At 67.5% G+C, this 54,521-nt stretch carries 58 protein-coding genes and 1 tRNA gene (2 of these 59 cut by a window edge); 25 read left to right on the plus strand and 34 right to left on the minus strand.

What is annotated here, in order from left to right:
- A protein-coding gene (gene rocF, locus EJP69_RS27725; RefSeq protein WP_093206443.1) for an arginase crosses the window boundary here: on the plus strand, positions 1–59 show its final stretch. It extends 862 nt beyond the left edge of the window; the window shows 59 of its 921 coding nt (coding positions 863–921); its start codon lies beyond the left edge, outside the window; the stop codon is at positions 57–59.
- Positions 60–189: 130 nt separating this feature from the next.
- Here rocF and EJP69_RS27735 read toward each other — a convergent pair whose 3' ends face one another.
- From EJP69_RS27735 to EJP69_RS27805, 15 genes are all read right to left on the minus strand, one after another.
- A complete protein-coding gene (locus EJP69_RS27735; RefSeq protein ID WP_093206442.1) occupies positions 190–753 on the minus strand; it encodes a DUF805 domain-containing protein in 564 nt (187 codons plus the stop codon).
- Between the two features lie 50 nt (positions 754–803).
- Positions 804–2,168 (minus strand): DUF58 domain-containing protein, encoded by a 1,365-nt coding sequence (locus EJP69_RS27740; RefSeq protein WP_126473551.1) that lies wholly within the window; start codon positions 2,166–2,168, stop codon positions 804–806.
- A gap of 8 nt (positions 2,169–2,176) precedes the next feature.
- Positions 2,177–3,172, minus strand: a complete 996-nt coding sequence (locus EJP69_RS27745; protein ID WP_093206440.1) for an AAA family ATPase — start codon at positions 3,170–3,172, stop codon at positions 2,177–2,179.
- A gap of 14 nt (positions 3,173–3,186) precedes the next feature.
- Positions 3,187–4,452, minus strand: coding sequence for a DUF4350 domain-containing protein (locus EJP69_RS27750; RefSeq protein WP_126473553.1), 1,266 nt, complete (start codon positions 4,450–4,452; stop codon positions 3,187–3,189).
- The gene (locus EJP69_RS27755) at positions 4,449–5,210 is read right to left on the minus strand and encodes a DUF4129 domain-containing protein (RefSeq protein WP_240652309.1); all 762 of its coding nucleotides are present in this window, start codon (positions 5,208–5,210) and stop codon (positions 4,449–4,451) included. The genes EJP69_RS27750 and EJP69_RS27755 overlap by 4 nt, the downstream gene beginning before the upstream one ends.
- A gap of 106 nt (positions 5,211–5,316) precedes the next feature.
- A complete protein-coding gene (locus EJP69_RS27760) occupies positions 5,317–6,048 on the minus strand; it encodes a hypothetical protein (protein ID WP_126473555.1) in 732 nt (243 codons plus the stop codon).
- On the minus strand, positions 6,038–7,030 hold the full coding sequence (locus tag EJP69_RS27765) for a stage II sporulation protein M (protein ID WP_126473557.1): 993 nt from the start codon (positions 7,028–7,030) through the stop codon (positions 6,038–6,040). Before EJP69_RS27765 ends, EJP69_RS27760 begins: the two co-directional genes overlap by 11 nt.
- Entirely contained in the window at positions 7,027–7,758 is a 732-nt protein-coding gene (locus EJP69_RS27770; protein ID WP_126473559.1) for an RDD family protein, read from the minus strand. Before EJP69_RS27770 ends, EJP69_RS27765 begins: the two co-directional genes overlap by 4 nt.
- A 16-nt stretch (positions 7,759–7,774) precedes the next feature.
- Entirely contained in the window at positions 7,775–8,293 is a 519-nt protein-coding gene (locus EJP69_RS27775; RefSeq protein WP_126473561.1) for an RDD family protein, read from the minus strand.
- A gap of 39 nt (positions 8,294–8,332) precedes the next feature.
- Positions 8,333–9,382 (minus strand): FUSC family protein, encoded by a 1,050-nt coding sequence (locus tag EJP69_RS27780; RefSeq protein WP_126473563.1) that lies wholly within the window; start codon positions 9,380–9,382, stop codon positions 8,333–8,335.
- Positions 9,379–9,849, minus strand: a complete 471-nt coding sequence (locus EJP69_RS27785; RefSeq protein WP_126473565.1) for a MarR family winged helix-turn-helix transcriptional regulator — start codon at positions 9,847–9,849, stop codon at positions 9,379–9,381. The genes EJP69_RS27780 and EJP69_RS27785 overlap by 4 nt, the downstream gene beginning before the upstream one ends.
- 47 nt (positions 9,850–9,896) lie before the next feature.
- Positions 9,897–10,601 (minus strand): DUF2242 domain-containing protein, encoded by a 705-nt coding sequence (locus EJP69_RS27790; protein WP_125952198.1) that lies wholly within the window; start codon positions 10,599–10,601, stop codon positions 9,897–9,899.
- A gap of 97 nt (positions 10,602–10,698) precedes the next feature.
- A complete protein-coding gene (locus EJP69_RS27795) occupies positions 10,699–11,361 on the minus strand; it encodes a nucleoside/nucleotide kinase family protein (protein ID WP_126473567.1) in 663 nt (220 codons plus the stop codon).
- Positions 11,362–11,502: 141 nt separating this feature from the next.
- The gene (locus EJP69_RS27800; RefSeq protein ID WP_240652310.1) at positions 11,503–11,928 is read right to left on the minus strand and encodes an alpha-ketoglutarate-dependent dioxygenase AlkB; all 426 of its coding nucleotides are present in this window, start codon (positions 11,926–11,928) and stop codon (positions 11,503–11,505) included.
- A 130-nt stretch (positions 11,929–12,058) separates the two neighbouring features.
- The gene (locus tag EJP69_RS27805) at positions 12,059–13,333 is read right to left on the minus strand and encodes a Glu/Leu/Phe/Val family dehydrogenase (protein ID WP_126473571.1); all 1,275 of its coding nucleotides are present in this window, start codon (positions 13,331–13,333) and stop codon (positions 12,059–12,061) included.
- Between the two features lie 232 nt (positions 13,334–13,565).
- Between EJP69_RS27805 and EJP69_RS27810 the strand changes: the two genes are divergently transcribed.
- The 3 genes from EJP69_RS27810 to EJP69_RS27820 all read left to right on the plus strand — a co-directional run bounded on the left by EJP69_RS27810 (position 13,566) and on the right by EJP69_RS27820 (position 15,091).
- Positions 13,566–13,892 carry a DUF4148 domain-containing protein gene (locus EJP69_RS27810; RefSeq protein WP_093206429.1) on the plus strand — a complete coding sequence of 109 codons (327 nt, stop codon included), beginning with the start codon at positions 13,566–13,568 and terminating at the stop codon, positions 13,890–13,892.
- A 128-nt stretch (positions 13,893–14,020) separates the two neighbouring features.
- Positions 14,021–14,485: a hypothetical protein gene (locus EJP69_RS27815; protein WP_093206428.1), complete on the plus strand. Its 465-nt coding sequence runs from the start codon at positions 14,021–14,023 to the stop codon at positions 14,483–14,485.
- A 138-nt stretch (positions 14,486–14,623) separates the two neighbouring features.
- Entirely contained in the window at positions 14,624–15,091 is a 468-nt protein-coding gene (locus EJP69_RS27820) for an Lrp/AsnC ligand binding domain-containing protein (RefSeq protein ID WP_019657564.1), read from the plus strand.
- A 20-nt stretch (positions 15,092–15,111) separates the two neighbouring features.
- Here EJP69_RS27820 and EJP69_RS27825 read toward each other — a convergent pair whose 3' ends face one another.
- Positions 15,112–15,816, minus strand: coding sequence for a YggS family pyridoxal phosphate-dependent enzyme (locus tag EJP69_RS27825; protein ID WP_126473677.1), 705 nt, complete (start codon positions 15,814–15,816; stop codon positions 15,112–15,114).
- A gap of 51 nt (positions 15,817–15,867) precedes the next feature.
- On the opposite strand from EJP69_RS27825, the gene EJP69_RS27830 reads away from it, so the two are divergent.
- A complete protein-coding gene (locus EJP69_RS27830) occupies positions 15,868–16,911 on the plus strand; it encodes a type IV pilus twitching motility protein PilT (protein WP_093206426.1) in 1,044 nt (347 codons plus the stop codon).
- 136 nt (positions 16,912–17,047) lie between these two features.
- A complete protein-coding gene (locus tag EJP69_RS27835) occupies positions 17,048–18,184 on the plus strand; it encodes a PilT/PilU family type 4a pilus ATPase (RefSeq protein WP_093206425.1) in 1,137 nt (378 codons plus the stop codon).
- Here the strand turns inward: EJP69_RS27835 and EJP69_RS27840 are convergent, their stop codons facing one another.
- Both EJP69_RS27840 and EJP69_RS27845 read right to left on the minus strand, forming a co-directional pair.
- Entirely contained in the window at positions 18,185–19,738 is a 1,554-nt protein-coding gene (locus EJP69_RS27840) for an MFS transporter (protein WP_126473573.1), read from the minus strand. It abuts the gene before it with no gap.
- Positions 19,735–20,217, minus strand: coding sequence for a MerR family transcriptional regulator (locus EJP69_RS27845; protein ID WP_093206423.1), 483 nt, complete (start codon positions 20,215–20,217; stop codon positions 19,735–19,737). The genes EJP69_RS27840 and EJP69_RS27845 overlap by 4 nt, the downstream gene beginning before the upstream one ends.
- Before the next feature lie 87 nt (positions 20,218–20,304).
- Here EJP69_RS27845 and EJP69_RS27850 point away from each other — a divergent pair, with 87 nt between their 5' ends.
- Complete coding sequence (locus tag EJP69_RS27850; RefSeq protein WP_093306951.1) at positions 20,305–21,213, plus strand: NAD(P)-dependent oxidoreductase; 909 nt, start codon at positions 20,305–20,307, stop codon at positions 21,211–21,213.
- 69 nt (positions 21,214–21,282) lie between these two features.
- On the opposite strand, the gene EJP69_RS27855 is transcribed toward EJP69_RS27850, so the two are convergent.
- The 3 genes from EJP69_RS27855 to EJP69_RS27865 all read right to left on the minus strand — a co-directional run bounded on the left by EJP69_RS27855 (position 21,283) and on the right by EJP69_RS27865 (position 23,187).
- The gene (locus EJP69_RS27855; RefSeq protein ID WP_093206421.1) at positions 21,283–22,104 is read right to left on the minus strand and encodes a BON domain-containing protein; all 822 of its coding nucleotides are present in this window, start codon (positions 22,102–22,104) and stop codon (positions 21,283–21,285) included.
- Complete coding sequence (locus EJP69_RS27860) at positions 22,101–22,712, minus strand: SIS domain-containing protein (protein WP_093306949.1); 612 nt, start codon at positions 22,710–22,712, stop codon at positions 22,101–22,103. Before EJP69_RS27860 ends, EJP69_RS27855 begins: the two co-directional genes overlap by 4 nt.
- Before the next feature lie 97 nt (positions 22,713–22,809).
- A complete protein-coding gene (locus EJP69_RS27865; RefSeq protein WP_126473574.1) occupies positions 22,810–23,187 on the minus strand; it encodes a YraN family protein in 378 nt (125 codons plus the stop codon).
- A 71-nt stretch (positions 23,188–23,258) separates the two neighbouring features.
- On the opposite strand from EJP69_RS27865, the gene rsmI reads away from it, so the two are divergent.
- Positions 23,259–24,212: a 16S rRNA (cytidine(1402)-2'-O)-methyltransferase gene (rsmI, locus tag EJP69_RS27870; RefSeq protein WP_126473576.1), complete on the plus strand. Its 954-nt coding sequence runs from the start codon at positions 23,259–23,261 to the stop codon at positions 24,210–24,212.
- On the opposite strand, the gene EJP69_RS27875 is transcribed toward rsmI, so the two are convergent.
- Both EJP69_RS27875 and EJP69_RS27880 read right to left on the minus strand, forming a co-directional pair.
- Positions 24,209–24,754: an RNA 2'-phosphotransferase gene (locus tag EJP69_RS27875; protein ID WP_126473578.1), complete on the minus strand. Its 546-nt coding sequence runs from the start codon at positions 24,752–24,754 to the stop codon at positions 24,209–24,211. The genes rsmI and EJP69_RS27875 overlap by 4 nt on opposite strands.
- A complete protein-coding gene (locus EJP69_RS27880) occupies positions 24,751–25,644 on the minus strand; it encodes a LysR family transcriptional regulator (RefSeq protein WP_170217244.1) in 894 nt (297 codons plus the stop codon). The genes EJP69_RS27875 and EJP69_RS27880 overlap by 4 nt, the downstream gene beginning before the upstream one ends.
- 227 nt (positions 25,645–25,871) lie before the next feature.
- Between EJP69_RS27880 and EJP69_RS27890 the strand changes: the two genes are divergently transcribed.
- On the plus strand, positions 25,872–26,321 hold the full coding sequence (locus EJP69_RS27890; protein WP_240652311.1) for a hypothetical protein: 450 nt from the start codon (positions 25,872–25,874) through the stop codon (positions 26,319–26,321).
- 17 nt (positions 26,322–26,338) lie between these two features.
- Here EJP69_RS27890 and EJP69_RS27895 read toward each other — a convergent pair whose 3' ends face one another.
- From EJP69_RS27895 to EJP69_RS27925, 7 genes are all read right to left on the minus strand, one after another.
- Entirely contained in the window at positions 26,339–27,067 is a 729-nt protein-coding gene (locus EJP69_RS27895) for a glutathione S-transferase (RefSeq protein WP_126473582.1), read from the minus strand.
- A gap of 120 nt (positions 27,068–27,187) precedes the next feature.
- Positions 27,188–27,730, minus strand: a complete 543-nt coding sequence (locus EJP69_RS27900) for a hypothetical protein (RefSeq protein ID WP_126473584.1) — start codon at positions 27,728–27,730, stop codon at positions 27,188–27,190.
- A gap of 105 nt (positions 27,731–27,835) precedes the next feature.
- The gene (locus tag EJP69_RS27905; RefSeq protein ID WP_126473586.1) at positions 27,836–28,411 is read right to left on the minus strand and encodes a hypothetical protein; all 576 of its coding nucleotides are present in this window, start codon (positions 28,409–28,411) and stop codon (positions 27,836–27,838) included.
- Positions 28,389–30,254 (minus strand): LysM peptidoglycan-binding domain-containing protein, encoded by a 1,866-nt coding sequence (locus EJP69_RS27910; protein ID WP_126473588.1) that lies wholly within the window; start codon positions 30,252–30,254, stop codon positions 28,389–28,391. Before EJP69_RS27910 ends, EJP69_RS27905 begins: the two co-directional genes overlap by 23 nt.
- A 16-nt stretch (positions 30,255–30,270) precedes the next feature.
- Positions 30,271–33,024, minus strand: a complete 2,754-nt coding sequence (locus EJP69_RS27915; RefSeq protein WP_126473589.1) for a type VI secretion system Vgr family protein — start codon at positions 33,022–33,024, stop codon at positions 30,271–30,273.
- Positions 33,025–33,702: 678 nt separating this feature from the next.
- Positions 33,703–33,777, minus strand: a tRNA-Arg gene (locus EJP69_RS27920).
- 43 nt (positions 33,778–33,820) lie between these two features.
- Entirely contained in the window at positions 33,821–34,495 is a 675-nt protein-coding gene (locus tag EJP69_RS27925; RefSeq protein ID WP_093206412.1) for a TetR family transcriptional regulator, read from the minus strand.
- 178 nt (positions 34,496–34,673) lie between these two features.
- Between EJP69_RS27925 and EJP69_RS27930 the strand changes: the two genes are divergently transcribed.
- The 4 genes from EJP69_RS27930 (at position 34,674) to EJP69_RS27945 (ending at position 41,348) form a co-directional block, all read left to right on the plus strand.
- Positions 34,674–35,960, plus strand: a complete 1,287-nt coding sequence (locus EJP69_RS27930; protein ID WP_093206411.1) for an efflux RND transporter periplasmic adaptor subunit — start codon at positions 34,674–34,676, stop codon at positions 35,958–35,960.
- An 18-nt stretch (positions 35,961–35,978) separates the two neighbouring features.
- The gene (locus tag EJP69_RS27935; protein WP_093206410.1) at positions 35,979–39,146 is read left to right on the plus strand and encodes an efflux RND transporter permease subunit; all 3,168 of its coding nucleotides are present in this window, start codon (positions 35,979–35,981) and stop codon (positions 39,144–39,146) included.
- Positions 39,139–40,572, plus strand: coding sequence for an efflux transporter outer membrane subunit (locus EJP69_RS27940; RefSeq protein WP_093206409.1), 1,434 nt, complete (start codon positions 39,139–39,141; stop codon positions 40,570–40,572). The genes EJP69_RS27935 and EJP69_RS27940 overlap by 8 nt, the downstream gene beginning before the upstream one ends.
- Before the next feature lie 152 nt (positions 40,573–40,724).
- On the plus strand, positions 40,725–41,348 hold the full coding sequence (locus tag EJP69_RS27945) for a c-type cytochrome (protein WP_126473591.1): 624 nt from the start codon (positions 40,725–40,727) through the stop codon (positions 41,346–41,348).
- A 55-nt stretch (positions 41,349–41,403) separates the two neighbouring features.
- Here the strand turns inward: EJP69_RS27945 and EJP69_RS27950 are convergent, their stop codons facing one another.
- The 3 genes from EJP69_RS27950 to EJP69_RS27960 form a co-directional block, all read right to left on the minus strand.
- Positions 41,404–41,970, minus strand: a complete 567-nt coding sequence (locus EJP69_RS27950) for a DUF2946 family protein (RefSeq protein WP_093306940.1) — start codon at positions 41,968–41,970, stop codon at positions 41,404–41,406.
- A gap of 103 nt (positions 41,971–42,073) precedes the next feature.
- Positions 42,074–43,072, minus strand: a complete 999-nt coding sequence (locus tag EJP69_RS27955; RefSeq protein ID WP_126473683.1) for a YheT family hydrolase — start codon at positions 43,070–43,072, stop codon at positions 42,074–42,076.
- A 73-nt stretch (positions 43,073–43,145) separates the two neighbouring features.
- Positions 43,146–43,598 (minus strand): YybH family protein, encoded by a 453-nt coding sequence (locus EJP69_RS27960; RefSeq protein ID WP_093206406.1) that lies wholly within the window; start codon positions 43,596–43,598, stop codon positions 43,146–43,148.
- Between the two features lie 218 nt (positions 43,599–43,816).
- Here EJP69_RS27960 and rutA point away from each other — a divergent pair, with 218 nt between their 5' ends.
- The 6 genes from rutA to rutF are packed head-to-tail and all read left to right on the plus strand — an operon-like array spanning position 43,817 to position 48,124.
- On the plus strand, positions 43,817–44,929 hold the full coding sequence (gene rutA / locus EJP69_RS27965; RefSeq protein ID WP_093306938.1) for a pyrimidine utilization protein A: 1,113 nt from the start codon (positions 43,817–43,819) through the stop codon (positions 44,927–44,929).
- A 16-nt stretch (positions 44,930–44,945) separates the two neighbouring features.
- A complete protein-coding gene (gene rutB / locus EJP69_RS27970) occupies positions 44,946–45,737 on the plus strand; it encodes a pyrimidine utilization protein B (RefSeq protein ID WP_240652312.1) in 792 nt (263 codons plus the stop codon).
- Between the two features lie 26 nt (positions 45,738–45,763).
- Positions 45,764–46,156 carry a pyrimidine utilization protein C gene (gene rutC, locus EJP69_RS27975; protein ID WP_093206404.1) on the plus strand — a complete coding sequence of 131 codons (393 nt, stop codon included), beginning with the start codon at positions 45,764–45,766 and terminating at the stop codon, positions 46,154–46,156.
- Between the two features lie 5 nt (positions 46,157–46,161).
- A complete protein-coding gene (gene rutD, locus EJP69_RS27980; RefSeq protein WP_126473593.1) occupies positions 46,162–46,968 on the plus strand; it encodes a pyrimidine utilization protein D in 807 nt (268 codons plus the stop codon).
- Entirely contained in the window at positions 46,965–47,561 is a 597-nt protein-coding gene (locus EJP69_RS27985) for a malonic semialdehyde reductase (RefSeq protein WP_126473595.1), read from the plus strand. Before rutD ends, EJP69_RS27985 begins: the two co-directional genes overlap by 4 nt.
- 14 nt (positions 47,562–47,575) lie before the next feature.
- On the plus strand, positions 47,576–48,124 hold the full coding sequence (rutF, locus tag EJP69_RS27990) for an NADH-dependent FMN reductase RutF (protein WP_093206401.1): 549 nt from the start codon (positions 47,576–47,578) through the stop codon (positions 48,122–48,124).
- Between the two features lie 42 nt (positions 48,125–48,166).
- Here rutF and rutR read toward each other — a convergent pair whose 3' ends face one another.
- Entirely contained in the window at positions 48,167–48,871 is a 705-nt protein-coding gene (rutR, locus tag EJP69_RS27995; RefSeq protein WP_093206400.1) for an HTH-type transcriptional regulator RutR, read from the minus strand.
- Positions 48,872–49,082: 211 nt separating this feature from the next.
- Between rutR and EJP69_RS28000 the strand changes: the two genes are divergently transcribed.
- The 6 genes from EJP69_RS28000 to EJP69_RS28025 form a co-directional block, all read left to right on the plus strand.
- Positions 49,083–50,084 carry an isopenicillin N synthase family dioxygenase gene (locus tag EJP69_RS28000; protein WP_126473597.1) on the plus strand — a complete coding sequence of 334 codons (1,002 nt, stop codon included), beginning with the start codon at positions 49,083–49,085 and terminating at the stop codon, positions 50,082–50,084.
- Positions 50,085–50,088: 4 nt separating this feature from the next.
- Positions 50,089–50,475, plus strand: coding sequence for a VOC family protein (locus tag EJP69_RS28005; protein WP_093206398.1), 387 nt, complete (start codon positions 50,089–50,091; stop codon positions 50,473–50,475).
- A gap of 79 nt (positions 50,476–50,554) precedes the next feature.
- Complete coding sequence (locus tag EJP69_RS28010; protein WP_126473599.1) at positions 50,555–51,664, plus strand: BMP family ABC transporter substrate-binding protein; 1,110 nt, start codon at positions 50,555–50,557, stop codon at positions 51,662–51,664.
- Between the two features lie 19 nt (positions 51,665–51,683).
- On the plus strand, positions 51,684–53,210 hold the full coding sequence (locus tag EJP69_RS28015) for an ABC transporter ATP-binding protein (protein WP_126473600.1): 1,527 nt from the start codon (positions 51,684–51,686) through the stop codon (positions 53,208–53,210).
- Complete coding sequence (locus EJP69_RS28020) at positions 53,203–54,366, plus strand: ABC transporter permease (RefSeq protein WP_170217245.1); 1,164 nt, start codon at positions 53,203–53,205, stop codon at positions 54,364–54,366. The genes EJP69_RS28015 and EJP69_RS28020 overlap by 8 nt, the downstream gene beginning before the upstream one ends.
- Before the next feature lie 61 nt (positions 54,367–54,427).
- On the plus strand, positions 54,428–54,521 hold the 5' end (the start) of the coding sequence (locus tag EJP69_RS28025) for an ABC transporter permease (RefSeq protein ID WP_093206395.1). 839 nt of this gene lie beyond the right edge of the window; 94 of the gene's 933 nt are visible here — the first part of the coding sequence; the start codon lies at positions 54,428–54,430; its stop codon lies off the right edge, out of view.

Genomic DNA, 54,521 nt, shown 5'->3' on the forward strand with positions numbered 1-54,521 from the left:
CCGAAGTGGCCGTCGAACTCATCGAGAGCCTGTTCGGCAAGTCGACTCTGGTGCGATAGCAGGAACTCCCCCAGGCTTCGCGCACTTCGTGTCGCCTCTCCTCCCCCCTCGCTGGGGGCGACACCTGCGGCCCGGCAAGGCCGGTTCCGCGGTGTCTCGCGAACGGGCCATGCCGAGCATCGAAATGAATCAGGGGCGCTCGACCTGCGCCGCCTTGGCGCGTGTGGTGTAGCCCTGGTAGGCCGGGAGCGCGACGGCCGCGAGGATGCCGAGCACCGTGATCACGGGCAGCAGCCATGCGCCGATCAGCACGCCGATGCCGTTGGGCGGCGGCGGCGCGCCGAAGCGGTTGCGGCCCTTGGTGCCCGACTTGAAGACCCAGATCAGCGCGACGAAGGGGATCAGCGCCAGGAACAGCATCCAGCCCGACCAGTCCATGTCGTGCGAACGCTGGATGCCGGTCAGCACGTAGAAGACCAGATAGGGGATCGCGAGCAGGAAGGTCAGCCCCCCGATCACGCCCTCGGAGCGCGCGAGGCCGCTGAAGCCCAGGATCCCGCCCATCACGCCGGCCGCGACGATGAAGATGAGGTAAGAAAAAAGCGTGTAAGCCAGGAAGCGGGCCCGCCCGATGCGACCCTTGGCGGACCACAGCTTCACCGGCTGCACGGCATCGGTGCCGCCGTCGTAGACATCGGCCACCGCGGAGCGGGGCGCCGCGTACGGATTGGGATTGGTGAAATCGGTCGTCATTTGCTTCTCTCTCCTCTGCTTTGTAAAGAGCCCATTGTGGGCAAAGACCTTTACAAAAGGCCAGCCCTTTTGACAGCGTGGTAGCGATTCACCAGCGCCACGGCCAGGTCGGCAGGCTCCACGTCGACCGACAGCGGGTCGTTGCCGACCACGCGCGCGAAGGCGTCGCGGCGCGACTGCTCGAAGAGGTGCGCCGCGGCCACGTCGACTGCGTCCCGCGCATGCACCAGCGGCTGCGCGGCGATGTGCCCCAGCACGCGTTCGCGCAGGCTCGCCACCAGCACGAGGTGCTTGCGGCGCAGCAGCTTGATGGCGGGGCGCAGCTCGGCGGCGTCCTCGTCGCGGAAGTTGGTCAGCACGATGACGAGCGCGCGCCTTTTCTGCACGCGCAGCAGTTCCTGCGCGGCCAGCAGGTAGTCGGAATGGGTGGCGCCGGGCTGGATGTCGTGCAGCCGGTTCATCAGCGCATTGAGCGTGGCCGTTCCCTTGCGCGGGGCGAAGTCGCGCCGCTCCTCGGCGGGGCAGCCGAAGGTCATGGCGCCGACCTCGTCGCCCTCCTTCAGCGCGACGTAGCTCAGCAGCATCAGCGCGTTGAGCGCCTCGTCGAAGTGGCTGCTGGCCTTCTGCGCCAGCGCGCCTTCGTCGGCGCGCATGCGGCGGCCGCAGTCGAGCAGGAACAGCACGCACTGGTCGCGGTCGTCCTGGAACTCGCGCACGATGGGCCGGCGCTGGCGCTGCGTGGCTTTCCAGTCGATGTGGCGCAGCGAGTCGCCGGTCTTGTAGTCGGCGAGCTGCCGGAAGTCGGTGCCCAACCCGCGCTGCGCATAGGTCTTGATGCCGATCTGCGCGAGCCGCCGGTCGCCCGAGAGCCACGCGTAGCGCGCCAGCGCGGCGAAGTTGGGATACACGCGCAGCCGGCGCGGCTCGCCCAGCGTCTGGCGCAGCTCGAAGCAGCCGAGGCGGGTGCGCCAGCGCAGCTGCGTGGCGCCGAACTGCGCGACGCCGCGCTGCGTGGCGGTGGCCGTGTAGCGCAGCGCGACGCGCGAGAGCGCCGGCACGGCGTGCGCCTGCGGCAGCCCCTCGAAGGCGAAGTGGGTGTCGAGCTCGTCGAACACCGACACCTGCCAGGCCTGGGTGCCTTCATTGACCAGCGTGAGCGTGAGCACGGTGGGCACGCCGAGCGAGAACGCACCCGGCAGGTTGCGCTCGATGCGCAGCGGCGCCGCACGCCACGCGCGCAGGCTGCTCCAGAGGTCGAAGCCGGCGAGCACGAAACCCAGCACGAGCAGCACGCCCGCCACGGCGGCGACGTACGCCAGCGGCGCGCCCAGCAGCAGCGCCACGGAGGCGGCCGCGCTCAGGCCGGCCAGCGCCAGCACGGCCGCACGCGCGGGGATCGGAACAGCAGCGCGCATCCGCGGGCCTAGAGCCGTGGCGCCTCGACGCTGTCGCGCGCGGCGCGCAGCAGGGTGTCCACGCCCATGCCTTCGAGCTGCGCGTCGGGCGAGATCATCACGCGGTGCCGCAGCGCGGGCAGCGCCTGGCGCGCCACGTCGTCGGGCGTGATGAAGTCGCGCCCGGCCATCAGCGCGGCGGCGCGGGCGGCGCGCACCAGGGCCATGGTGCCGCGCGGCCCGGCGCCCGACGACAGGCCCGGCCAGTCGCGCGTGGCGCGCGCGATGCGCACCGCATAGTCGATCACGCGCTCGTCGGCCTGCACCAGGCAGGCCAGCCGCTGCAGCTCGAGCACCTGCGCCTCGTCGAGGCAGGGACGCACGGCCTCCAGCGGAAACTGGTTGCCGGCGCGCTGCCGCGTGGTCAGCTGCACGATGGCGTTCTCTTCGGTGTGGCTCGGAAAGCCGATGTCGATCTTCAGCAGGAAGCGATCGAGCTGCGCCTCGGGCAGCGGATAGGTGCCCTCGGTGTCGATCGGATTCTGCGTGGCCATCACCATGAAGGGGCGCGGCAGCGGCATGGCCGTGCCTTCGAGCGTGACCTGGTACTCCTGCATGACTTCGAGCAGTGCGCTCTGGGTCTTGGCCGGCGCGCGGTTGATTTCGTCGGCCAGCAGCAGGTTGGTGAACACCGGCCCCTGGTGCACGCGCAGGGTGCCGAGGCTGCCGTCGCCGCGCGAGGCGATGTCGAGCACCGCGTGGCCGGTGATGTCGGAGGGCATCAGGTCGGGCGTGAACTGCACGCGCGCGTAGCGCAGCGTCATGGCCTGCGCCAGCGCCCGCGCGAGCAGGGTCTTGCCGAGCCCCGGCACGCCTTCGATCAGCACGTGGCCCGAGGCGACCAGCGCCACCAGCGTCTGGTCGACCGCCTCCAACTGGCCGACCACGGCCTGGCCGACCTCGGCGCGCAGCGTCTGCAGCCACTGGGCCGCACGCGTCAGTTCTTCGGGTTGGATGGCTTGCATGTGCGTCTCTCGGTTCAGGATGTGGATTGGGCGGAAGAAGAAGATGAGGCGGAGGACCGGGGCATGAACGGCCCGTTGGCATCGAGCCGCCGGCGCGCGGTTTCGAGCACCTCCAGGTCGACCGCCATGGCACCGGCATGACGGGGGCGCGCCCCGTCCATCGCCCGCACGAGCATGGCGGCTTCCAGCCCGGTGGCCTGCGCGATGGCGGCTGCGCGCGCCGCGGCATCGCGATGGACGTAGCCACGCAGCTGGCGGCGGGCCGACTCGTTCAGTGCGCGCAGTTGCGCCGCGTGCAGCGCGTCGGCGCCATGCATGTGCAGGAAGCCGGCGGTGCCGCGCACCTGCTCGGCCATGGAGCGCCGGTGCGTGCCGGCCGAAGGCGCCAGCGGCCCGAAGCGCACGGCCGCACGCCAGAGCGCGAAGGCCAGCGCCAGCATGCCCACGACCAACGCCACCCAGCCCCTTTGCCAGAGCCAGAGCATGAAGGGCTCGCGCGTCTCCTCGACGACGAACCAGACTTCGGCGCCGCTGCGCGCCTGCACGGCGGCGGCGGCGAACAGCGCGTTGTCGGCCCGCACCAGGTTCTCGTTGTGCCACAGGCCCCAGGGCATGACGGTGACGGTGCCGCGGCCGACACGCACGCGGATCGCCTCGGTGGTGCCGCGCGCGCCAACCGCGGTCCACAGCGGCGGCGGCTGCTTGTCGGCGGGCTTGTAGCGCGACGACGACCACCAGGCGCAGACACGGAAGCTGCGGCCACCGGCGAAGCTCGCGGGCACGGAGTCGGGCTCGGTCACGGCGTGGCAATCCGCGTCCTTCGGGGGCGGGTCGAAGCGGCGCGAGGCGGGCGTTTTCTTCTTCGGCTCGGGAGGGGTTTTCTTCTTCTCGTCCGCCGCGGGCTGCTTTTCGCGGACCAGCGGTAGCCAGTCTTCCAGCTGCTCGCCGCTGACGAGATAGGCCGGTATCACGAGATGACCGCCCTGCTCGACCCATTCGCGCAGGCGCTTTCCCCGCTCGGGGAACATGTCCCAATAGCTGGAGGCCAGCACCAGCCGCGCCTGCGCAGGCGGCATGGTGTCGAGGCTCTCGCGCTTGACCACATTCATGCCGAGCTCGCGCAGCATCGCCTGCGCGCCGTAGAACCGGTTCTTCTTCGCCTCGCCGCTCGCGGGCGTCGGCACCTCGGTGTCGGCCCATTCGGTGGCCGAGACCAGCCACAAGCCGACCAGCGCCACCACGAGCACCGAGACGATGCGAACCACCCATGTGTTGTTCATGCGGCCGCGCCCTTCAGGCTGCCGGCTGGCGCAGCATCGGCAGCCACATCGGGCAGGTACCGGTCGAATTCGTCGCAGAGCGCCAGCACCTGCGCCGTGGCGGGCAGCCGTCCGCCATATGCAGCCAGTTGCCAGGCCTCGACCAGCCGCACGAAGAAAGCCTGCGCTTCCGGCGCCAGCCGGGCCGCGGCGAGGGCCACGCACTCGCCCTCGGTACTCGCGGCGCGCACCGGCACTTCATGCGCATGCACCAGGCGCGACAACGCCCCCCGATACAGCAGCGACAGCGCCGCCCGCGGCTGCCCGCGCTGCCAGAGCCCGGCGGCGGCATTGCCGATGTCCTCGGGCAGGCTCTCGGGCCGGATGTCGAGGCTTCCGACATGGCTGGGCAACGGCGCCTTGCCGGGCCGCGCGCCACCGGCACGCACCCGCATCCAGCGGTGCAGCCGGATCGCAAGCCACGCCAGCGCCAGCGCGGCCAGCCCCCAGATCAGCCAGCGCGCGCCCTCGGCCACCGCCCTCACGAAGTCGCGCAGCCAGTCGAGGCTGTCGGCCTTCTTCTCGGGCTCCTCTTCCTCTTCGTCGCGGTCCTTGAAGCGCAGCTGCTTCTCCGTCCTGGTGCCGGGCATGTTCGGATCGGCCCGAACCTTGTCGATCGCGGCCTTCACCTGCTCGCGCGTCGATGCGGCCCCGTCCGCAGCCAGGGCCGCCGAAGGCGCCAACACCCCCACGCACAAGAACACGAGCAGAGCGACCACCAGCCCCCTTCCAGGGATACCGTGGAACCGGCTTTGCCGGGCCACCGGTATCGCCCCCTGCAAGGGGGAAGGCGAAGCGACACGAAGTGCGCGAAGCCTGGGGGTGCTACCTGAACCCACGACGGAACTCCTGCTCGATGTCCCAGGCTTCGAGCTCGACCCGGCGGTTGAGGTACATCGCGAAGCCGGCCGCCACGTAGAACGGCTCCAGCACGCCGACGACGAGCGCATAGGCGCCGGCAGTCAACAGGCTCTGCAGCCATGCGTCCGACTGCGTGAGCCAGCCGAAAAGATCGCGGGTGCCGCCTTCGGGCGCGAACCAGAACAGCAGCGACAGCAGGCAGATATCGAGCGCCATCTCGACGTTCGCGAACACCAGCTGCATGCCCGTGGCCGCGCCGCGCCGCCCGCGCAGCAGCTGCGTGCGCCGCTTGCGCCTTGCGCTTCCGCGCTGGCCTTCGAGCTGGTCGATGGCCTGGGTGAACGAACGCCAGGGCGAAAAGCGCCGCCACAGCAGCGTACGCAGCAGCTGTCCGCCCCACACGGTGCGGCGGTTGGCCCACAGGTCGGACCAGCGCGTCTCCTGCCCGAACACCGCGCGCGAATGTACGAAGAGCAGGCTGCGATCGAGCCAGGGCTTGAGCCAGAAGATCAGCAGGCTGGGCAGCCAGCCCGCGATCTCGACCGTGCTGAGTGCCAGCAGCACCGTCACGATGTACACCGGCAGGAAGGTGCGCCACACCGAGCGCGCGTGGCTGCGCACCAGCTGCGCGCCAAGGTCGGCGGCCTCGGCCATGGGCCGCGGCCGCAGCGCGATGGCGAGGCCGTCAACCTGCATGGTCGTCCCCGGCCTTCGCGTCAACAGAACGCGGCCTGCCCTGCCAGCCGAGGTACGCCAGCACCAGCACCCAGCAGGCACCGCCCACGCCGTACTTCACGGCCGGCGCGATCCAGCGCGCCGAGGACCAGAAGGCCTCGACCGCCGCGGCGACCAGCAGCAGCCCGATGACGCCGTAGACGATCACCACCGCATGGCGCGCGGCCAGCCGCAGGGCTTCGAGCCGCGTGTGCCGCCCCGGCGCCACCCACGAGTAGCCGAGCCTGAGGCCCGCCGCGCCGGCCAGCACGATGGCCGTGAGCTCGAAGGCCGAGTGCGTGACGACGAAGGAGAGGAAGTTCCGGGCGTGCCCCGAGCCGATGAGATAGCCGCCCACGGCCCCGATCTGCACGCCGTTGAACACCACCACCACCGCGCTGCCCACGCCGGCGAAGATGCCGGCCGCGAAGCAGCGAAAGCCGATGCCGATGTTGTTCATGATGTAGAAGCCGAACATCTGCCAGTCGTCGCCCGCGCTGCGCGTGCGGCCCAGCGACTCGGCACTGTCGCTGTACATCGAGTCGAACTCCTGCACCGAATTGGCGTCGAGCAGGTGCAGGATGAAGCCTGGGTCGCGCCAGGCGGCCCAGCCCGCCACCAGCAGCGGCAGCACGAACATCAGCGCCGACACCAGCAGGTAGGCGCGATGCGCCCGCACCGCCTCGGGAAAGTCGACCAGCGCCAGCCGCGCGAAGCGCGCGAGGCCGTAGTCGTGCCTGCGGTAGATCAGCCGGTGCGCGCTCTGCGTGAGGCTTTCGAGCCGCTGCGTGAGATGGATCGGATAGGCCCGCGCCTGCGCCAGCGCGAGGTGCTCGCACACGCGACGATACAGCGTGGCGAGCCGTGCGCCGTCGAACTTGCGCTTGGTCTCGGCCACGCGGATGACGGCCTCGAGCTCGGCCCACAGGGGCGCGTAGGCGGCTTCGAAATCGAGCGGCGTCATCGCCCTGCTCCTCCACGTGCATCGGCGGCGCCGGCACCGTTGCGACGGCCCAGCACCCACTGCGCCACGCCAAGCAGGCGCTGCGACGCGGAGGCGCCGGTGGTGTCGGGGCCCAGCACCGGCTCGGCGACGCGGGCGAGTTCTTCGAAACGCTCGGGGGTGAGGCGGGTGGCGCGGCCGGCCCACGACACGATGGCCATCTGCTCGCGCGCCGACAGCGGCCGTGCGGGCGCCTGCGGCTCGGCCACGGGCAGGCTGCCGTGCAGGCTCACCTGGTCGCTGAACACCACCAGCGTGCCGGCGGCGAGGTCGCCCAGCCGCTTGCTGTCGTGCCGCCACAGCATCGACACGATGCCCGCGCCGTAGAAGGAAGGCACGAAGTCGGCCGCGCGCAGCAGGTTGCGCGTGAGCGCGGCGGCGGGGGTCACGGGCAGGCCCGAGTCCATCACCACGCGCAGGCCCATCACGCGCTTGCCGGGCGTGGCCGCCGCGCGCGTGAGTTCGAAAACCACGGGGTAGAACCACTCGAGGCAGAAGTAGGCGATGAGCAGGATGCCGACGCCCATCTTGCCCATCATGCCGACGGCGAAGGAGATGGTGACGAAGATGCCGAGCCGGATCGCGAAGTCGATGAGGTACGCCAGGCCGCGCGCGACCAGCCCGGCCGGGCGCAGCGACAACGCGATGCCTTCCGGGGTCTCGGCGGTGTAGAGCGTGTCGAGGCTCACTGGCGTCGCGCCCGGCTCAGGCCTGCAGCACGACGGTGTCGGCGATCTGGTCGTGCAGACAGCGGCGCGACGCGCGGAAGATGAAGAGGCAGTCGATCAGCACGTAGATCGGCCCCAGCAGCGGCCAGATGCTGGTGAAGAACATCGGGCCGTCCCGCAGGGCGAGGATGCGCCCGATCTGCGCCTGCGACCCGTCGGGCCGCGCGATGCGGATCCTGAACAGCGCCTTGCCGATGGTCTGGCCGCGGGTGGCCAGCAGGTAGCCGTGCAGCACGAGGTAGAGCACCATGCCGGCCACCGCGCTGGAGATGCGCGGCTCCCACATGCCGAGGCCGTCGTCTTCCCAGAGGTTGACGGGGGTTAGCTTCGAGAGGAGCCAGATCACGGCGATGGAGATGCCGGCGTCGAGCATTGCGGCGAAGAAGCGCGTGCCACGCGATGCGAGCTCACCGGACTGAGCCCCTCCCGGCTGCAGCACGTCTTCCACATGGGATTGCGGCGGCGCGTAACGCGCGTCCTGCGACTGATCTTCCATGCCCGTCCCTCTCCGAAACGAATGAATTTTCGGAAGATTCTAGGGCGTCGATGCCCCTCGCAGACTGTCGGACTGCTTCGGCGGACTCGGATCGAGGGCACCTTGCAGGCGGCGCAGGTCGTCGAGGAGCAGGCCCAGCGGCGCGGCGAGCGGCGCATTCGCGGCGGTATCGCGGGAGTCCTGCGCGCGGCGGCCGAGCTCGGCCAGATCCGGCGGCGGGCCCTTGCCCTCGAGCGCGTCGGCCATGCCGCTGACGGCCGCGCCGGCTGCCTGCGCGGCTTCGTGCCAGCCTGCATCGGCCCCGGCGCCTTGCGCCTGCCGCAGCACGCGGTCGAGCATTGCGGCGTCTTGGAAGATGCGCGCCGCCAGCCGGGCCTTGTCGCGATACGAAGTGCCGCGTGCCCGGCCGCGGCGCCACCAGCGAGCCTCCAGGTCGGCGCTGCCGGCCAGGGCGGTCAGGCGGCCCAGCGCCGCGCGCGTGCCTGCCTGGATGCGCTCTGTCTCCGCTGCATCCACAGGAGGCCGTCGCGAGGCGCCCATGCGCCTGCCGAGGCCGCGCAGCAGTGCGGCGCAGCCCTCGTCGAAGCGAGCGCCCGCGTGGTACTCGGACATCACCGTCGAGACCGCCAGCGCCACTCCCACGCCGATGCCGATCTGCACCATGCGCAGCATCGCCACCTGCAGCGCCGAATGGCCCGGAATGCCGCTCGCCGACAGGATGATCAGCGCAGCCACCGGCGCGCTGCGCAGGCCCGGCACGGATGCGCCGGCGAACGACAGCAGCATGACAACGCCCAGCGTGGTCGCGAGCACCGGTGCGCCGTGGTGCTGCAGATAGACGCCGGCAAGCCCGAAGAGCGCGCCGGCGGCCGTGCCGCGCACGCGATCCCATCCGGCATCGAGCGTGGACCCGGCGCTCGGGCGCATGACGATCAGCACGCTCATCACGGCCCAGAAGCTTTCGGGCAGGCGCAAGGCCGTCGCCACGCCCCACGCGATGGCCACGGCCACCGCGAGCTGCGCGCCGGGACGCCAGCGGCCATGCCGCCAGGGGCCGGTGAGGCGTTGCAGCGCGCTCGATCCGATCATGGCCCTGGCTCCCTTGCTCCGCCGCCGAGAGCGGCCGCGATGCCGTCGATCAGTCCGCAGGCCTGCAACAGCAGGGCGCGCTGGTCGGCATCGAGCGTGGCGCCGATCGCCTCGGCAAGCGCCGCTTCGCGCGTGCGCATGATTGCCTTCAACCGGCGCGTGCCCTCGGCGGTGAGAGACAGCAGCCACTGGCGCCCGTCGGCCGGATGCGGCGCACGGCCGATCCAGCCTTCGGCCTCCAGTTCGGCCAGCAGCCGGGTCAGCGACTGGAGCTTGACGCGCTCGAGCCCCGCCAGCGTCGTGGGCGTGCACGGCCCATGCTGGTGAAGCTGCCCCAGCACGCTGAGCTTGGCCACGCTCGGCCCTTCGGGAGTGGCGCTGCCGCTGCGCAACTGGCGCGTCAGCAGCGACACGGAAGTACGAAGACGCGAGGCGCACTGCGCCGGATCCGGGATGGTGGAAGCCATGCCCAGATTGTAAGACGTGTCTTGGTATTTTTGGCGCCTGGCGCCGCTCAGCCCCGGTTCGGCGACGAAGTTACCGGGTAGGTGACTGCAGGCGCGGGCACTGGTGCCGGCTGGGACGAGGAAGCAGCAGGCGGTGGCGATGCGGCCGGCGTTTCGGCGGGCGCCCCGGCCTCCTCTTCACCTTCAGGCCCTTCGAGATAACGGTCGAGCAGCGAGAAGAACCGGTCGTAGAAGCGCTCGTCGGTCAGCGTCTCGCTCGCCACCTTCACCATCGCATCGTCGCTGCCCGAGAACGGCAGCGAGAGCGAGCCGATCGCGCCCACGCCGAGGCTCGCCGAGTTGTTCACTTTCTTCAGGCCGTAGCGGTCCTGCAGCGCGGTGGCGAAGGCGACGGTGTTCCGGCTCGCCTTGCCGCTCCGGGTGCTCTCGCGCGCACAGACCACGCGGAACTCGACCTCCACATGCACCTCGGACGCTGGCTGGAAGCTCTTGCGCCCGGTCACGAGGTCGGCGTTGGCGGCCGTGATCATGTAGCCCTGGCTCAGCAGCGCGCGGCGCGCGGCTTCGCAGGTCTGGGCCTCGGTGGCCTCGTAGTCGCGGGTGTGGGTGGTGGTCGAGCCGAAGGCTTCGGGCTCGTAGTTCACCCGGCGGGAGGTACTGCCGCAACCGGCAAGCACGAGAGCGGAAAGCAGGCCGATGACGACGACCCGGGCGTGGACGACAGGAAGAAAGGAGGTATGCATGGACGGCATGGAGCGGCGAATGCTAACCGGCGGCCTTGCCGGCAGGGCTTCGAGCGGACTCCATGCAGCCGCGTTCCCCGCAGCCGCGCGAAATTTTTGGCAGAGATCAGGACCAGGGCAGCATGTGATGCGCACGCACCCGCGTCGCCGCGATCAGCCGCGCGTTGGGAGCATCTGTGCTCTCGACCCAGGCGCGCGCTTCCTCTGCGCTGCGGCCGAACTGCTGGTGGCGGCGCACCAGGCGCTCCTCACGCACCGCGTCGTCGATGTCCACGTACCAGACCTCATCGAGCATCGCCGCAGCCTCCGCCCAGGGACCGGCGTCGTGCAGCAGGTAGTTGCCCTCGGTGATGACGAGCTGCGTCGAAGGCAGCACCGCGATCGCACCGGCGATCGGCTCCTCGATCTCGCGGCGAAATTCGGGGGCATAGACGATGTCGCCATCGGGCCGCTGCTCGCGCAGGCGCTGCAGCAGCGCGACATAGCCAGCGCTGTCGAAGGTGTCGGGCGCGCCCTTTCGATCAGCGCGGCCGAGCCGTTGCAGCTCGACATTGGCGAGATGGAATCCGTCCATGGGCACGACCTGCGCACGATCGGCCCCCACCGCCTGCAACAGCGCCGCCGCGAGCGTCGACTTGCCCGCGCCGGGGGCGCCGACCAGCCCCAGCAGCCTGCGCTGCCCGCTGGCCATGAGGGCTTGCAGGCGGGCGGCACTTTCGGCGGGGAGAGGAGGAAGAGAGGAGAGCTTTTGCGCGGGGTTGGTGGTCATCCCCCGAGCGTAGCTTCTCCATCCGTCAAAAAAACATCAGCCAGTCAGGATGCAGGCCGAGTCGAAAAACGAACAGAAGCTTTGGCTGAAAGCGTCAGCCGCCGAGCGCCGTCAACGCACGCTGCAGCTACTGCTTCGTCATCATTTCCGGATCGCGCGAAACGTCAGACTGATGCGCTCCCCCGCGCTTTCGGCCTTGGGAATTGCGTGCAGCCAGTCCTGCTGGACGGCATCCGACATGTAGAGCAAAGAACCGTGAGGCAATGGGTAGTCGAAGCGCAAACTGCTGTCGGCCTTGCTGCGATATGCGATGGAGCGCGTGGCCCCGACCGACACGATGGCAACGCCGGTGCCGGGTGCCAATGCCGTACTGTCGTCCGAGTGGAACCTCATCGACGATGCACCGTTGGCATAGAGGTTCAAGAGGCAATTGTTGGGACGAAAGCCAAGTTCGGCTTCGAGCTTGCCGCACAGGACTTCCAGCTCAAGCGGTATCGGCACCGCTTCGTAGGCAATCTGCGAATAGTCATACGGCACGCCGAAGCTGGCTGTCTTGCGTGCGCGCATGCGCTCATCCCACGTCACCGCGGACCTGAGCCACTCGAGAAGGGCATCGGGCGACGCGACGAACGCGGGATCGAGGTGAATTGGCGGGCCACTCATGGGCCCGCAGGATACAAGGACTGGCGCCTTGCGATCAGGGATACAGGCCGCGTTCCTGGCGAGCCATCAGGATGCGCTCGCAGGCCACCGCGTACGTCGCCGTGCGCAGCGTGATCTTGTGCTTGTCCGCCGTGTCCCAGATGTGGTTGAGCGCGTTCATCATGATGCGGTCGAGGCGCACGTTGATCTCGTCCTCGTCCCAGAAGAAGGACGAGAAGTCCTGCACCCATTCGAAGTAGCTCACGGTCACGCCGCCGGCGTTGCAGATCACGTCGGGCACCACCAGCACGCCGCGCTCGGCGAGGATGTCGTCGGCCTGCGGAACGGTGGGGCCGTTGGCGCCTTCGAGCACCAGCTTGGCGGTGGTCTTCTGCGCGCGCTCGGCGGTGAGCTGGCCTTCGAGGGCGGCCGGGATCAGGATGTCGCAGGGCGTGTTCCAGAAATCCTCGTTCGGCACGATGTCGCCGCCGGCCTTGAAGCCGATCACGCCGTCGGTGCGCGAGATGGGCACCAGCTTGGCCAGGTCGAGGCCGTTGCTGTTGACGATGGTGCCGGTGTGGTCCTGCACCGCGACGATCTTGGCGCCGGCTTCGGCGAAGAGTTCTGCCGCGACGGAGCCCACGTTGCCGAAGCCCTGCACCGCGATGCGCGCGCCGCGCAGGTCCATGCCCAGGCGGCGTGCCGCTTCGCGGCCGGTGACGAACACGCCGCGGCCGGTGGCCTTCACGCGGCCCAGCGAACCGCCGAGGTGCAGCGGCTTGCCGGTGACGACGCCGGTGGCGGTGCCGCCGACGTTCATCGAGTAGGTGTCCATCATCCACGCCATGATCTGCGCGTTGGTGTTGACGTCGGGCGCGGGGATGTCGGTGTGCGGGCCGATGATGATGCCGATCTCGCTGGTGTAGCGACGAGTGACTTTCTCGAGCTCCTGCAGCGAGAGCTTCTTCGGGTCGACGCGGATGCCGCCCTTGGCGCCGCCGTACGGCAGGTTGACCGCCGCCGTCTTGATGGTCATCCAGGCCGACAGGGCCATCACTTCTTCCAGCGTGACGTCGGGGTGGAAGCGCACGCCGCCCTTGCCCGGGCCGCGGCTCATGTTGTGCTGCACCCGGTAGCCCTCGAAGTGGGCGATGGTGCCGTCGTCCATTTCGATGGGCACGTCGACGATGAGCGCGCGCTTGGGGCGCTTGAGGGTTTCGACCCAGCGGGCCAGCGGGCCGAGGTACGGCACGACGCGATCGACCTGCGAAAGATATGTGCCCCACGGGCTGTTGGCTGTAGGACTGACGAAGGAGAGTTGTTCGCTCATATGAGTTCCCTTGCTCGGTTTGTTAGGGTGGCCGCAACGATAGACCTCCGCCGCGCGTTGCGCCATGGCTTATGCGCGCCGCGGAGGCGGTTATGCAAGAGAGGTTGGTGGCGCCGCGGCGCGCACATTGCGCCGATGTAATCGCGGCGTGCGGAGGCTGACGGCATCGCTTCCTAGATTGGCACGGTCGGCGCCATTTCCGGCGACGGCGAACAACCAGGAGACACCGACCATGCCGCATCGCACGCTTCTTCTTTCTTCTTCCCTTCTCGCCGCCGCCGCGCTGGCACCGCTGGCGGCATCCGCCGCCGGCGAGTACCACTTCGCGCCGACCGAAGCCGGCGTGACGCGCTACCCCGACCACGCGAAGCAGGACCCTTCGCGCGACAGGGTCGTCGCCGAGCTGGCGACGGCGCAGAAGCAGCCCGCGTGGAACAACGTGAGCCGCGGCGCGCCCTGGCCGGCCGCGCGCACCGGCCAGCCCGCCACGCGCGAGGCGGTAGAGGCCGAGGCCATCAAGGCCATGCGGGCGGGAACGATTCCGTCGGGCGAGCGATAGGCACGCACGAGCCCGTAGATGACAGAAACGTCATCGACGGGTTATCGACCTCGCGGATCCGCTTCGTAGAGTTGCCTCACCAACCCAGGCAAACCCAGCAACCAACGTCACACATCAAGGAGTAACGAATGAGCAAGCAAGCTTCCGCCACCCGTCTGTTCGGCACCGCCGCCCTCGCCGCCCTGCTGGGCACGATCGCCGCGCCGAGCTTCGCCGGCAACTATGCAGAGGGCGATCCGCGCCCCGCGCCGCTGGCCTCGTCGACGACGCGCGCCGCGGTGACCGCCGACGCGGTGCAGTGGCTGAAGACCGCGCCGACACAGGGCTACACCAGCGGCTACCAGCAGGAGCCGGTCGCGGTCTCGGCCAACAGCCGCGCCGCCGTGGCGGCCGACACGCGTCTCTGGATCCAGTCGGGCCTGGCGGCCCAGCAGGCCAGCGAAGCCGGCGCCGACACCATGAAGCCGGGCTACCGCGAAGCCGCCGCCGAATACGCCCGGCTGCGCGCGAGCCCGGCCTACGGCGCCCTGGTCGACCAGCTCAAGAACCAGCAGGCGGCCGCGCAGTCGCAAATGCAAACGCAAGTTCGCTGACGGCGCACGGGACGCACGGCGGCTCCCTGGGTAGTCCAGGGTAGGCTGCCGGCAGTTCCTTGGTTCTATCTCCTATAGCCGGCGGCCATAGGCCGCATCTTCCGCCACGATTCGCTGTCCGGGCTGGATAATCCTCCAATGCTCGACCTGGACCGCATCGATCTCCGGCTGCTGAAGATCCTTCAGGAAGACGGCCGCATCACCAACCTCAAGCTGGCCGAGGCTGTGGCGCTCTCGCCCACCGCGGTGCTGGCGCGGGTGCAGCGGCTCACGCGCGACGGCTTCATCCAGGGCTACGAGGCGCGGCTCGATCCGCACAAGCTGGGCCGCGGCTTCACCGTCTTCGTCGAGGTGCTGCTCGACCGCACCACGCCCAACGTGTTCGACCAGTTCAAGGCCGCCGTGCAGGTGCGCGACGAGATCATGGAATGCCACATGGTCGCGGGCGGCTTCGACTACCTGCTCAAGACCCGCATGGCCGACATGGCCGCCTACCGCGAGTTCGCCGGCACCGTGCTGTGGCAGCTGCCCGGCGTGCGCGAGACGCGGACCTATGCGGTGATGGAAGAAGTGAAGAACAGCGCGCGGCTGCCGCTGGGAGTCTGACGCACGAAGAGGCGATCAGATCAGGCCGGCTTGGCGTAGGTGCGCCCGCCGAAGATCGCCGTGCCGACGCGCACCATCGTGCTGCCCGCGCTGATGGCGGCCTCGAGGTCCGCGCTCATGCCGAGCGACAACGTGTCCAGCGCGATGCCCGCGTCGCGGATCGACTGGTACACGGCATGCGCGCGCAGGCACAGATCGCGCTGCGCTTCGAAGCCGGCGGCCGGCTCGGGAATCGCCATGAGCCCGCGCAGCCGAAGTTGTGGCAAAGCCGCCACAGCGCGCGCCAGCGCCAGCGCCTCTTCCGGAGGCACACCGGACTTGTTGGCACCGCCGTCCACATTAACCTGAAGGCATACATCCAGCGGCGGCAGGTGCGCCGGCCGCTGGGCCGAAAGACGCTCCGCGATCTTCAATCTGTCTATGCTGTGGACCCAGTCGAAGTGCTCGGCCACCGGCCGCGTCTTGTTGCTCTGAAGCGGCCCGATGCAGTGCCATTCGAGGGAAGAACGCAGGTCGGCGAGGGCTTCGATCTTGTCCAGCCCTTCCTGCACGTAGTTCTCGCCGAAGGCCGACTGGCCCGCCGCGTGCGCCTCGCGCACCGCCTCGGGGCCGAAGGTCTTGGACACCGCCAGCAACCGCACTTCCGACGGGTCACGGCCGGCCGTTACACATGCCTTCGCGATCCGGTTGTTTACTTGCTGGAGGTCGTCGCCAATCATCGTCATAATCGTCCAAAATCGTATCAAAACGTCACGAAACCCGAGCCGAGGAGCCCCGTGGACATCACCCAATTGCTGGCGTTCAGCGTCAAGAACAAAGCCTCCGACCTGCACCTTTCCGCGGGCCTGCCGCCCATGATCCGCGTCAACGGCGACGTGCGCCGCATCAACGTCGACGCGCTCGACCACAAGGGCGTGCACGCCATGGTGTACGACATCATGAGCGACACGCACCGCAAGCACTACGAAGAGTTCCTGGAGGTCGACTTCTCGTTCGAGATCGACGGCCTCGCGCGCTTCCGCGTGAACGCCTTCAACCAGGCGCGCGGCGCGGCCGCCGTGTTCCGGACCATTCCTTCGAAGATCCTCACGCTCGAACAACTCAACGCGCCGAAGATTTTCGGCGAACTGGCGCTCAAGCCGCGCGGGCTGGTGCTGGTGACGGGCCCCACGGGCTCGGGCAAGTCGACCACGCTGGCCGCGATGATCAACTACCTCAACGAGAACGAGTACGGCCACATCCTCACGGTGGAAGACCCGATCGAATTCGTGCACGAGTCGAAGAAGTGCCTGATCAACCAGCGCGAAGTGGGGCCGATGACGCTGTCGTTCTCGAACGCCCTGCGCTCCGCGCTGCGCGAAGACCCCGACGCCATCCTGGTGGGCGAGCTGCGCGACCTGGAAACCATCCGCCTGGCCATGACCGCCGCCGAGACGGGCCACCTGGTGTTCGGCACGCTGCACACCTCGTCGGCCGCCAAGACCATCGACCGGATCATCGACGTGTTCCCCGGCGAAGAGAAGGAAATGATCCGCGCGATGCTCTCGGAGTCGCTGCAGGCCGTGATCTCGCAGACGCTGTGCAAGACCAAGGACGGCCAGGGCCGCGTGGCGGCGCACGAGATCATGCTGGGCACGCCAGCCATCCGGAACCTGATCCGCGAGGCGAAGGTGGCGCAGATGTACTCCACCATCCAGACCGGCCAGGGCTCGGGCATGCAGACGCTCGACCAGAACCTGACGGAACTGGTGCGCCGCAATACCATCTCGGCAGCAGAGGCCCGCGGCAAGGCCAAGATCCCAGAGAATTTCCCAGGCTAGTCATGAGGCCCCCCGGCTTTTCACTTCGCTGCGCTGCGTGTAACTCCACCCTCCAAGGGGGAGGCGCGGCCGCCTTGGGGCGGCCCGGCGGTCGGCCGCCAACGGGTTCAATCTAAACAGATCAAGGAGCGCTCTCATGGAACGCGATCAAGCCAGCCAGTTCATCAACGACCTGCTCAAGCTCATGGTGAGCCGCAACGGCAGCGACCTGTTCATCACGGCCGACTTCCCGCCGGCCATCAAGGTCGACGGCAAGGTCACCAAGGTCTCGCAGCAGGCGCTGGGCGCGCCGCACACGCTGGCGCTCACCCGCTCGATCATGAACGACCGCCAGACGGCCGAATTCGAGCGCACCAAGGAATGCAACTTCGCGATCTCGCCGACCGGCATCGGCCGCTTCCGCGTGAACGCCTTCGTGCAGCAGGGCAAGGTTGGCATGGTGCTGCGGACCATTCCCGCCAAGCTGCCGACCATCGACGGGCTGGGCATGCCGCAGGTGCTGAAGGACGTGTCGATGACCAAGCGCGGCCTGTGCATCCTGGTGGGTGCCACGGGCTCGGGCAAGTCGACCACGCTGGCCGCGATGATCGACTGGCGCAACGAGAACTCGTTCGGCCACATCGTGACGGTGGAAGACCCGGTCGAATTCGTGCATCCGCACAAGAACTGCGTGGTGACGCAGCGCGAGGTGGGCATCGATACCGACAGCTGGGAGGCCGCGCTGAAGAACACGCTGCGCCAGGCGCCCGACGTGATCCTGATGGGCGAAATCCGCGACCGCGAGACCATGGAACACGCCGTGGCCTTCGCCGAAACGGGCCACCTGTGCATGGCAACGCTGCACGCCAACAGCGCCAACCAGGCGCTGGACCGGATCATCAACTTCTTCCCCGAAGAGCGCCGCGCCCAGCTGCTGATGGACCTGTCGCTGAACCTGCGCTCGCTGGTTTCGCAGCGGCTGGTGCCGACGGAAGACGGCCTGGGCCGCGTGGCCGCGGTGGAAGTGCTGCTGAACACGCCGCTGATTTCCGACCTGATCTTCAAGGGCGAAGTGGGCGAGATCAAGGAGATCATGCGCAAGAGCCGCAACCTGGGCATGCAGACCTTCGACCAGGCGCTGTTCGACCTGTTCGAGAGCCACTCGATCAGCTTCGAGGACGCCATCCGCAACGCCGACTCGGCCAACGACCTGCGGCTGCAGATCAAGCTCAACAGCCAGCGTGCGCGCAGCACCGACCTGGCCGCGGGCACGGAGCACTTCGCGATCGTCTGATCAGTCGATCGTCCGCTGCCACGCGGCGAACACGCCGGCAGCCAGCGCAATCACCGCCATCGCGGTGAAGCCGTCGAGCGAGGCCATGAACGTGGCCTGCTGCTCCAGCGTGCGATAGAGCGTGCCGAGCGCCATCGCATGCGCCTCGCCGGCCGCATGGCCCGCCGCGGCGAAGCCGCGGGTCAAAGAATCCAGCGCCTGCATGAAGCTCGCGTTCGCGGCATTGGCCGATTCGCTCAGCCGCACCTCGTGCAGCGCGAGCCGGTGCTGCTGGAGCGCGATCACGGTCGAGGTCGCGAACGAGATCGCCAGCTGGCGCACGAGGTTCTTCAGGCGGTAGCCGTGCGCGAACTCCTCCGCCGCGAAAGGCTTGAAGGTGAGGTTCGCCACCGGCAGCACGACGAACAGCATCAGCAGCCCGCGCAGCAGCAGCGGCACCAGCAGTGCCTCGCGCCCGGCCTGCGGCGTGACGCGCGACAGCAGCCACGCCGCCAGCGCCGCGATGCCGAAACCGACGACGATCAGCCACTTCTTGCGCGCCAGCCGCGCCGAGTACTTCAGGTAGACGAAGACCAGCAGCCCGGTCGCGAACGAGGCCGCACCCGTGAAGTAGCCGGCGTTGCCCACAGTGAAGCCCAGGCCGCCCTCCATCATCCGCGGCAGCAGGTAGCTGAAGCCCGTCGAGAGGTAGTAGTAGACGACGTAGAGCGCCAGCCCGACGCGGAACGAGGCATTGCGCAGCGCATGCAGCCGCACCAGCGGCGCCGGGTGCCGCCACTGCTGCCAGCCGAACCAGGCGAGCCCCGCCACGCTCGCGATGGTGAGGCCGATGAGCGCGGGCGAGCCGGTGAAGAGCTCGAAGTGCGAGCGCGTCAACACCACCTGCAGCGCGGCCTGCGCGAGCGCAAACACCACGTAGGCGATGTAGTGCGGCTCGGTGCGCTCGTGCGGCTCGACGTCGCCGATGTCGGGCAGCGTCCAGAGCACGAGCAGGCCGATCAGCGCCGCGGCCGGCGCGGTACTCGCGAACAGCCAGCGCCAGTCGAAGTTGGCGACCAGGAAGGCGCCCGCGATGGGTGCCAGCGCACCGCCGAAGACGATCAGCACCATGAACGCCTTCAGCGCCTTGGCACGGCGCGCGGGCGGAATGCCGATCTGGATCAGGATACGACAGGCGCCCAGCATCGGACCGACGAAGTAGCCTTGCGCGGCACGCGCGAGCGTGAGTTGCATCGAGCTGTCGCACAGCGCCGCACCCACGCCGCCCGCGGCGAAGGCGAACATGCAGACTGCCAGGTAGCGCCGGTAGCCCAGCCGCTCGATCCACGCATGCTGTTGCAGGATGCCGAGCACGGCGCCCAGCGCATAGGCGCTCGAGGCCCACACGAGTTCGTCGGGCGAGGCGTTCACGCCGCCGGCGATGTAGCTGGCGAAGAAGGCGAAGAGCGCGTTGTCGAAATAGTCGATGGCCGTGACGAGGCCGATGGCCCAGGGCAGCAGCGCGACCGCGGCACTGCTGCCGCGCGAAGGCCATGCCAGGGCCGTCGTGCTCATGATGCGGGCCGTTCCTTGCGACGCTGCTCGAGCGCCTCCTCCACCGGCTCGCCGGCGAGGCGGCGCTCCACGTAGTCGAGATCGCGCTTGAGCTGCGCCTGCAGCGCGGCGGCTTCCTTGAGCTCGCGACGGACCTGCGCCACGCGCGCGTCGAGCGTCGCCAACTGCCCGGTGAGGGTTTCGCGCAGCGTCTTGAGCGAGGCATTCGACAGCCGCGGACGCCCGCCTTCGGCCGGCGCCTCCATCGGCTGCTGAAGCATCGCGGTAATGGCGGTGAGCGAGAAACCCAGCGAGCGCATGCGCAGCACGCGTGCCAGCTTGTCGAGATCGGCCTGCTCGTACAGGCGGTAGCCGCCCTCGCTGCGCACCGGCACCACGATGCCCAGTTCCTCGTAGTACTTGAGCGTGCGCGGCGTGACGTCGAGCCGGGCCGCGGCGTCGCGCACCGTGATGGTCCTGGCGGGGTTCTGGACGGTCATGATGGGGCGATTTTACCCAAACCTGTACGTTCACGTATATGTTAGACGCATCCCACCTGCGACGGAATGGCTTTAAGCTGTCGCCCCATGAGCAGCATCAACCCCCGCACCTACGAATCCGTTCCCGCACAGACAGTGGCCTTCCTCGGCCTCGGCGTCATGGGCGGCCCGATGGCCGGCCACCTGGCAAAGGCCGGCCACAGCGTCACGGTCTACAACCGCACGGCCGCCAAGGCGCAGGCCTGGGCCGACGAATTCGGCCCGCCCGGCCGCCATGCCGCCACGCCGCGCGAAGCGGTCGCGGGCGCCGACATCGTGTTCAGCTGCGTCGGCAATGACGACGACCTGCGCTCGGTGGTGCTGGGCGACGACGGCGCCTTCGCCGGCATGAAGAAGGGTGCCGTGCTGGTCGACCACACGACCGCCTCGGCCGACGTGGCGCGCGAGCTTTCCAGGGCGGCCCAGGCGCTGGGCCTGCACTTCATCGACGCACCCGTCTCGGGCGGCCAGGCCGGCGCGCAGAACGGCGCGCTCACGGTGATGTGCGGCGGCGACGCGGCGGTGTTCGAACGCATCAAGCCGGTGGCCATGGCCTTCTCGCGCGCGGTCACGCTGCTGGGCGAGAGCGGCGCCGGCCAGCTCGCGAAGATGGTCAACCAGATCGCCATTGCGGGGCTGGTGCAGGGCCTGTCGGAAGCCATCGCCTTCGGCCAGCGCGCCGGACTCGACATGGAAGCCGTGCTGGGCGTCATCAGCAAGGGCGCGGCCCAGAGCTGGCAGATGGAGAACCGCGGCAAGACCATGATCGAAGGCAAGTTCGACTACGGCTTCGCCGTCGACTGGATGCGCAAGGACCTGGGCCTGGTGCTCGACGAAGCCAAGCGCAACGGCGCGCGCGTGCCGGTGACGGCGCTGGTCGACCAGTTCTATGCCGACGTGCAGCAGGCCGGCGGGCGGCGCTGGGATACCTCGAGCCTCATCACGCGGCTCAAGTGACCAGCCAGGTGACGCCATGAAAAAAGCCCGCTGATGCGGGCTTTTTGTTCTGGCTCGCCGGCCGGCTCTTCAGCGCACCGGCGAGGTCGTCACCCCGCTCGAGGACGGCGTCGACGTGGACGAGCCCGAAGCGGGCAGCGGCTCCATCGGCGGCAGCGGCACGCGCGAGGTGGAGGAAGACGACGACGGCGTGGAGGGCGTAGCCGAAGTCACCGGCGCCGGCCCCGCGCCGCCGCGCTGCGCGGCGGCCTGGTTCGCCGCCTGGCTTGCCGCCAGGTCGGCCTCGCTCACGACCTCGACCACGCGCACCACCTTGACCACGCCCGACACGCCGCGCGTGATCTCGGTGGCGCGATCGGTCTCGCGGCGCGTGGCGATGCCCATCAGGTAGACCACGCCACGCTCGGTCACCACCTTGAAGGAATTGGCGAAGATGTCCTTGGCGTCGAGCAGGGAGGCCTTCACCTTGCCGGTGATGTACAGGTCGTTCGAGCGGTCCTGGAAGGTGCTGGAGGAGCCGACGGTCAGCTCGTTGACCACCGAGCGCACGTTCACGATGCGGCTGACTTCGTCTTCGACGCGGCGGCGGTCTGCATCGCTGCCCACGGCGCCCGTCAGCAGCACCTGGCGGTTGTAGCTGGTGACGCTCACGTACATCTGGTCGTTGGCGATGTCGCGCACGCGGGCCGCCGCGCGCAGCTCGATGCCCTGGTCGTCCAGTTGCGCGCCCGAGCTGCGGCGGTCGGTGGCCACCATGCCCACGCCCACCACGGCCGCGCCACCCACGACGAGCGGCACGCAGGCGGAAAGACTCGTGACCAGTGCGGCGCCCAGGGTCAGGGCGAGAGCGAAACGTTGGGTCGATGTCGTCGTCATGGTCGTCATGGTCATGAGGAAACCTCCTGTTCTCCGAGTAACTGGGCGTCCACGCCGTCGCACAGGCAATGCAGCGCGATCTGGTGGATCTCGTGGATGCGAGCCGCACGCTCGTGCGGCACGCTGATCTGAACGTCGGTCTCGCGCAGCGCGCGGCCGATGGAGCCGCCCGCGCCCGACGCGGCATTGCCGAGCAGCGCGACCACGGTCATGTCGCGCTCGTGCGCCGCGGTCACGGCGGCCAGCACCGAAGCCGATTGGCCGCTGATGCTCAATGCCAGCAGCACGTCGCCGGCCTGGCCGAGCGCACGGACCTGCCGGGCGAAGCGGTCGGCATCCACGGCTTCCGCGCCGTCGGCACCGGGGTCGGTGGCGTCGCCGGGCAGCGCGATGGCGCCGAGCTCTGGCCTCTCGCGTTCGAAGCGGCCCACGAACTGCGCGGCGAACTGGGCCGCCAGCAGGCCCGACACGCCGGCTCCGCAGGCGAGCACCTTGCCGCCGCTGGTCACGCACGCCAGGATGGCCTGCATCGCTTGAGAGATGGGTTTGCTGAGGACCGGTCCGGTCTGGTATTTGAGGTCGGCACTGTCGATGAAGTGCTGCTGAATCCGTTGCTCGAGCATGAGGCGGGATGATAACTGCGGGTTGTGAAACAAGACGTTTGAGTTGTGGAGCCTTGGTCAGCGCTTCGGTTCCCGTGCGAGGGCATGACGAGAGGCATCAGCCCGCGTCGAAAGCCCCTTGCAGCCAGGTGATTTTCTCCTCGACCAGCACCACGTCGAAACGGCACGGCGGAAGCGTGCGCAGCCGGCTCAGGTAGTGCTGCGCGGCGAGCACGATGCGCCGCTGCTTCGCCGCGGTGATGCTGCCGCCCGCGCCGCCGTGCGCGCCGGTGCTGCGCTGGCGGACCTCCACGAACACCAACGTGCCCGCGGGCGAAGGGCGCGGATCGCGCATGATCAGGTCGATCTCGCCGCCGCCGCGCCCGGGCGTCCGATAATTGCGGGCGAGCAGCACGAGGCCGGCGTCCCGCAGGTGGTCGAGCGCGGCGTCTTCCGCCGCATCGCCCCGATGCTTCGTCGTGGTGTCGGTCTTCATGGCCCTCCCTGTCTGCGGCCTGCTTGCGATCTCTTTTTCTGACTTCTTGTTCGTTCCGACGGAGAAACCCCTTGGCTTCACTCGCCCCTGCTTCTTTCGGCGCCGCCCTCGCGGCCGCGCACGACGCCGCGGGTGCGCAGCATTATCCGCAGGGCACGCTCTACGTCGTCGCCACGCCCATCGGCAACCTAGCCGACATCACGCTGCGTGCGCTGCACGTGCTGCAGCTGGTGGACGCCATCGCCTGCGAGGACACGCGCCATACGCAGACCCTGCTGCGCGCCTACGGCATCGACCGCCCCGGCTCCCGGCTGCTGGCTGTGCACCAGCACAACGAGGCCGAGGCCGCGCAGGCCGTGGTCGCGCGGCTCGCGCAGGGCGAGCGCATCGCCTACGTCAGCGACGCCGGCACGCCCGGCGTGAGCGACCCCGGCGCACGCCTTGCGGCCGCCGTGCGCGCCGCGGGGCAGCGCGTGCTGCCGCTGCCGGGTGCCAGCAGCGTGACCACGCTGATCGGTGCCGCGGGGCTGGTGGCCGACGGCGGCGGTGACGGCAATGCCAGCAGCAGTGCCTTCGTCTTCGCTGGATTCCTGCCGAGCAAGTCGGGCGAGCGCGACACGGCCGTGCAGGCGCTGTCGCAGGAGCCGCGCGCGGTGGTGCTGCTGGAGGCCCCACACCGCATCGAGAACCTCGCGCGCGCGCTGTCCACGCTGGGCGAGCGCCGCGTCACTGTGGGCCGCGAACTCACCAAGCAGTTCGAGGAAATCGCCACCGTCGCGGCCAGCGCATTGCCCGACTGGTTCGGCGCCGACCGCGACCGCACGCGCGGCGAGTTCGCGCTGGTGCTGCACCCCGTGGCCGTGAGCGGCGACGGCGGCGCGGAAGGCGAGCGCGTACTGCGCCTGTTGCTGGCCGAACTGCCTGTGAAGACGGCCGTGAAGCTCGCGGCCGAAATCAGCGGCGCCCCGCGCAACACGCTGTACGACACTGCCCTGCGCATCCGCAACGAGGCGGAGCAGGACTAGCCCGGCGGAAGAAAAAGAAACTCCGGCGGCACCGCCGCGGTCAGCCAGACCCCGTTTTCCGCACGATGGAAGACATGGCCCGCCGCATGCATGCGGCCCGCATCCACCCTGAGCACATGCGCCTTGCCGTGGCGCTGCCCCACCAGCACCGCAGTGGCTTCGTCGGCTGACAGATGCACGTGCTGCCGCGATCCCGGCAGCAGGCCCTGGGCACGAATGGACGCCAGGAAACGCGTGGCCGTGCCGTGGAAAAGCAGCGGCGGCGGAGCAATCGCCTCGAAGCTGCGGCTGACCTGCGGTGTGGAGTGGCCTTGCAGCGCACGAATGCTCAGCCCGTCTGCCGACAATTCGTAACGCTTCTTCGCGCCCGAGTCGACTGCGTGCAGGACATCCGCCGTCGTCAGGTCGCGCCCTGCTGCCACGGCTCCGGCCACCAGCGCTTCGATGCCGGCCCAGCCCTGCGCATCGAGCCGCAGGCCGATGGACTCCGGCGCATGCCGCAGGATGTAGGCGATGAACTTGCTGGCGTCTTCGGACGTCATCGGGTCTTCCAGTGGTCGCCGTGTGCGAGCAACGCGTCCATCAGCCGCTGCACGTGCGCGGTCGGTGGCCGGTCGGCTGCGTGGAACACGTGGTAGTCGAGCGACGGATAGCCCTGCAGCGGAATCGCCACCAGGCCATTGGGAATGTGGCAGCAGGCATTCACCACCGTGAGGCCAAAGCCCAGTTGTGCGAAGCGCAGCATCAGCTCCCAGCCGTTGGCTTCGAGCGATGGCTGCCACTGCACCGACTCGGCCTGCAGCAGCCGGCCGAGCAACTCGCGGTGCGGCCGCCCCGCCGGCGGCACGATCAGCTGTGCGCCCTTCAGGTCGCGCAGGCGCGCCGTCTTGCGCGAGGTCAGCGCGTGGCCTCGCGGCACGACCAGCACCTGCCCCACGGATGTCAACCGCACGGCACGCAGATCGGCGGGCACGGTGCCGAGCGGCGCGATGCCCAGCTGCACCTGCCCCGAGCGCACCGCCTGGATCGATTCGTCGCGATCGCGCGTGAGCAGCTGCAGGTGCGGCGACGCCCCCGCGCCCGAGAACCGCGACAGCGCCTTGCCCAGCAGGTAGAGATACGCGCCCTCACCGGCGGCCAGGGTGACGACCGGGGCGTCCTGCCCCTGCGCCAACCCCTTCACGAAGCGCTGGTTGAACGCGAGCAGCTCCCGCGCATGCCGCGCAACCTGCTCGCCCGTGGCAGTGAGTTCGAGCGCACCGCCCACCCGCACGTAGAGCTTCGCGTCGATCTGCTCCGACAGCTTGCGCACCTTGGCGTGCAGCGCCGGCTGGCTGATGTGCAGCAGGCGCGCCGACTCGCTGAAGTTCAGCGTGTCGGCGAACACGGCGAACGACTGCAGTGCATCGAGGTTGGTGCGGGGGATGTCCATCTGGCTATCCATTCTATGGATAGCTCATCCAATAACAGTAGTTCCTGGTGATGAGCTTCATTTCTACGATTCGCCTGCTTCAAGACAACAAGGAACAAGAAATGAAACACACATCTGCATCTGCATCTGCATCTGCATCTGCATCTGCATCTGCATCTGCATCTGCATCTGCATCTACATCTGCACCCGCATCCCGACTCCCCCGGCTCGGCATCGACATCGGCCGCGTGCTGATCGCGGCCGAAGGCGCCGGCGGCGCGGACACATCCTTCATCGGCGGCTCGCTGCAGGACGCGCTGGACACACCGCCCTACGAAGGCATGTTCGAGGCTGTCGGCCCGTTGGTCGAGAAGTTCGAGGGCCGCGTGTGGCTGGTGTCGAAATGCGGGCCGAGCGTGCAGGCCAAGAGCCGTGCGTGGCTGCGGCATCACAGCTTCTTCGAGCGCACCGGCATCGCGCCCGCGAACCTTCGCTTCTGCCTGCAGCGGACGCAAAAGGCCGACCACTGCCGCGAGCTGCGGATCACGCACTTCATCGACGACCGCAGCGACGTGCTGCACCACCTCGAAGGCATGGTGCCTCACCGGTACCTCTTCGGCCCGCAGCGCAAGCCGGTGACGGTCGCAGGATTGGTGTTGCTGCCGGCGTGGAAGGACGCGGCCGCCCTCGTCAACTGACCGGCAAGCTCGGAGAGCTAGCCGTCCAGCTCGGCGTAGCGCCTGAAGATGCCGTCTTCGTTGAACGCGATGCGGCGAGGACTCTGGAGGTAGTCGCGCACGCGCTGGCGGCGCCTGACGTTGGCATGCAGCTTCTCGACTGCGGGTGTCGCGGCCAGCGCCCGCGCCGAGGCTTTTGGAAACGCGTAGCGCAAGCCGTCCACCAGCTGGAACAGCGACAGGTCGGCGTAGGTCAGCGTGTCGCCCACCAGATGCTGGCTGCCCGCGGGATTGCGCTGAAGCACGCACTCGAACCAGCCGAGGAACTTCGGAATGCGCTCTTCACGAAAAGCCTTTGCGCGCAGCATGGCCGCATCGCGCTGGTCTTCGTAGTAGGCGCCGACCGAGATCGGATGGTGCGTGTCGTGCGCCTCTGCCACCGCATCGGCGATGGTGAGCTGCAGCTGGTGCGTCCACAGCCCGTCCGATTCGCCCACGCCCGAAAGGCCGAGTCTGGGGCCCAGGTACAGCAGGATCGCGGCGGTTTGTCCGACCACGATGTCGCCGTCGACGAGGAACGGCGGCGCGAACGCCGGGCGCGCGCTGTCGGGGTCACCCAATCGTTCGCCCAACGCGGACTCGCCTCCGCCTTCGGTCTCGGGCAGCCGCGCCACATCTACATAGTCCGCGCCAGCCGCCTCGAGCGCGAGCCGCACGAATTCACCGCGGCCCTGGATGGTGGGCCAGTAATGGAGTTGGTAGGGCATGCGGGGATGGTGGCATGGGCAGGGAGCAGGGGCAATCACGAGCGCTTCGCAGCAAGGGCACGGACTCGTGCATCAGCACCTTCAAGCGCTCCGTGATCGAAGCAGCCGCTCGAGTCCCCCTTAAGGAGCTCGAGTGATTGGAGGAAGAAGTGAGCAGAAAGCACGCTCAATCTCTTTCGTTCTTGCGGGCGCCCTCAACACTTGCGGGTAGGTTTTGACCCTTCTCGTACCAACCGTGAAGCTCATCATGCGGAAGGATCTTTCTCCGTCGTAAAAAATGATCCTATCCAATCCGTCACGGGCATTTGTCTCCAGATGTCTGAAGGAGCGCAACGCATGGCTCAGCGCAGAGAAAGATTCACTATCACGTTCGATGAAAACCTTCCTGAGCAAATCATCTGGAATTTTCAAGAGGTGATTATTGAAGTACAACATCGAGTCATTGTTTTTCCATTGAATATCGCAAGCAGAGTCGATGCGATCGCTATTCGCAAACTCTTTAATTTTCCCTGCAATCTCTTGATTTTCCACGCCGCCCCTAAGGCTGCCCCATGCAACAAAATGATCGCTCCGCGACCCAGCAAAAGAGTCAATCGGAAGAAAAGTATAAATTACAAAGGCAACCATGCCTACAACGCGCCTCCGAAGAAGATTCATCTTCATCTCATTTCCCCAGGGCAATCGCACGCCCTTTACCATAAAAGAACGCTGACTCGAGCATCGACGCATTAGCACACGCAACTCATGCCGCAATTGGATGACTCATTCTTATGATGCCCTAGTGATGGGTGGTAGAAGAGCACAAAACGCGTCTTCCACATCCTCTTTCACTGGAACATTTCCTTGCGAAGCAACGGCCACAGACTCAATTCTCCGCGCCCCAGCTGTAAAGCTCATTATTTTCATCTCGGGCTGACGCGAGTAGACAATGATTCCATCAAGGCCTTCGTGATGCGGAAATTCCGCATCCCTATAACGTCTCAATGCAACATCCAATTGCTTCATTTTTGTTTTCTTTTTTCCCAAGAAAGCATCCCGAACCAGCTCATCATCTATCGATGGCGGGCGCCTTTTCATATACAAAAGTGAATCTCCCATTTTCCATTGCCCATCGCACTCGATCGATTTACCCGAAAGAAAATCAACAATAATTTGATCGACCTTCTCGCCATCGGAAGAGCGATCAAGATTCACCCATACCACATACGGCCCACCAGCATATCCAGCAAAAGAAAAAAGCGGTGACAGAACGGCAAAGAGAAGCACTCCTTGCCGCAACAATTTGAATGCAAATGATCGTGATCGAAAAAACAAAGCCATATCATCTGAAATTTGGAGTTGCATTTGCCGCACTCGATTTATCGGCCTCGATTCCCATTTCCTTATTAATCTCTGATGCGCTCCGCTCCTCTATCCCTGGATTTAGAAGATCTCTCTTGGCTTGCTCACAATAAGCAATTGGGACAAGATACTTCAGGTAGTTCGAACTCCCTTTATGCTTGACGATTTCACCTTTTTTGTTTTTCGTCACATATGGGGCGACAGGTGCAATATTGAAGTAAGAAAAATTGATCTGACTTCCCTGATTTCCTCCAAGCAAAATCAATCCATTGGATCCACTCTTTGCATATACGAATCCAACATGTTGCCCTGAACCAGCCGGAGACGTAACCATGGCAATGGCCCCATAAATCGGCCTTTCCAACTCAACAAATAATGGATTTCTGATCTTCTTCGTTGCCTTTTCCGACTTCTCCCTTGGTCCATCTACTTCGTAGAACCCATGCGCTCGTGCTTTCGCCACTTTGCGCCCCGGATAGTTCGCGTTTTCGATGGGGTAGTTCGCTTGCATCAGGCACCAATTCACAAAGGCCGCGCACCAGGCGTTATTCCTTCCGATCATGGATTTGATGCTGTCGTCAACTTCAACGTGATAGTTGATCTTGTCCTGCAGCGTGACCTCAGTCTCCCCACGTCTGAGCTTTGCTTCGGCAATGGCAATAGGCATCCAAGGCGCCCGCCCCGGCATCGGGTTGATGAGGGCCAGAACCCTCCCAGTTCCCTCCTTCGATCGCTCCGAATCCGATGACCTGATTCCAGACGAAACAGGCGGTGGTGCGGGAGCAGAAACACGTACGCGCTTCGGCGGAGCTCCCGGGCTCGCCGGTGCACTCACAGGCGGGGGCTTGGCGGCCAAGGACGGGGGATTCGATGACCTGCCGTCCGGCTTTGCCTTGCCGCTCCCGGTAATCAGCAGCACCTCCCCGGGGTAGATCCTGTCGCGGTCGAGTCCGCTTGCCTCCTTGATGCCGGCAACGCTGGTGCGATAAAGCGTCGCGATCTTCCAAAGACTGTCCCCGGGCTGCACCACATAGCTCATGGGCTTCCTCTGCCCCACCGTCGAACTGTTGACCTTCTCCGATCCAGCAACGCCCTTCCATCTCCTGAATTTCGCCAGCAGATTGAAATCCCTCCCGACGTCGCCCTCGATGGTTCCGACCACCACGGCCTTCTTGCTCTTCGGTTCCGCCACCTTGACGTGCACGGCCGATCTGTCGGCCGGATGAATCACGGGAGGAAATCGCCCCGTGGCATCGGACTTGACCGTTTCCTCCTTGCCTCCTCTTTGCAGAATGATCTCGGCGTCGGGCAACGGCTGGCTGCCGTCGGTCGCGTTGATCCTGCTCACGGCGACCCAGGTTTCCTTTCTGGTCTCGGCGTTGGCGTGATACCCCTCGATCTCCGCGATGCTGTTCACTATCTTTTCGAGTTCGGCATCGCTGCACTCGCCGATCTTTCTGCTGGCCGGAATGCCGCTCGTCTTGAGCAGATCGCGCGCATATTTTTCCGTGTCGTTTTCCTTCTTCGGGGCGTAGACAGGAATGGCTTCCGGGATCGTCCTGTCGCCGTGCAGTCGCTTCAGGTTCGCCTTCAGTTCCTCTCGCCCCGCATCTTCATCGGGGAAGATCAGGAAGGTCCGGCCCGATCTGGTCGTGGCGAATCCGACGTAGCCCTTTGCCTTTCTGGGCGCGGGCACACCGTCGACCATCCGGGCGGTCAGATCGCCGGGGTTGTTGATGCGCCATGGCAGCGTTCCGCCCGAGCGCAGCAGGTGTCGGCCGTCTTCGCAGATGAACTCGGCGACTTCGATGTTGGGGTGGTAGGTAGCGGATATCAGCTTGGGCATGCTTGGTCTCTCGCGCTCAGGCCAGGCTGCTCAGATGAGCTGCGACTGCCGACTCGGGGAGGAAGTGATCGAAGGCCGAGGCACCTCCCGGCGGGGCATATCTCGAGCTTTCGGCATCGGGCGATTCATCGTCCTCATGGACCTCGTCGCCTTCGTCGTTGTCCGGACTGCCCTGCAGCGCGTGGATCGTCGGCACGGGCGCCCAGTCCCACGCCTCCTCGCCCACGACCAGCACCGCCTCGTCGGGCGTCTCGAAGCTGATCCTGGGGAGCCGCCCGTCGTCGGGAATCACGCCCTCCGCCTTGATTTCCTGTTTCTCGCCGAGGATCCTGTAGGGCAGTCCTGCCATCTCCGCGTGCCTGAAGACTTCGTCGCTGCCAAGCGGCGCGAAACGGACGCTGTACTTGTCGTCATGGCTAACGCCCTGCATGCGCAGCCGCTTGGCCATGTCCATCGGCCCCGCATAGCTGTGGGTAGCGGCGTGTTCGCGCCAGAGGCCTCTGGTTCCATGCACGATGCCCGAGGCGTTCCACTTGCTGAAGCTGCCGCCTCCGCTGATCAGGATCTCCTCCTTCGCGGTGATGGCGATCCTGTCGGCTTCGAGCTTGATCTCCAGCCTGGCCAGCAGGTTGATGCTGTTCTGCAGAGCGACGATGTCGATGCCCGCGGTGGCGGCCGTCAGGCGGATGGCCTTGTACGCGAAGAGGCGCGCGGCCTCCCTGACGCTCACCAGGAAGCTCCTGCCCGCGCTGATGCTCGTATGGCCGCCGCTGCTCAGGGCGTTGTGCGTGATGCTGGCAATGTGGGTGGCGCCCGCCGCGGTGCTCTGGATGCCGGCCGCGCTGGCGAGCACGAGGTGAGGCTCGTCGAGTTCCGGAAACGCGTCCGGCTGCGAGCCTCCGCTCCTGCCCTTGATCGCATCGTTCTGCTCCTTGAGGGCCGTCGTGACAGCATCCTGGTCGCCCGCTTCGTGCGCCCTGGCCTCCTGCGCGATCTGGCCCTGGCGCTCGTGCAGATCGCGCGCGGCCGTCAGGCGCGCGACGGTTTCGCCGAGGTCGGTGATATGCGCCTGCGCGCCGGGCCGAGCCTCGGTGGTGAGCAGCAGCCCCTTTGCGGCGCGCACCGCCGCATGGCCGTCGGTGCGCAGTTCGGCTCCCTCACCCCGGTCGTCCTTGCGGCCCGACGTGTCGTCGATGCGGCCGATGTGGCCGAGGCTCAGGCTGCTGCTGAGGTGGTCGCTCTTGAGCTGGGCCTGGAGCTTGCCATGATGGTCGTCCAGTGCCAGATGATTGCCCCGCGCTCCGCCCGCACGGCCCGAACCGTCGCTTGCGCCCAGCTCGCGGCTGCGGATGCCCGAGAGATTCTTCTGGTCGGGCAGGCGCCACGCAGGCATGTTCTCGGCATTGAACACGCGGCCGGTGATGATGGGGCAGTCCGGATCGCCGCTCAGGAAATCGACGACCACTTCCTGCCCGATGCGAGGCAGCGCAGCAGCACCGAAGGTCTCGCCTGCCCAGGCCATGGACACGCGCACCCAGCAACTGGAGTTCTCGTCGTGTCGGCCGAGGCGATCCCAGTGGAACTGGACCTTGACGCGGCCGTACTGGTCGACCCATATCTCTTCGTTCTTCGGGCCGACCACGATGGCGGTCTGCGGACCGCGCGTGCGAGGCTTCGGCGTGGCGCGCGGCGGTCGCCATGCATGGCTGACGGGCTGCGCTTCGAAGCAGAAGCGCTGGATGGAGCCTTCGCCCGCGTCGGCGCCTTCGCTGGCCCGGAGGTTTTCCTGCAGCTCGTAGCCGACGCTGGTCAGCAGGTATTTCTGGTTCTGGTCATCCCTCGGATGACTCGCCAGCTGGAAGGTGTAGCCCGGCGCGAGCTCGCGTCTGTTGGAACGCCCGCTCGCGGTGCAGCGTCCGCTCAGCTGCTCTTCGGTGCGGATGCGCGTGCAGGTCTCGCCGTCGTCGTACTGCCGGTAGCCGCCGGGCCATTCGTAGAGCTCGAAGTCGTCGTGCGCATGGCCGGCGCGCAGTTGCCGCCGGCTGGAAAGATCCGCCCTTGGCTTGAGCGGGTCGAACTCGTTGGTGAAGTGAAGGCCCGATCGGATTTCCTCCCCGGTTTTCCATTCGTAGATGCGCTCGTTCGGGCTCGATCCCCCTCCGGTCATGCCCGCCTTCTCCAGGGGGTGGAAGCGCACGATGTCGCCTCCCGGCAGCGGATCGTGCGAGCTCGCGATGTCGTCCGCGAGCACCAGCACATGCCGCTGCGCCTCGTGCCTGAAGTAGTAGCAGATGCCCTCGAGCTCGCACAAGCGCGAGACGTACGAGAAATCGCTCTCGTGATACTGCACGCAGTAGTCCCGGATGCGGTAGTCGCGGCCCAGTCTTTTCTCCACGGGGTAGCCGTAGCCGCCGAGCACGTCGGCCACGATTTCCGGCACGGTCTTGTTCTGGAAGATGCGGAAGTCGCTTCGACGCGTGGCGAGCCACAGCCATGGGCGCAGCGTCATGCGATAGAAGGAATGGCGGGCGTCCTCCCCGGTCAGACCGAAGGATGCGACGACACCGCCCAGATGGCGCGTATCGCCGCTCTCCGTCCGCACCTCCACGGTGGCGGGCTTGCCGAGCAGCACCCTGGGATCGACGCCGTTGCTGCTGCCCAGCAGATCGATGTCGAAGGCATAGAGCTGGCTCAACGCTTCGCGGCCGGCCAGCCGGTGGAACTGCAGCGCCTCCCCCATCGGCGTTCGAATGGTGACGCGACGTGTCATCGCACCGCCGAAGGCGCAGGAACGCACGACCGGCGAACGTGCCGGCGCGTGCCATCGAAGATGGACATGGATCCTCCCTGAAATCGCCGCTCTGATCGGCGGCATGTTTCGTCGGAGTATCCGAGCGGGCACGGTCTTCCATCTGACAACGACGAGATGGCTTGCCGATTCGTGAACGAATGCGCGTGCCGGCCGCGCGCCCCGTCGCTGCCCGACAGCGGAGGTGTCGAATGTTACAGGTCGATGCCTGGGCTCACCGGGTTTCGCACGCTCGGGTGCGTCCCGCCGGCTTCCACTTCTTAATTACTTACTTCTCTTATTTAAAGATAGTAGTAGTAGATAAGGGTAAACCCGCGCTGTGGACAGTACCGTTTTTTCCTTGCGTGACAAGGACTTGCGGTTCCCGTACTACTGTGTGTGTGCCTGCTTCGGGACTGCTTCCGGAAATGGAACAACATCCTGGAAGTCGATCCGGCTGTGGATAAGGCATGACTTGTGCCGAAACTGTCCCCAGAGTTGTCTGATGCCGTGTGGACGCGCGATGTCTTCGAGCCTTCAAGGCCCTTCGGGAAATGCGCGGGAGAGGATCGGCTGCCGCCCGAGCGAGGGGCGGTTGCGGTTTGCTTCGGGGAAAAACAAAAAAGCCGGACACATTCGAAATGTGTCCGGCTTGGTGTCTGGTCCCGCCGCCAGGAATCGAACCTGGATCTCAGCCTTCGGAGGGCCGAATTCTATCCGTTGAAATACAGCGAGGAATCTGGGTCCGGCGTGCACCGGAGCCACGCATTATCGCCTATCAGGCGACGACGGTTTCGGTCTCGTCCACAACGGGTGCGCCCGGCAACGGCCGGACGAAGCCGAGGCCCGCCAGGTAGACCCTGAACGTGCGCCTGCCGGTGGGCACCAGGTCGAAGGCCTGGGGGTCGAGCAGCCAGTTCTGGATGAGCCCGCTGATCAGCGCATGCAGCCCCTGCGCCGCCACGTGGCCCGGCACCGGCAGCTTGATGCGGCCGCGGCGCGCGGCCATGCGCAGGGCCTTCTCGAAGTCGCCGACGCAGGCGTTGCGGGCGTCGAGGTGGCGCTGCTGCACCGAGGCCATGTCGTGCGTGTATTCGACCTTGTGGGTCGCGATGTCGAACACGCGGCGCACCTGCGGGTCGGTGGTCATGAGGGTGAGCGCGTGCACCATGCCCTCCTCGATTTCCGCCAGCGGGTCGTCGACGCCGGGAGCGGTAGCCGCCGCCCTGGGCGAGGTCTCCAGCGGCAGGATGACGCGCTCCATCATCGCGTTGAAGAGATCGGCCTTGTCCTTGAAGTGCCAATAGATGGCGCCGCGCGTCGCGCCGGCCTGCTGCGCGATCTGCTGCAGCGTGGTCTGCGAGACGCCCTGCGCCTGAAACAGCAGCTCCGCGGCATCGAGCAACCGATGCCGCGTGGCCAATGCCTCTTCCTTCGTACGACGTGCCACCAAGTCTCCTGATTTGTAAAGACAACGCCCTCTATGTATCGTGGGGCCATTGCATGGCTGTCACTATACATCCATGAATGTATGTAAACTAGCCGGCTTCCCCGATGGCCGACCTGGCTGTACAGGTTTCCGGTTCGCACCGCGCGCCCGCCATCTCCCGTCTTCGCATCAAAGGAATCGCATGCCTCTCCTGCATGTTTCGCGCCAATCGTCCTTTTCGCCGCGCCTCGCGACCGTGGCCGCCGTCGTCCTGCTGGTCCTCGCGGGCTGCGGCAAGAGCGATGCGCCCGGAGGCCCGGGCGGCGGAGGCGGTGGCGGTGGCCATCCCGCGCCCGAAGTCGGCGTGGTCGTGGCCGCGCCGACCGACGTCGGCCTCGTCACCGAGCTGCCCGGCCGCCTCGAGGCCTCCCGCATCGCCCAGGTCCGCGCCCGCGCATCGGGCATCCTGCTGAAGCGCGAATTCCGCGAAGGCAGCGACGTGAAGGCCGGCCAGCTGCTGTTCCGCATCGACCCGGCGCCGCTGGTGGCCGCCACCCAGAACGCGCAGGCCACGCTGGCCCGCGCCGAAGCCAATGCCGTGCAGGCCAAGGCCCTGGCCGACCGCTACAAGCCGCTGGTCGAGGCCAATGCCGTCAGCAAGCAGGAATACGCGACCGCCGTGGCCTCCGCCAAGCAGGCCGAGGCCGACGTGGCATCGGGCCGCGCGGCGCTGCAGACCGCCAAGATCAACCAGAGCTATGCCGACGTGACCTCGCCCATCGCGGGCCGCATCGGCCGCGCGCTCGTCACCGAGGGCGCGCTGGTGGGCCAGGGCGACGCCACCGAGCTGGCCGTGGTGCAGCAGATCAATCCGCTGTACGTGAACTTCACGCAGTCGGCCTCCGATGCGATGAAGCTGCGCCGCGCCGTGGCCGCCGGCCAGTACAAGCGCGCGAGCGGCGAGGAAGCCGCGACCATCCGCGTGGTGCTTGAAGACGGCACCGACTACCCGCTCGAAGGCAAGCTGCTGTTCTCCGACCTCACGGTCGACTCCACCACCGGCCAGGTCACGCTGCGCGCCGAAGTGCCCAACCCCAAGGGCGAGCTGCTGCCCGGCCTGTACGTGCGAGTGAAGCTCGAGCAGGCGCAGGCCACCAACGCGATCACGGTGCCGCAGCAGGCCGTCACGCGCACCCAGCAGGGCGACACCGTGTCGGTGGTCGACAAGGACGGGAAGATCAGCCAGCGCAGCGTGAAGATCAGCGCCGCCAAGGACAACCAGTGGGTGGTGCTCGACGGCCTGAAGGCCGGCGAACAGGTGATGGTCGACGGCTTCCAGAAGCTGCAGATGATGCCGCCCGGCACGCCGGTGAAGGCCGTCCCGTGGACCAAGCCCAACCCGAACGGCGGCGCGGCCAAGCCCGCCGCCGAGGGGGCCGCGCCCGCGGCGCCCGCCTCCGCCGAGAAGACCCCGGCCGAGAAGAAGTAATCAGGAGCGCGCCCGCAAATGGCCAAATTCTTTATCGACCGACCGATCTTCGCCTGGGTGATCGCACTGTTCATCCTGGTGGTGGGCGGCGTGTCAATCACCCAGCTGCCGATCTCGCAGTACCCGCCGGTGGCGCCACCCGCCATCGTCATCAACGTCGCCTACCCCGGCGCCTCGGCCCAGACGCTCGAGGACAGCGTGCTGTCCGTCATCGAGCGTGAAATGAACGGCTCCCCAGGCCTGATCTACATGGAATCGGTGGCCCAGGCCGACGGCACCGGCTCCATCACGATCAGCTTCGAGCCCGGCACCAACGACGACCTCGCGCAGGTGGACGTGCAGAACCGGCTGTCGCGCGCGACGCCGCGCCTGCCCTCCGCCGTGACGCAGCAGGGCGTGCGCGTGGACAAGTCGCGCAACAACTTCCTGATGTTCGTGATGCTGTCCTCGGACAACCCGAACTTCGACCCGGTGGCGCTCGGCGACTACGCCGCGCGCAACGTCGTGCCCGAGCTGCAGCGCGTGGTCGGCGTGGGCCAGGCGCAGCTCTTCGGTTCCGAGAACGCGATGCGCGTGTGGATCGACCCTGCCAAGCTGCAAGGCTTCAACCTGTCGTCGACCGACGTCAACAACGCCATCCGCGCGCAGAACGCGCAGGTGTCCTCGGGCACGCTGGGTGACCTGCCCAACATTCCCGGCCAGGCCATCGCGGCCACGGTGACCGTGAACGGCCAGCTCGTCAACGTGGAGCAGTTCCAGAACATCGTGCTGCGCGCCAACACCGACGGCTCGACCGTACGGCTGAAGGACGTCGCGCGCGTGGAGCTCGGCGGCCAGTCGTACGCCACCTCGGCCCGCCTGAACGGCGTGCCCGCGGTCGGCATCGGCGTGCAGCCCACGCCCAACGGCAACGCGCTGCAGTCGGCCAAGGCGATCCGCGCCAAGATGGCCGAACTCGAGCGCTACTTCCCGCAGGGCGTGAAGTGGGCGATTCCGTACGACAGCTCGCGCTTCGTGCAGATCTCGATCACCGAAGTGGTCAAGACGCTGCTGGAAGCCGTGGCGCTGGTGTTCATCGTGATGTTCCTGTTCCTGCAGAACTGGCGCTACACGATCATCCCGACCATCGTGGTGCCGATCGCGCTGCTGGGCACTTTCGCCTCGCTGCTGGCGCTGGGCTTCTCGATCAACGTGCTGACCATGTTCGGCATGGTGCTGGTGATCGGTATCGTGGTGGACGACGCCATCGTGGTGGTGGAGAACGTCGAGCGCATCATGAGCGAGGAGGGGCTGCCGCCGCTCGAAGCCACGCGCAAGGCCATGAGGCAGATCTCCGGCGCCATCATCGGCGTGACGGTGGTGCTGATCTCGGTGTTCGTGCCGCTGGCGTTCTTCGCGGGCTCCACCGGCAACATCTATCGCCAGTTCTCGGCGGTGATGGTGGCCTCGATCGCCTTCTCGGCCTTCATGGCGCTGTCGCTCACGCCGGCGCTGTGCGCCACGCTGCTCAAGCCGGTGGAAGCCGGCCACCATCACGAGAAGACCGGCTTCTTCGGCTGGTTCAACCGTGGCTTCTCGCGCACGGCCAAGGGCTACGAGAGCGTGGTCGCGCGCATCCTGCGCCGCGCCGCGCGCTACCTCGTGATCTACGTCGCGATCATCGGCGCGGTGGTGTTCACCTACACCCGCCTGCCGAGCTCCTTCCTGCCGCAGGAAGACCAGGGCAACATCATCGTGAACGTGCAGCTGCCGCCTGGCGCGACGCAGGAGCGCGCGCTGTCGGTCATGCAGCAGGTCGAAGGCTTCATCCTGAAGCAGCCCGAAGTGGAAAGCATGGTGGGCGTGATGGGCTTCAGCTTCTCGGGCCAGGGCCAGAACGCCGGCCTCGCCTTCGTGACGCTGAAGGACTGGGAAGAACGCAAGGACCCGGCCCACTCGGCCAGCGCGCTCGCCGGCCGTGCCTTCGGCGCGCTCTCGGGCATCCGCGACGCCTTCATCTACCCGCTGAGCCCGCCGCCCATTCCCGAACTGGGCAACGCCAGCGGCTTCAGCTTCCGCCTGCAGGACCGTTCGGGCGCAGGCCACGACGCGCTGATCAAGGCACGCAACCAGCTGCTGGGCATGGCCTCGCAGAGCAAGGTGCTGGCCCAGGTCCGTCCCGACGGCCTGGAAGACGCGCCGCAGCTGCAGATCGACATCGACCGCGACAAGGCGAACGCGCTGGGCGTGAGCTTCGACGCGATCAACACGACGCTGTCGACCGCGCTGGGTTCGAGCTACATCAACGACTTCCCGAACCGCGGCCGCCTGCAGCGCGTGGTGGTGCAGGCCGACGCTCCGGCGCGCATGCAGCCCGACGACCTGCTCAAGCTGAACTCCAGCAACACGCAGGGCCAGCCGGTGCCGCTGTCGGCCTTCGCGACTACCAAGTGGGTCACGGGCGCCACGCAGACGGTGCGCTACAACGGCTATCCGGCGATCCGCATCAGCGGCGACGCGGCACCCGGCTACAGCACGGGCGCGGCCATGGCCGAGATGGAAAAGCTCGCCAAGCAGCTGCCGCAAGGCTTCGGCTTCGAATGGACCGGCCAGTCGCGTGAAGAAAAGCTCGCGGGCTCGCAGGCCATCATCCTGTATGCCTTCGCGATCCTGGCGGTGTTCCTCTGCCTGGCCGCGCTGTACGAGAGCTGGTCGATCCCGCTGTCGGTGATCCTGGTGGTGCCTCTGGGCGTGCTGGGCGTGCTGGTGGCGACGATGCTGCGTTCCTATTCGAACGACGTGTACTTCCAGGTGGGGCTGATCACCATCATCGGCCTGTCGGCGAAGAACGCGATTCTGATCATCGAGTTCGCGAAGGATCTGCAGGCACAGGGCAAGGGGATCATCGAATCGGCGCTGGAAGCCGCCCACCTGCGGTTCCGCCCGATCATCATGACCTCGCTGGCCTTCGGCCTCGGCGTCGTGCCGCTGTTCATCGCCTCGGGCGCGGGCTCCGCAAGCCAGCGCGCCATCGGCACCGGCGTGCTCGGCGGCATGGTGACGGGTACGGCCCTCGCCGTGATCTTCGTGCCGGTGTTCTTCGTGGTGGTGCGCAAGCTGTTCAAGGGCAGCGCACGCCAGCACGAGGCCGACAAGCGACACGCCGAAGCCGCCGGCATTGCACCGGAGCAACCACAACATGACTAAGAAACTGATTCCAACCGCGCTGGCCGCCGCGATGCTGCTGGCGGGCTGCTCGCTGATCCCGACCTACGAGCGCCCCGCCGCGCCGGTGCCGACCACCTACCCGGGTGATCCGGCGCAGCCGTCCGGCCAGGCCGCGGCCAACCTGCCGTGGCAGGACTTCTTCACCGACCCGCGGCTCGCGGGCCTGATCCGCACGGCGCTCGCGAACAACCGCGACCTGCGCGTATCGGTGCTCAACATCGAGCAGGCGCGCGCGCAGTTCCAGATCGAGCGCTCCAACCTCTTCCCCGCGCTCGGCCTCACGGGCACGGGCTCGCGCTCGAGCCCCAACGCCTACCAGGCGATCGACCCGAGCCAGGGCAGCGTGTCGTCGCAGTACGCCGTCAACTTCGGCTTCACCTCGTGGGAGATCGATTTCTTCGGCCGCATCCGCGCGCTGAAGGACCAGGCGCTGGCGCAGTACCTCGCCACGGACGAGACCCGCAAGGCGGTGCAGACCAGCCTGATCGCGTCGGTGGCCAACGGCTGGCTCACGCTGCTGGCCGACGACGAGCTGCTGGAGATCACGCGCCAGACCATGGTCACGCGCGAAGAATCGGTGCGCCTTACCAAGCTGCGCTTCGACAACGGCGTTTCGTCGGAGCTCGACTACCAGGCCGCGAACGGTCAGCTCGAGGCCGCGCGCGCGGCCTACGCGCAGCAGCAGCGCACCCGCGCGCAGGACGAGAACGCCCTCGCCCTGCTGCTGGGCGCGCCGGTGCCGGCCGATGCGACGGCGGGCGGCGCGAAGGGCCTGGACGGCATCAAGCCGATGCCCGACGTGCCGGCCGGCCTGCCCTCGGACCTGCTGGCGGAGCGACCCGACATCCGTTCGGCGGAGCAGCAGCTGATCGCGGCCAACGCCAACATCGGCGCGGCGCGCGCGAACTTCTTCCCGCGCGTGTCGCTGACTAGCTCCATCGGCACCGCCAGCAGCGAGTTCTCGGGCCTGTTCGACCGCGGCTCCAAGGCATGGTCGTTCGCTCCGACGGTGACGCTGCCGATCTTCGACGCCGGCCGCAACATCGCCACGCTCGACTCGGCCAAGGCCGGGCGCGAGATCGCGGTGGCGCAGTACGAGAAGTCGATCCAGACCGCGTTCCGCGAAGTGGCCGACGCGCTCGCGGGCCGCGCCACGCTGGGCGAGCAGGTGCGCGCGCAGCGTGCGCAGGCCGATGCGGAGTCGGTGCGCTACAAGCTCTCCGACCTGCGCTATCGCAACGGCATCGCCAGCGCGCTCGACCTGCTCGATGCGCAGCGCTCGCTGTTCACGGCCCAGCAATCGGCCGTGAACTCGCGCCTGCTGCAGCTGCAGAACCAGGTCACGCTCTACCGGACGCTGGGCGGCGGCTGGGCCACGCGCGACGGCAACGGCGAGAAGGGCTGAAGCCCTCGAGGGCGTCTCGAGCCCGATCAGGGCCGAGACGCCAAGGCGTCCCATAAGGGTGCTCCCTTGCCCCCGCCGGCAAGGGCACTCCCTATAATCGCCGGTTGGTTAGGAAAAGCCCCCCGACGAGCCCCCGATAATTGAGGACGCGAATGAGCGCAGACCCGCATTACCAGGCCACAGAAGAAGCCCACACCGGGCCGATCAAGAACCCGAAGCAACTGCTGCTCGCGGTATTTTTTTCCTTCATTGTCCCGATCCTGATCATCGTGGGCCTTGTCTCCTACGTGGTCTCGGGTACCAAGCCCGCCGGCACCGCCGAGGGCGAGAACATGGCGCTCTACGGCGTGACCAAGGAAGCGCGCGACCGTGACGTGGCCGAACGCCTCAAGAAGGTCGGCAGCATCGAGATCCGCGACGCCAACCGCCCGCTCGCAGCCGGCGAGGCCGTGTTCAAGGCCCAGTGCGTCGCCTGCCACGGAGCGCCCGGCATCCCCGGAGCCCCTCACCTGAACGACGCCGCAGCCTGGGGCCCGCGCATCGGCCAGGGGTATGCAACGCTGCTCGAACATGCCCTGAAGGGCAAGGGCGCCATGCCTGCGCAGGGCGGCGGCGACTTCGAAGACCTCGAAGTGGGCCGTGCCGTGGTCTACATGGCCAATGCCGGCGGCGCCAAGTTCCCGGTGCCGGATCGCCCCGCCGCAGCAGCCGCGGCGCCTGCCGAAAGCGCTTCAGGTGCGGCTCCTGCCGCAGCGGCCAGCGCGCCAGCCAAGTAAGCGTTTTCCCTGATCAGCAACGAAAGAAAGCCGGCCCAGCGCCGGCTTTTTTCATTCAGGGGTGCGACGCGGCCGCAACGGCGGCGTGGCGTTCGGCAGGGCTCAGCACATGGCCGAAGCGCGCCGGCAACTCGCCGGCCTGCACGTTCGCGGGTGTCCACAGGCCCCGTTCCACGGCTTCCGCCGCGATGCCCACGTCCTGCGTGTGCACCAGCCCGAGCCCGAGCGGCGAGACCAGGTAGAGCCGCCCTTCCTCATCGAGCAGGCAATCCGACACCGTGGTGGCCACGCCCGTATGGGCCGTGACGGCGAAGCCGCCGCTCGCATTCGCATCCTCGGCAACGCGCCAGACCAGCGGCGAGGCCTCCAGCTCCACGTAGACGCGCTGCGGCCCGTTCTGGAAGAACCACTGGCCTTCGTCGTCGTGCTCGTAGTTGCGGTGGATGAATTCGATCAGCTTGTCGTGCCGCAGCATCGAGCCCTTGGCCGAGCGGAACGGGCCCATGGCCTGGGTGCGGTCGTCGCGCATGTACCAGTTGCCGCGCGCGTCGAGGCCCAGCCAGCCGTAGCAGTGCGGCACGTTGGGCCACTTGGCGAGCGCTTGTTTGACGATGTCGTCCATGGCAGCATTTTGCTCGCCCCCAGGCTCCGTGGACTTCGTGTCACTTCGCCAACCCCTTGCCGGAGGCGGACCGGCCGCTTCCGGCGGCCGTGCGCGGCGGCCCTCACGAATGAACAGGGGGTGCGAACTGAGTCAACCACCCGCCGACCCGCTCTGGCATGCCCCGCACATGCCCCGGCGGCGACCCCATCGGAAAGCCGACGTGCCCGCCATGCGCGGGCTGCCACAGCGTGACGTGCGCCCCGACCTCGCCGGGCTTCGGCAGGCTGCTCGCCGGAATGAACGGATCGTTGCGCGCATTCACCACCAGCGCGGGCACGCGGATCGAGGCCAGGTGCGGCTTGGCCGAGCCCCGGGCCCAGTAGTCGTCGGCGTCGCGAAAGCCGTGCAGCGGGGCGGTGAAGACGTTGTCGAATTCGTAGAGGTTGCGCGACGACACCAGCCGCTCGCGGTCGAACAGGCCCGGAAACTGCGCCAGCTTGGCCAGCGCCTTGGGCTTCATGGTCGCGAGGAACATCCGCGTGTAGACCAGCTTGTTGAAGCCCCGTCCGATGGCCTCGCCACCCGCCGCGAGGTCGAGCGGCGCGCAGACCGAGGCCACGGCACTCACCACGCCGGAGGCGGTTTCGCCCGCCTCGGAAGCCCATCGCATCAGCGCATTGCCGCCCAGCGACACGCCCGCCGCAAGTACCGGCCCTCCGCCCTTCTGCGCATGCTGCTCGCGCATGCGCGCGAGGATCCAGCCGATCTCCTCGAAGTCGCCCGAGTGGTAGGCGCGCGGCGCGAGGTTCATCTCGCCGCTGCAGCCGCGGAAGTGAGGCACCGCGAAGGCCATGCCGCGCGACGTCGCAAAAGCCGCGAAGGCTTCGGCGTAGTGGCTGCGCGACGAGCCCTCGAGTCCGTGGAACAGCACCAGCAGCGGCCTCGCGCCGGCAACCGGCGCATCGACGAAGTCGACGTCGATGAAGTCGGCGCCGTCCGGCGTGGACCAGCGCTCTCGCCGGTAGACCGGGGCCTGCCCGTCGAAGCGGCGGGCATAGAGCGCGGCCCAGATGGTCTGCAGGTTGCCGCCGGGCAGCCAGCGCGGCGCCGCGTAGTCCATCGACTCGAAGGAAGTCGCGGCGGCAGCCGCAACAGGAGAAAAGGAAGCTGCGGGAGAAAGCATCAATCGATCGTCAATGCAGGACCTGGGGCGGATCGTTCGCGTCGTCCGGTTCGCGCGCGGTGCCGGGGCTCGCGTGATGCGCCACCATGCGCCAGCCCTGGGCGGTCTTGTGATAGACGTTGGTCGCCAGCACGAAGGCATGGCGCGGCCCCTCGGCGGTGAGCACCTCGATGCGCTCGAGCACGTTGTGCACCGCGCTCGCGAGGGAATCGATCTTGCGCACCCGCGCCGGCATGGCGTGGATCGCGCCGTTGCCGAACATCTGCTCGAAGGCCGCGCGGATCGCCACGGCCCCCACCAGCCTCGGGCCGCCGGGGTGCACGCAGAACACCTCGTCCTCATCGGCCCAGCAGGCCATCAGCGCATCGATGTCGCCGCGCTGCAGCGCTTCGTAGAAGGCCGCCTCGACATCGTCGGCGGTACCGCCGATGGCCGCGGCGGCGCGGAGTGGGGTCTTGGGCATGGCGTGATTTTGCCGTGCGCTCCATGACGCCGGCACTGCACCGCTTTGGTCCTTGCCGCACCGGCTGGCCGCAGCCCGGCCGGATCGCATGCTCCGTTTTGGACCAAATGGTCAAAAAGAAAACGCCAATTTCTCATAAACCATTGATCTGAAATGACTTATCCAACTGGCACGGCGCATGCAAGGAGCCTCTCGAACCCGCAACAGGAGCCCTTCCAATGAACGTCGGCATCTTCATTCCCATCGGAAACAACGGCTGGCTGCTTTCCGAGAACGCACCGCAGTACAAGCCCAGCTTCGAGCTCAACAAGCAGATCACGCTGAAGGCGGAGCACTACGGCGTCGACTTCGCGCTGTCCATGATCAAGCTGCGCGGCTTCGGCGGCAAAACGGAGTTCTGGGACCACAACCTGGAGTCCTTCACGCTCATGGCCGGCCTCGCCGCGGTCACCAGCAGGATCAAGCTCTTCGCCACCGCCGCCTCGCTGGTGATGCCGCCGGCCATCGTGGCGCGCATGTCGTCCACCATCGACTCGATCTCCAACGGCCGCTTCGGCCTCAACCTCGTCACCGGCTGGCAGCGGCCCGAGTACTCGCAGATGGGCATGTGGCCCGGCGACCAGTTCTTCGGCACCCGCTACCAGTACCTGTCCGAATACATCCAGGTGCTGCGCGACCTCTGGGGCAAGGGCTCGTCCGACTTCAAGGGCGATCACTTCAAGATGGACGACTGCCGCCTGAGCCCGCAGCCGCAGGCCGACATGAAGGTGATCTGCGCCGGCCAGAGCGACGCGGGCATGGAGTTCTCGGCGAAGTACGCCGACTACAACTTCTGCTTCGGCAAGGGCGTGAACACGCCCAAGGCCTTCGCGCCCGCGGCCGAGAAGCTCATCGAGGCCACCGCGAAGACCGGTCGCAAGGTCACCACCTACGTGCTGATGATGGTGATCGCCGCCGAGACCGACGAGGCCGCGCGCGCCAAATGGGAGCACTACAAGGCCGGCGCCGACCACGAGGCCATCGCATGGCTGGGCCAGCAGGGCGCGGCCGACACGAAGTCGGGCGCCGACACCAACGTGCGCCAGATGGCCGACCCGACCTCCGCCGTGAACATCAACATGGGCACGCTCGTAGGCTCGTACGAGAACGTCGCGCGCATGCTCGACGAAGTGGCAGAGGTGCCCGGCACCGAAGGCGTGCTGCTGACCTTCGACGACTTCGTGCAGGGCGTCGAAGCCTTCGGCGAGCGCATCCAGCCGCTGATGAAGAGCCGCGCGCACGTGCCGAGTCCCGTGCCCTCGCAGGTCGAGCCCGAGCGCCTCGCGGCCTGAGCGGAAGGAGCGCCACATGACCACTCCCGCACGCAACGCCACCCTCACCTCGAACACGCCCGTCGGCGCACCGCGCGCACCCGGTGCACCGGCGCCGCTGATACTTCCCGCGCGCCCCGAGCCGCTCGCGCTGCACGCGAGCGACTCCGCGCTGATCGTCGTCGACATGCAGAACGCCTATGCATCCATCGGCGGGTATGTCGACTCGGCCGGCTTCGACATCTCCGGCGCGCAGGGCACCATCGCCGGCATCGTGCGCGCCATCGCGGCGGCACGCGCCGCCGGCATGCTCGTCGTGTTCCTGCAGAACGGCTGGGACGCGGGCTACGTCGAGGCCGGCGGCCCCGGCTCGCCGAACTGGCACAAGTCGAACGCGCTCAAGACGATGCGCGCGAAGCCCGAGCTGCAGGGCAAGTTCCTCGCCAAGGGCGGCTGGGACTACGAGCTCATCGAGGAAATGAAACCGCAGGCCGGCGACATCGTCGTGCCGAAGACGCGCTACAGCGGCTTCTTCAACAGCACGCTCGACAGCACGCTGCGCGCGCGCGGCATCCGCCACCTGGTGTTCACCGGCATCGCCACCAACGTGTGCGTCGAATCGACGCTGCGCGATGCCTTCCACCTCGAGTACTTCGCCGTGATGCTGGAAGACGCCACGCACGAACTCGGCGGGCCCGCGATCCAGAAGGCCTCGGTCTACAACGTGGAGACCTTCTTCGGATGGGTCTCCACGGTGGACCACTTCTGCAGCGTCTTCGCGCCCGCCTCCACTACCCACCCCGCACCGGCCGAAGCGGCCATCGCCTGATTTCTCTTCACCAACAAGGAGTCTCCATGCCCAAGCAAGCCATCATCCCTCCCGGCACCGGAGTGCCGATCGCCCCCTTCGTTCCCGGCACGCTCGCCGACGGCGTGCTCTACGTGTCGGGCACCCTGCCCTTCGACAAGGACAACAACGTGGTGCACGTGGGTGACGCCAGCGCGCAGGCGCGCCACGTGCTCACCACCATCAAGGGCGTGGTCGAGGCTGCCGGCGGCACCATGGACGACGTGACCTTCAACCAGATCATGCTCAAGGACTGGGCCGACTACGCGAAGATCAACGCGGTGTACGCCGAGTTCTTCCCCGGCACCAAGCCCGCGCGCTACTGCATCCAGTGCGGCCTGGTGAAGCCCGATGCGCTGATCGAGATCGCCTCGATCGCACACGTCGGCAAGAAGGCCTGAGCTTCATGAGCGCCCTGCACTACGAGGTGCACGGACCGTCCGGCGCGGCAGCCACGGTGCTGCTGTCGTCGGGCCTCGGCGGTTCCGCCGGGTTCTGGCAGCCGCAGCTCGGCGCGCTGATCGTCGCCGGGTACCGCGTCATCGCCTACGACCAGCGCGGCACGGGCCGCAGCCCCGCCGCGTTGCCCGAGGCCTATGCCATCGCGGACATGGCCCGGGACGTGATCGAGATCCTCGACGCGACGAACACTTCGCAGTGCCACTTCGCAGGCCACGCGCTCGGCGGCCTCGTCGGGTTGCAGCTCGCGCTCGACGCACCTTCGCGCATCGCGAGCCTCGCGCTCGTCAATGCGTGGTCGAAGCCCAATCCGCATTCGACGCGCTGCTTCGATGCACGGCTCGCACTGCTGGGCGCGTGCGGACCGCGTGCGTATGTCGAAGCACAGCCGATCTTCCTTTACCCCGCCGCCTGGGCCGCAGGGAACGCGCAGCGCGTGGCCGACGAAGTCGATCACGCCTTCGCGCACTTTCCGGGAGAAGCCAACATGAGGGCGCGCATCGCCGCCCTTCGGGCATTCGACGTCGACGCACGCCTCGCCGACATCGCCGCTCCCGCACTGATTGCAGCGGCCAGGGACGACACCCTCGTGCCCTGGACCTGCTCCCAACGCCTGGCCGACGGCATGCGCGACGTCACGCTCGACTTCGTGCCGCACGGCGGCCATGCCCACAGCGTGACCGAGGCGGAAGCCTTCAACCGCAGCCTGCTCGACTTTCTTTCGCGGGTCAGCGCACCCGCCGTTCCAGCATGACCTCCACCAACACTCTCGACGACGCCGCGCTGTCGCTGCTCTTCACCGACGCGCGCACCCACAACGGCTGGACCGCCGAGCCCGTCACCGACGCGCAGCTGCGGCAGATCTACGCGCTAGCGAGCCTCGGCCCCACCTCGGCCAACTGCTCGCCTGCGCGCTTCGTCTTCGTGCGCACGCCAGAGGGCAAGCAACGCCTCGCGCCGGCCCTGTCGAAGGGCAACCTCGACAAGACCATGGCCGCGCCCGTCACGGTCATCGCCGCGTGGGACCGCAAGTTCTACGACAGGCTGCCCACGCTGTTCCCGCATGCCGACGCGCGCAGCTGGTTCACCGGCAGCCCCGAGGCCGCGCACGAGACCGCCTTCCGCAACGCCAGCCTGCAGGCGGGCTACCTGCTGCTCGCGGCGCGCGCGGTCGGCCTCGACGCGGGCCCGATGTCGGGCTTCGACAAGGCGAAGGTCGACGCGGCCTTCTTCGAGGGCACCGACTGGACCGTCAACTTCCTCATCAACCTCGGCCACGGCGACGCGTCGAAGGTGTTCGGCCGCCTGCCACGGCTGGCATTCGACGAGGCCTGCTTGCTGGCCTGAAGGAGCCGCGCGACATGCTGCACAACGCCATGGCCTCGAACCCCGTCTCCCCATCGGCATCGATTCCCCCCGGCTTGCAGAAGGCCGACTACCGCAATGCGATGGCACGGCTGGGCGCAGCGGTCAACATCATCACCACCGACGGTCCCGCGGGCCGCGCGGGCTTCACTGCCTCGGCAGTCTGCAGCGTGACCGACGAGCCGCCGACGCTGCTGGTGTGCCTGAATCGTTCGGCCTCGGTGTACCCGGCATTCAAGGCGAATGGCGTGCTGTGCGTCAACGTGCTGGCTGCCGGGCACCAGTCGCTGTCCGCGCTCTTCGGCGGCAGGACGCCGATGGACGAACGCTTCGCCGCAGCCCGCTGGAGCAGCAAGACCACCGGTTCGCCGGTGCTCGACGACGCGGCCGTGTCCTTCGACTGCCGCGTGGTGCACGCGACGAGCGCGGGCACGCACGACGTGCTGTTCTGCGAAGCGGTTTCCATCGCCATCGGCGGCGCGGCGCAGGGCCTCATCTACTTCGACCGGCAGTACCACGAGATCGCGGCACCGCAGCAGCACTGATCTCTTTTCCTTCCCTCTCCCCAAGGGGAGAGGGAGTAAGCCTCAGCGCGGCGCGATGCCCTGGAGAACGATGCGCTGCACGTTCTCCACCGTGCGCTCGAAGAATGCCTCGTCTTCCAGCGTGTGCCCCGACAGCGCCTGCACCTGCACGCCGAAGTCCGCGTAGTGCTGCGTCACCGCCCACAGCGCGAAGATGAGGTGATGCGGATCGACAGGCGCCAGCTTGCCCGCTTCGATCCATGCGCGGATCACTTCCGATTTCTTCTCCACCAGCGTGCGCAGTTCTCGGTCGAGTTCGTCGCGCAGCAGCGGTGCGCCCTGGATCATCTCCAGGCAGAAGAGCCGCGACGCATCGGGCCGGTCGCGCGAGATCACCAGCTTGCGACGGATGTAGTCGCCGATGGCCTGGGCCGGGTCCTGCTCCGCGCTGAAGCCGCGCAGCGGTTCGAGCCACAGCGCGAGCAGGTCGCGCAGCACGTTGACGTAGAGCTCTTCCTTGTTCGCGAAGTAGTAGAGCAGGTTGCTCTTCGAAACGTCGGCGCGCGCCGCCACTTGGTCGATGGACGTGCCATGCAGGCCGAAGCGCGAGAACAGTCCCAGCGCGGCACCGAGGATCGCGCTGCGCTTGTCCTCGATCTGCCGCAGCCTGCGGTTCACCGCGGACGCGCTGCGCACCGCGGGCTTCGCGCGCTTGCGCACCGGGATCTCTTTGCTGGCGCTCGCGGCCAGTGCTTTGGTCTTCGGCATCTTCCCTCGCTCTTCCCTCGTTCGTTCGGTCGTGAATCGGTGGACAGGACAACGCACCACTGTAAAGCCGCGATGCATCGCCTTGCGCCGCAACCGTCTTCGCGGCACGGCAATGCGCACCATGCTGACGCGACGGATGGGTTTTGTCCATTTGGTCCAACTGGCACAGACGTTGCATGGCGAAAGGCATGCCAAGCATGAGGAACCTGCCATGACCCTGCTTTCCGTACCCATCATCGATCTCGCGCCCTACTTCGCCGGAACCGCCGAAGGCAAGGCGGAGGTAGCGAAGAAAGTCGACGAGGCCTGCCGCAGCATCGGCTTTCTCGTCATCACCAACCACGGCATCTCGCCCGATCTGATCTCGCGCGTGTCATCGCTCTCGCGCAGGTTCTTCGACATGCCGCTGGGCGAGAAGCGCAAGGTCGATCGTCCGCGCGAGGACGCGGTGCGCGGCTACAGCGCCGTGGGCGAGGAAGGCCTCTCCTACAGCCTCGAGGAGGCGGCGCCGGGCGACCTGAAGGAGTCGTTCTCCATCGGCCCCTCGAACGTGCCGGACGACGACTACCACCGCGGCCCCGCCGCAGGCCCGCACTTCGAGCCCAACAGCTGGCCGCCCATCGAGGGCTTCCGCGAAGCCTACGAGGGCTACTTCGATGCGATGAGCGATCTCTCGCGCTCGCTGATGCGCGTCTTCGCGCTCGGCCTGTCGCTGCCCGAGTTCTTCTTCGACGACAAGATCGACAAGCACATCAGCATGTTCCGCGTGCTGAGCTACCCGCCGCAGCGCGAGCAGCCGCTGCCCGGCCAGCTGCGCGCGGGCGCGCACAGCGACTACGGCAGCCTCACCATCGTGCTGCCCGACGACAAGGGCCTGCAGGTATTCAACAAGGCCGGCCAATGGGTCGACGTGCCGCAGGTCGAGGGCGGCCTGGTGGTCAACATCGCCGACCTCATGATGCAGTGGACCAACGACCAGTGGGTGTCCACGCTGCACCGCGTGATCAACCCGCCCTTCGAGGTGGCGAGCACCAACCGCCGCCAGTCGCTGGTGTTCTTCCACCAGCCCAACTACGACGCGATGGTCGAGTGCCTGCCGAGCTGCCTCGCGCCGGGCGAGCAGGCGAAGTACGCGCCCATTTCCTCGGGCGACCACCTCACCTCGAAGTTCGTCAAGCAGACGACCTTCGGCGGCACCAAAGTGGCGGCCTGAACGCATGGCTCACCTGTCATACGTCAACGTCTTCGCGAAGGACGTGGTCGCGCTCAGCGGCTTCTACCAGCGCGTGTTCGGCTTCGAGGAGATCGAGGCGATCCGCTCGCCCATCTTCCGCGGGCTCGATACCGGCAAGTCGAGCCTCGGCTTCAACGCCCTCGATGCCTACGAGCTGCTGCACCTGAGCGAGTTCTCCGACACGCGCGGCGTGAAGTTCCTGCTGAACATCGACGTCGACAGCCAGGCCGATGTCGACCGCATGGTGCCCGTTGCGCTCGAAGCCGGCGCCACGCTCGTGAAGCCGCCGTACGTCACCTACTACAACTGGTACCAGTCGGTGCTGCTCGATCCCGAGGGCAACGTGTTCCGCATCAACTTCATGATGTGACGCGCGCTGCGCCGCTTCTTTCCGTTTCGCCTCTCCTCCCTTCAACGCTTCTTCAACGCCTCTTCTCAAAGGTAGTTCCATGCAGCAGCTGCGCACCCTCACTCCCGGCCTGGGCCTAGCGATGACCATCGCGGCCGGCGGCGCGTTCTTCACCTCGCTGCCCGCCGCGGCGGCCGACGGCTTCACGCTGAAGGACAAGCCGAAGATCGCGATGCTCTACTTCGGCCCGAAGAACGACGGCGGCTGGACGCAGGCCTTCGACGAGGCCCGCGTGAAGATCGAGAAGGAGATCGGCCAGAAGATCCAGTTCGTGGAGAACGTGCCCGAGGACGCGTCGGCCATCAAGCCGGCGGCCGAGAAGTTCATCCAGCGCGGCGCCAACATCGTGATCGGCACCGCCTTCGGCTACTCCGACAGCTTCAAGGACCTGGCCGCCAAGTACCCCGACGTGGCCTTCCTCAACGGATCGGGCACCACCAACGGCAGCAACCTCGAATCGTTCTACGGCCGCACCTACGAGAGCCAGTACCTCTGCGGCATGGCCGCGGGCGCGGCCTCGAAGACCGGCAAGCTCGGCTTCGTCGCGGCCAACCCCTTCGGCGTGGTGAACTGGACCATCAACGCCTTCGCGCTCGGCGCGCAGAAGATGAACCCGAACGCCACCGTCAACGTGATCTACACCGGCGCGTGGAACGACCCGGTGAAGGAGCGCGCGGCGGCCGCGGCACTCATCGACCAGGGCGCCGACGTGATCGGCCAGCACGTCGACAGCCCCACGCCGCAGATCGTCGCGCAGGAGCGCGGCGTGTACGGCACCGGCCACCACCGCGACCTGCGCCAGTTCGCGCCCAAGGCCACGCTGTGCTCCTCCGTGTGGGTGTGGGACCGCTTCCTGACGCCGGAGCTCAAGAAGATCATCGCCGGCGGCTGGAAGCCCGCGCAGTACGGCGCCTTCATCGAGATGAAGGACGGCGGCACCGACATCGCCGGCTTCGGCCCGGCCGTGCCCAAGGACAAGGCCGCGCTCATCACCGCCGAGCGTGACGCGATCATGAAGGGCAAGCAGATCTACGCCGGCCCGCTCGCCGACCGCGACGGCAAGGAACGCGTGGCCAAGGGCGCCGTGCTGTCGGACGCCGACCTCTGGAAGATGGACTGGTTCGTCAAGGGCGTGGTCACGCAGAAGTGAGCCGAAGGCCAAGCACCTCATGCCCAATGCGCTCGAACTCACCGGCATCCGCAAGTCCTTCGACGGCTTCGCGGCCCTGACCGACGCCCACTTCGCAGCGCGCTGGGGCGAAGTGCACGCACTGCTGGGCGAGAACGGCGCGGGCAAGTCGTCGCTGATGAACATCGCGGCCGGGCTCTACGCGCCCGAGGCCGGGCAGCTGCTGGTGGACGACAACGCGGTGCGATTCGCCGGCCCGCGCGACGCGGCGAAACACCGCATCGGCATGGTCCATCAGCATTTCAAGCTGGTGCGGCCGTTCACGGTGGCGCAGAACATCCTGCTCACCGCACCGCCGCCGGCCGAGTTCCAGAGCCATGGCGAGCGGCTGCGCGAGATCACGCGCGACATCCGCAACAAGGCCGCGGAACTGGGCTTCGACATCGATCCGTCGAAGCGCGTCGACGCGCTGTCGATCGCCGAGCAGCAGCGCGTGGAAATCCTCAAGGTGCTGCTGGCCGGCGCGCGCATCCTGATCCTCGACGAGCCCACGGCCGTGCTGACCGACCAGGAGGCCGCGCGCCTGCTGCAGACGGTGCAGGGGCTGGCGCGCAAGGGTGCCGCCGTGGTGCTGGTCACGCACAAGATGGCCGATGTGAAGACGTATGCCGACCGCGTGACGGTGATGCGCGGCGGACGCACGGTGGCCACGCTGAAGCCGGAAGAAGCGTCGGTGGCCGAGCTGGTGAAGCTCACGGTGGGCGAGTCGATCGCCACGCAGGGATTCCAGCCTTCAGCCGCATCGCGCGGCCCCGTGCGCCTTTCGGTACGCGGACTGCGCACGCCCGCCTCGCCCGAGGGCCGCCGCGTGCTCGACGGCGTGGACCTCGAACTGCACGCGGGCGAAATCTACGGCCTTGCCGGCGTCGGCGGCAACGGCCAGGGCGAACTGGCGGGCGCGATCATGGGCCTGCCGGGCGAAGCCACTGAAGGCGAGATCCGGCTTGAAGGCCACGGCGACCTGAAGACCATGGCCGCATCGGTGCGCCGCGGCATCGGCATCGCCGCCATTCCGGCCGACCGCTACGGGCTCGCGCTCGCGGGAGGCCTCTCGGTGGCGGAGAACTACGCCATCGGCCGCGTGCACACCGGTCGCTACGGGCCGGTGTGGCGCCTGCGCCGCAACCGCATCCAGAGCGACACGCAGGAAGCGGTACGCGCCTTCGACGTGCAGGGCGTGCGCTCGGTCGCGCAGAAGGCCGCGCTGCTCTCGGGCGGCAACGCGCAGAAACTGGTGCTCGCGCGCGAGTTCGGCAAGTCGCCCACGCTGGTGCTCGCGCACAGCCCGAGCCGCGGGCTCGACGTGCGCGCCAGCGCCGAGGTGCATGCCCGCCTGCGCGCCGCGCGCGACAGCGGCGCCGCGGTGCTGCTCATCAGCGAGGACCTCGACGAGGTGCTGCAGCTCGCGGACCGCGTGGGCGTGATGACGCGCGGACGCATCGCCGGCGAGTTCGCCCAGCCCGCGGACCGGCAGGCCATCGGACAGGCGATGGTGGACCATGGCTGACGCATCCCTCATGGCCGACATGGCAGCTCCTTCTTCCAAGATTCCTTCTCCCATCGCCCACGAGGCACCGCGCGCGACGCAGCCGCTGGCCCGCCGCCGCTACGCGCTCGAGATCCGCCAGCACATGCCATGGCGCTGGCAGGCGCTGATCCTTGCGGCCGCCTTGCTCGCGGGCTTCGCCATCTCCGCCGCGATCCTCGTGGCGGCCGGCGTGCCTGCCGACGAACTCGCCAACGAGTTCGTTATGCAGACCTTCTTCGACGGCCAGAACTTTCGCGCCGTGCTGTTCCAGGCCGCGCCGATGATCCTGGTCGGCCTCGCCGGCTCCATCGCGTTCCGCGCGCGCTTCTGGAACCTCGGGCTCGAGGGCCAGATGATCTGGGGCGCCATCGGCGCGACCACCGTCTCTATGTGGCAGATCGGCCCCGAGAACCTGCGCCTGCCGCTGATGTTCGTCGCGGCCGTCGGCTGCGGCCTGCTGTGGGTGCTGGGGCCTGCGTGGCTCAAGCTGAAGCTCGGCGTGAACGAGATCATCTCGACGCTGATGCTCAACTACATGGCGGCCAACTTCCTGCTGCACCTGGTCTACGGCAGCTGGAAGGACCCGAAGGACAACTTCCCCTACTCGCCGCAGTTCCGCGCCTTCGAGCGCCTGCCCGAGCTGGGTGCCGGCATCGGCAGCTCCATCCTGCTCGCGGGCGTCGTCGCGCTGCTGGCGTGGTGGCTGGTGAGCGTGAGCCGCGTGGGGCTCTACCTGCGCTTCGTCGATGCGAATCCGCGCGTGGCGCATGCCAACGGCGTGCCGGTGCGGCGCACGATCTACGGCGCGGTGCTGCTGTCGGGCGCGATGGCCGGGCTCGCGGGCTTCGCGGTAGCCGCGGGGCAGGAGGGGCGGCTCACGCAGGCCTTCTACCAGGGCTATGGCTTCTCGGGCATCCTCATCGCCTTCCTCGCACGCAACAACCCGCTCGCGGCCACGGTGGTGGCGTTGCTGGTGGCGGCGCTCTTTGTCACCGGTCGCAGCCTGCAGGTGTTCTACCAGGTGCCGTTCTCGATGGTGCAGCTCATACAGGCGGTGATCGTGGTGTGCGTGGCGTCGAGCGACTTCTTCATCCGCCACCGGCTGCGCCGCGTGGGTGGGGAGGCTTCGGCATGAGCGCCGCGCCGGGCCGCCCCAAGCAAGCTCGCGCCGCAGCGCGAAGCGCGGAGGCTTATCGATGAGCGGCGGCATCGTCCTGAACTGGCTGGCGAGCACGCCGGACTTCGCTGTGCCTTATGCATTGGCAGCGCTCGGACTCATCATCTGCGAGC

The organism is Variovorax gossypii, assembly GCF_003965815.1.
GTDB lineage: Bacteria > Pseudomonadota > Gammaproteobacteria > Burkholderiales > Burkholderiaceae_C > Variovorax > Variovorax gossypii.

Coding starts and splice junctions, on each gene's coding strand:
- EJP69_RS27735 (WP_093206442.1), bottom strand. CDS start 753: ATGACGACCGATTTCACCAATCCCAATCCGTACGCGGCGCCCCGCTCC.
- EJP69_RS27740 (WP_126473551.1), bottom strand. CDS start 2,168: ATGCGCGCTGCTGTTCCGATCCCCGCGCGTGCGGCCGTGCTGGCGCTG.
- EJP69_RS27745 (WP_093206440.1), bottom strand. CDS start 3,172: ATGCAAGCCATCCAACCCGAAGAACTGACGCGTGCGGCCCAGTGGCTG.
- EJP69_RS27750 (WP_126473553.1), bottom strand. CDS start 4,452: ATGAACAACACATGGGTGGTTCGCATCGTCTCGGTGCTCGTGGTGGCG.
- EJP69_RS27760 (WP_126473555.1), bottom strand. CDS start 6,048: ATGCAGGTTGACGGCCTCGCCATCGCGCTGCGGCCGCGGCCCATGGCC.
- EJP69_RS27765 (WP_126473557.1), bottom strand. CDS start 7,030: ATGACGCCGCTCGATTTCGAAGCCGCCTACGCGCCCCTGTGGGCCGAG.
- EJP69_RS27775 (WP_126473561.1), bottom strand. CDS start 8,293: ATGGAAGATCAGTCGCAGGACGCGCGTTACGCGCCGCCGCAATCCCAT.
- EJP69_RS27780 (WP_126473563.1), bottom strand. CDS start 9,382: ATGATCGGATCGAGCGCGCTGCAACGCCTCACCGGCCCCTGGCGGCAT.
- EJP69_RS27785 (WP_126473565.1), bottom strand. CDS start 9,849: ATGGCTTCCACCATCCCGGATCCGGCGCAGTGCGCCTCGCGTCTTCGT.
- EJP69_RS27790 (WP_125952198.1), bottom strand. CDS start 10,601: ATGCCGTCCATGCATACCTCCTTTCTTCCTGTCGTCCACGCCCGGGTC.
- EJP69_RS27795 (WP_126473567.1), bottom strand. CDS start 11,361: ATGACCACCAACCCCGCGCAAAAGCTCTCCTCTCTTCCTCCTCTCCCC.
- EJP69_RS27800 (WP_240652310.1), bottom strand. CDS start 11,928: ATGCGCGCACGCAAGACAGCCAGCTTCGGCGTGCCGTATGACTATTCG.
- EJP69_RS27805 (WP_126473571.1), bottom strand. CDS start 13,333: ATGAGCGAACAACTCTCCTTCGTCAGTCCTACAGCCAACAGCCCGTGG.
- EJP69_RS27810 (WP_093206429.1), top strand. CDS start 13,566: ATGCCGCATCGCACGCTTCTTCTTTCTTCTTCCCTTCTCGCCGCCGCC.
- EJP69_RS27815 (WP_093206428.1), top strand. CDS start 14,021: ATGAGCAAGCAAGCTTCCGCCACCCGTCTGTTCGGCACCGCCGCCCTC.
- EJP69_RS27820 (WP_019657564.1), top strand. CDS start 14,624: ATGCTCGACCTGGACCGCATCGATCTCCGGCTGCTGAAGATCCTTCAG.
- EJP69_RS27825 (WP_126473677.1), bottom strand. CDS start 15,816: ATGACGATGATTGGCGACGACCTCCAGCAAGTAAACAACCGGATCGCG.
- EJP69_RS27835 (WP_093206425.1), top strand. CDS start 17,048: ATGGAACGCGATCAAGCCAGCCAGTTCATCAACGACCTGCTCAAGCTC.
- EJP69_RS27840 (WP_126473573.1), bottom strand. CDS start 19,738: ATGAGCACGACGGCCCTGGCATGGCCTTCGCGCGGCAGCAGTGCCGCG.
- EJP69_RS27845 (WP_093206423.1), bottom strand. CDS start 20,217: ATGACCGTCCAGAACCCCGCCAGGACCATCACGGTGCGCGACGCCGCG.
- EJP69_RS27850 (WP_093306951.1), top strand. CDS start 20,305: ATGAGCAGCATCAACCCCCGCACCTACGAATCCGTTCCCGCACAGACA.
- EJP69_RS27855 (WP_093206421.1), bottom strand. CDS start 22,104: ATGACCATGACGACCATGACGACGACATCGACCCAACGTTTCGCTCTC.
- EJP69_RS27860 (WP_093306949.1), bottom strand. CDS start 22,712: ATGCTCGAGCAACGGATTCAGCAGCACTTCATCGACAGTGCCGACCTC.
- EJP69_RS27865 (WP_126473574.1), bottom strand. CDS start 23,187: ATGAAGACCGACACCACGACGAAGCATCGGGGCGATGCGGCGGAAGAC.
- EJP69_RS27875 (WP_126473578.1), bottom strand. CDS start 24,754: ATGACGTCCGAAGACGCCAGCAAGTTCATCGCCTACATCCTGCGGCAT.
- EJP69_RS27880 (WP_170217244.1), bottom strand. CDS start 25,644: ATGGACATCCCCCGCACCAACCTCGATGCACTGCAGTCGTTCGCCGTG.
- EJP69_RS27895 (WP_126473582.1), bottom strand. CDS start 27,067: ATGCCCTACCAACTCCATTACTGGCCCACCATCCAGGGCCGCGGTGAA.
- EJP69_RS27900 (WP_126473584.1), bottom strand. CDS start 27,730: ATGAAGATGAATCTTCTTCGGAGGCGCGTTGTAGGCATGGTTGCCTTT.
- EJP69_RS27905 (WP_126473586.1), bottom strand. CDS start 28,411: ATGCAACTCCAAATTTCAGATGATATGGCTTTGTTTTTTCGATCACGA.
- EJP69_RS27910 (WP_126473588.1), bottom strand. CDS start 30,254: ATGCCCAAGCTGATATCCGCTACCTACCACCCCAACATCGAAGTCGCC.
- EJP69_RS27915 (WP_126473589.1), bottom strand. CDS start 33,024: ATGACACGTCGCGTCACCATTCGAACGCCGATGGGGGAGGCGCTGCAG.
- EJP69_RS27930 (WP_093206411.1), top strand. CDS start 34,674: ATGCCTCTCCTGCATGTTTCGCGCCAATCGTCCTTTTCGCCGCGCCTC.
- EJP69_RS27935 (WP_093206410.1), top strand. CDS start 35,979: ATGGCCAAATTCTTTATCGACCGACCGATCTTCGCCTGGGTGATCGCA.
- EJP69_RS27940 (WP_093206409.1), top strand. CDS start 39,139: ATGACTAAGAAACTGATTCCAACCGCGCTGGCCGCCGCGATGCTGCTG.
- EJP69_RS27945 (WP_126473591.1), top strand. CDS start 40,725: ATGAGCGCAGACCCGCATTACCAGGCCACAGAAGAAGCCCACACCGGG.
- EJP69_RS27950 (WP_093306940.1), bottom strand. CDS start 41,970: ATGGACGACATCGTCAAACAAGCGCTCGCCAAGTGGCCCAACGTGCCG.
- EJP69_RS27955 (WP_126473683.1), bottom strand. CDS start 43,072: ATGGACTACGCGGCGCCGCGCTGGCTGCCCGGCGGCAACCTGCAGACC.
- EJP69_RS27960 (WP_093206406.1), bottom strand. CDS start 43,598: ATGCCCAAGACCCCACTCCGCGCCGCCGCGGCCATCGGCGGTACCGCC.
- rutA (WP_093306938.1), top strand. CDS start 43,817: ATGAACGTCGGCATCTTCATTCCCATCGGAAACAACGGCTGGCTGCTT.
- rutB (WP_240652312.1), top strand. CDS start 44,946: ATGACCACTCCCGCACGCAACGCCACCCTCACCTCGAACACGCCCGTC.
- rutC (WP_093206404.1), top strand. CDS start 45,764: ATGCCCAAGCAAGCCATCATCCCTCCCGGCACCGGAGTGCCGATCGCC.
- rutD (WP_126473593.1), top strand. CDS start 46,162: ATGAGCGCCCTGCACTACGAGGTGCACGGACCGTCCGGCGCGGCAGCC.
- EJP69_RS27985 (WP_126473595.1), top strand. CDS start 46,965: ATGACCTCCACCAACACTCTCGACGACGCCGCGCTGTCGCTGCTCTTC.
- rutF (WP_093206401.1), top strand. CDS start 47,576: ATGCTGCACAACGCCATGGCCTCGAACCCCGTCTCCCCATCGGCATCG.
- rutR (WP_093206400.1), bottom strand. CDS start 48,871: ATGCCGAAGACCAAAGCACTGGCCGCGAGCGCCAGCAAAGAGATCCCG.
- EJP69_RS28000 (WP_126473597.1), top strand. CDS start 49,083: ATGACCCTGCTTTCCGTACCCATCATCGATCTCGCGCCCTACTTCGCC.
- EJP69_RS28005 (WP_093206398.1), top strand. CDS start 50,089: ATGGCTCACCTGTCATACGTCAACGTCTTCGCGAAGGACGTGGTCGCG.
- EJP69_RS28010 (WP_126473599.1), top strand. CDS start 50,555: ATGCAGCAGCTGCGCACCCTCACTCCCGGCCTGGGCCTAGCGATGACC.
- EJP69_RS28015 (WP_126473600.1), top strand. CDS start 51,684: ATGCCCAATGCGCTCGAACTCACCGGCATCCGCAAGTCCTTCGACGGC.
- EJP69_RS28020 (WP_170217245.1), top strand. CDS start 53,203: ATGGCTGACGCATCCCTCATGGCCGACATGGCAGCTCCTTCTTCCAAG.